The sequence below is a fragment of the Mycobacterium nebraskense genome, from assembly GCF_002102255.1.
Lineage (GTDB): Bacteria > Actinomycetota > Actinomycetes > Mycobacteriales > Mycobacteriaceae > Mycobacterium > Mycobacterium nebraskense.
The window spans coordinates 115344-170986 of the sequence record NZ_LQPH01000066.1 but is presented as its reverse complement, the minus strand read 5'-3'; the positions used below and the strand labels follow the sequence as shown (position 1 = coordinate 170986).

Below are 55643 nucleotides of genomic sequence, written 5' to 3'. Positions count from 1 at the left end.
ATCCTGGACAACATGGAGATCGGCCACAACATCATGCACGGTCAATACGACTGGATGCGTGACCCGACGATCTCCGGCCGGTCCTTCGAGTGGGACACCGCGTGCCCGGCCGATCAGTGGCGCTATTCGCACAACTACATGCACCACACCCACACCAACATCGTGGGGATGGACCGCGACATCGGTTACGGCATTCTGCGGATGAGCGAAGACCAGCGCTGGCAGCCGTACTTCCTCGGCAACCCGCTCTACGCCTTCTTGCTGATGGTGCTCTTCCAGTACGGCGTCGCGCTGCACGAACTGGAAACCGAGCGCATCCGCTCCGGCGAAATCGAGCTCGCCGACAAACGCGACGTGCTGCGCGCGATCTGGAAGAAGACGCGGCGGCAAACGCTCAAGGACTACGTGGCCTTCCCGTTGCTGGCCGGTCCCTTCGCGCCGTTCGTCTTCGCGGGCAACCTCTCGGCCAACCTGATGCGCAACGTGTGGTCGTACATGATCATCTTCTGCGGTCACTTCCCGGACGGCACGCAGGAGTTCACCGTCGAAGAGACCAAGGACGAGTCCCGTGGTATGTGGTACTTCCGCCAGGTCCTCGGTTCGGCAAATCTGACTGGCGGCAAGCTGTTTCATCTGCTGTCCGGCAACCTGTCTCATCAGATCGAGCACCACCTGTTCCCGGACATGCCGGCGCGCCGCTACGCCGAGATCGCGCCCGAGGTGCAAGCGATCTGCGAGCGTTACGGCATCCCCTACAACAGCGGGCCGCTGCTGCGCCAGTTCGGCACCGTCGTCCGCAAGATCGTTCGGCTGACCTTCCCGGACTCGGTGCTCCGGAAGCCGACGAACGACCGGTCGGCCGATCCGGTGCCCGCGGCCGCCTGACGGTCGCCCATGTCCCCCGCGCACGGGGCATTGCGCGCGGGGGACAATGGGCTGCGTGGAATGGACCGGCGCGCGCTATGCGGACAAACCGACCGTGGAGGCATCGACGTGGATCGATGCGGATCCGGCCCGGGTGTGGAGCCTGGTTTCCGACATCAAGCTGATGCCGACGCTGAGCAATGAGCTGCAAGCCGTGGAGTGGGCCGAGGGCGCCGACGCCCCGCGCGTGGGCGCCCGGTTCGTCGGACACAACGAGCACGACGCGTTCGGGCAGTGGAGCACCACCTCGCAGATCGTTGCGTGCGACGAGCCACGTGAATTCGCTTGGGCCGTAGGCGAACCCGACGACCCCGCGGCGATGTGGCGGTTCCGGCTGACGCCCCGCGATGGCGGCACGGCGCTGAGCTACTGGATGCAGATGGGACCGGGACGTTCTGGACTATCGGTGGCGATCGAATCGATGCCCGACAAAGAGCAGAAGATCGTCTTCGTGCGGATGCGCGAGTTCGAGGCCGCCATCGGCAAGACACTCGCGGCAATCAAGAGGCTGGCCGAGCACGGGGTGCGCTGATGCGCACCGCGACGACGGTAGAGTTGTCCAGCGCCGGTGGTGAAACCGCCGCCTTCGTCGTCGAGGCGGAGAAGCTGGGCCTCGATGTGTGCTGGGTGGCCGAGGCCTGGGGTTCCGACGCGCCGTCTGCGCTGGGCTATCTTGCGGCGAGGACCGAACGGATCCTGCTGGGCTCAGGCATTCTGCAGGTCGGCGTTCGCTCGCCCGTCATGGTCGCCCAGACCGCCATCACGCTGTCCAACCTATCGGGCGGGCGTTTCCTGCTCGGGCTGGGCGCGTCCGGCCCGCAGGTGATCGAGGGCTTGCACGGCGTCTCGTTCAGCAGGCCCCTGGCGCGCATCTCCGAAACCGTCGACATCGTGCGGCAGGTATTCACCGGAGGCAAAGTCTCCTACTCCGGCAAGCAGTTTCAGATCCCGCTCCCCGGCGGCGAAGGGGTGCCGATGCGGTTGTCGACGCGGCCCGAGCATCCCATCCCGATCTACCTGGCCGCGCTGTCACCCGCGATGCTCCGGTTGACGGGGCGGGTCGCCGACGGGTGGCTGGGCACCAGTTTCCTCCCGGAGGGCGCCGGCGACGCCTATTTCTCTCATCTCGACGAGGGCCTGGCCGCCGCCGGGCGCAGGCGCGCCGACGTCGACATCTGCCAGGGTGCCGAAGTCGCCTTCGCCTCGGACGAGGAGGACCTGCGCGGCATGGTCGCCGGGCGCAAGAAGGAGCTCGCCTTCAGCCTCGGCGGGATGGGGTCATCGAGCACGAACTACTACAACCAGGCTTACAGCCGGCAAGGCTGGGCCGACATCGCCGCCGAGGTGCGCGAGCGCTGGCAGCGGGGTGACCGCGAGGGCGCGGCCGCATTGGTCACCGACGACATGGTGTTGGCCACCACGCTGATCGGGACCGAGGAGATGGTGCGTGCCCGGCTTACGGTGTGGCGAGATGCGGGCGTGAACACCGTGCGGCTGTATCCGGCCGGCGACACGCTGGAGGCGAAGCTTCACACCCTCGGCCGGGCCATCGAGTTGGTTCGGGCGGTCGGCTGAGTCTCGACTGGGAGGGTATGGACGAATTCAAGGCGGTTCGCGTACGTGGGCCACACACTCGGCGGTCGGGGCGTTAGCTCACCGCGGTCGGGGCGTCGGCCGCCTTCACCAGTTCCACCTCCGGCCGCGCCGGCAACCCGTCGGCCAGGAACCACCGGAAGGCGAGGTTGCCGCGCGGATAGTCCAGCGTGGTCAGCGAATTCGGGTGGGCGGTCATTCCGCGGGACAAGACGATCGTCACGGAGCCGTCGCTGTTGAGTGCGGCGCTGTGGCCGTTGATCGAGCAGCGGGCGTCGGGGCCCTCGGAGGCGCCGAAGGTGGCCATGAATTGGTTCCACACCACCAGGTTCCAGAACCGGCATGGGGGAGGCCGGTGCGTGATGACCAGCGCTTCGTCGTCGTCGAGCACGAAGCTGCCGTAGGAGTAGCAGGCGTCGCGCGCCGACCAACCGAAGTTGGCATCGGGGACCTGATAAGGATCGGCGAATGCGTTTGCGGCGTGCGCGGTTTCGTGCCCGAGCGCATGCCCGTCGTCCACGCGCGTCCCGACGGCCAGCGGCACGATGGCGAACATGGTGCGCAGCCAGGTCGCGACCGCGCGCAGGCTCGCGGCCGTCTCGGCGTCGCCGTGCCGTATCGGGTCCGGCTCGTCGAGCGCCTCGATCCGCCAGGTGACGGGGCGGCCCGTCAGCGGGTCGGCCTGGTAGTCGCGGGTCATCAGCACGGCGGCGTCGGGCGTGGGGCCGAGTTCGAAGGCGAAGTTGCCGTCCGCGTCGACGTCGAGGTCGCTGTCGCGGACGATCGCGACGACCCGGTCGGACCACGCGCCCGGTGACGGCTCGTTGTAGGCGGTCACCGAAAAGTACACGCTGTCACCTTTATTGCCGCTGATGCGGTAGCGGCGCTTCGGATCGACCGGACACATGAAGTAATAGGCATCGGTGTTGTCGCCGCCCCAGCGACGGTCGCGGCGGAACGGCGTGTTCACCGCGACGAACTGGGGCCGGCCGGGCTCGACGAAGAGGTAGGTGTCGAAGGCCACGCCGAGCGTGCTGGCGAGCATGCGGTAGCCGTCCGCGATGTGGCGGTCGTCGGTCACCGCCCGGTCGCCCTCCAGGAAGGAGCGGTCCAGGGTGCCCAGCGTGCCGAGCAGCTCCTGCCATGCGGCCGTCGTTTCGTGCGTCATGCGCTGATTCCCTTCAGGAGCAACGTGGTTGTGCGATCGACCCAGGCTTCCCCAAGCCCCGAGTCGAGTTCGGGGGCGCGGGTGAGCAAGCCCATCAGTGTGATGCCGGCGATGGCATCCGTTAGTTCGGTGGCGGTCACGTCGGGCCGGACCTCGCCGCGTCCCGCGGCGCGCTCGAGCAACTCGGCGAGGCCGCCGCCGATGACGCCGGCGAACCGCTCCAACAGCGCCGAGTGCAGGGTCGGGTCCGCGGCCATCTCGCCAACCAGCCCGGGCAAGGCCGCCCTAGCGGCCGGTGTCGTCAGGAAAGCCATTGAGCGACGGACCATTTCGCGTAGGTCGTCGGGCAATGACCCGGTATCGGGCAGCTCGGTCGCGGCGCCGATGGGGAACACCGCCTCGTGAACGAGGTGCGCTTTGCTCGGCCAGCGCCGGTAGATCGCGGGCTTGCTGGTGCCGGCGCGTTCGGCGATCGCGGAGACCAACAGCCCGGCATAGCCGGTTTCGGCCAGCAGTTCGACGGTTGCGTTCAGCACCGCGCCGTCGATGCGTGGGTCACGAGGTCGGCCAAAATCCACTACCATTACGAAACTGAGAGTAACATAAGTCGCCGTGACCGACGCCGTTCGCCTTGACGACCTAGCCTCTCCGCGCTTCAGCCCCGAGGCCCAGCAACTCCTCGACATGATGGCCACGCTCGCGCCGGACTGTCCGTTGGACGCCGACGCGCTGCACGTGCGCGCCGCCGCGGACACCGGCCTGGACGACTTCGGCGCGAGCGACTATCGCGAGCGGCTCGAGGTCTACCTCGCGGCGTTGCGCGACATCGACGGGCTGCACGGGGCCGGAGTTGTGAACTTCTACGGACAGCTGCTGCAGTTGCTCAAGAACCGGCTGTTGCTGACCGACCTGTTGCGGCGGCATCCCGAGATCGACGACATCGAGCTGCAACCGCCGGTGGTGATCGCCGGGCTGCCCCGCACCGGCACCACCCACCTGCACAACCTGCTGGCGGCGCCGCCCACCTTTCGCACCATGCCGTACTGGGAAAGCGTCGAACCTTTCCCGCTGCCGGCCGAGGCCGGCGTCGAGCCGGATCCGCGGCGGGCGCGGATGGACGTCGCGGTCGGCTTGATCAACACCGTGATGCCCCATTTCCCGCTGATGCACGAGATGACCACCGAGCACGTCCACGAAGAGATCCAGCTGCTCGCCAACGACTTCTCGACCATGCTCTTCGAGACGCTGGCCGACGTGCCCCGCTGGCGTGCCTACTACCAGGCCCACGACCAGACGCCGCACTACGAGTACCTCGCCCGGCAACTCAAGGCCATGCAGTTCTTGCGGGGCGGGCGGCGCTGGCTGCTCAAGTCGCCGCAACACCTTGAGCAGGTTCCGGTGCTCGATCGGGTATTCCCCGGCAGCATCGTCGTTTTCACGCACCGCGACCCCGTGCCGGTCGCGTTGTCGATGATCGCGATGATCACGTACTCCGCGCGCATGCACCGGTCGCCGGTGCCGGTGCCGGAGATTGCGGCGTCGTGGATCGACCGCCTGGAAGACATGCTTTCCGCACTCGTCCGCGACCGGGAAACCATCGGTCCGGAACGCTCGATCGACATCCGTTTCGACGACTTCATGTCCAACGAAATCGGCGTCGCCGAGCGGGTGTATGCCCTGGCCGGCGAGCCGTTCACCGACGAAGCCCGAACCGCGATCGCCGACTACCTGGCGGTCCACCGTCGTGGCCGGCTGGGGAACGTTGCGACGTCGTGCGAGATGTTCGGGTTGGCAGAGGCCGATCTGCGTCGCCGCTTCGCGCCGTATGTCAAGCGCTTTCTGGCCTAACCCGCGGCAGCCCGCTACCTTCTCAAAGCATGGTCACTATGCCCGCGCTGGACGGTGTCGAACACAGGTATGTGGATTTGGGAAGCGGTGTGACGATTCATGTCGCGGAAGCGGGTCCGGCCGACGGGTCGGCGGTGATGCTGGTGCACGGTTTCCCCCAGAACTGGTGGGAATGGCGCGAGCTGATCGGCCCGTTGGCCGCCGACGGCTACCGGGTCCTGTGCCCCGACTTGCGCGGCGCCGGCTGGAGTTCGGCGCCCCGCTCGAGTTACACCAAGGCCGAGATGGCCGATGATCTGGCCGCCGTCCTGGATCACTTGAATGTGAAGACGGTCAAGCTCGTTGCCCACGACTGGGGCGGACCGGTCGCGTTCATCATGATGCTGCGCCACCCGGAGAAAGTGAACGGGTTCTTCGGGGTGAACACGGTGGCACCGTGGGTGAAGCGGGGTCTGTCGACAGTCCGCAATATCTGGCGGTTCTGGTATCAGATCCCGATTTCGTTGCCGGTCATCGGTCCGCGGGTGATCAGTGATCCCAACTCACGGTTCGTCCGCCTGTTGGGTTCGTGGGTCGGCGCCGGCTTCACGCTGCCCGACGAGGACGTTGCCATGTACCTCGAATGCATGCGCCAGCCCGGCCATGCGGAAGCCGGTTCCCGGTGGTATCGCAGCTTCCAGACCAAAGAGATGATGCGCTGGATGCGCGGCGAGTACGACGACGCCCGCGTCGAGGTACCCGTCCGCTGGCTGACCGGCACCGAAGACCCGGTGATCACGCCCGATCTGACCGACGGATATGCCGACCACATCAGCGATTTCAAGGTGGAGCTGGTCGACGGCGTCGGCCACTGGATCGTCGACCAGCGTCCGGAGCTGGTGCTGGATCGGGTCCGGGCCTTCCTGCACGGCGAAACATAAACCGTTGCACGCCATTCCGGCGTGTCATCGCAACTGGTCATGTGTCGCGGGAGTCCGGTGCCGTCAGGGCCGGACGAGGATGCGGATGGGTTCGGCGCGCATCGTCATCGCCATGAACTAGTCGACGCCGATGGTGACTTCCGTGGACTTGATGAACACGGTCGCGGGCTGCCCGACCTTGAGCCCGAGATCGGTTGCGGCGTCCTTCGTTACAGAGGACGTGACGACTTGATCGCCGCCGTCGAGCTTGACCTTCACGATCGCCATGACGCTGCCGAGGTCGACCTCGGTAATGGTCCCTTTGAGTTGGTTTCGGGTCGACAGCCGCATCGCAAGGTCCTCCGTCTGGTTGGGGGTCTGCGACCGAGCCTAGTGTCGCGGGCCGAGCAGGGCTATGGAGGCGTCGACAGCCGGCTCGACGATTCCCCGCACCGGTTTTCCGTCTTCGACGGCGAGGGCCGTGAGTTCGCGCAAACCGCCAAGCAAGATGACGGCCAGCGGGGCGGTTAGCGGAGGCAGCTCGGCCCGCCGGAATCCGGGGCTGGCGCTCAGGTCGATCAGCAGGCTGGACAGCAGCTGCAGCCCGCGGCGCTGCACCTGGCGGGCGGCGGCGCCGAGCGACGGAAGTTCCCGAATCCAGCTGAGCGTGATGGCCGGGCGGGACTCGATGTAGCTGACATACGCCTCGACGGCCTGACGAATCTGCTGATGCCAATCGGCCTCGGGATTGACCGCCGCCGTGATGCACTCGCCGAGCTGTTCGATGTCGGACCCCAGTAGCTCCAGGAAGCACTCTTCCTTGCTCGCGAACTGGTCGTAGAAGGTGCGCTTGGACGTCCGAGCGTGACGGACGACATCGGCGACGGTGCTGGCGCGGTAGCCGTGCTCGGCGATCGAGGTGGCGAGGCCGTCGAGCAGCCTGAGCCGGAACGGGTCGCCGAGAACCGCTTCGTCAGGCGTTACTGTCGCCGCTGAGGTCACGGCCGGCGCCCCCTTTCGGTAGGTACGGCACCCTTGTCAGGCCTGGTACTACAGAGTACCGTAACTCCGGAAGGTTCTGGTACACCGCGGTACCACCCCGGTATTCGGGGCCAGATATGGGGAGCAGCCCGCCATGAGTGAAGTAGTCACCGCCCCACCGGCAACCGCCGCCGTCAGGTTGCCCCCCGCGACAAGGCTTCCGAAGGTGTTGCAGGGTTTAGGTTTTGCGGTATCGCGGCGGGGGATGATTCAGCGGCTGGCCCGCCGGCACGGCGACGTCTTCACGCTGAACCTGCCCATGTACGGCCGGGTCGTGGTGGTCGGCGACCCGCAACTGGCCAAGCAGATCTTCACCACCAGCCCTGACGAGCTCGGCAACATCCAGCCCAACCTGAGCCGGCTGTTCGGCTCCGGCTCTGTGTTCGCGCTCGACGGGGAGGACCACCGCCGGCGGCGGCGGTTGTTGGCGCCGCCGTTCCACGGCAAGAGCATGAAGAAATACGAGGCGATCATCGAGGAAGAGACCCTGCGGGAGACCGCCGGCTGGCCGGAGGGCGAGGCCTTCGCGACGTTGCCGTCGATGATGCGTATCACGCTCAACGCCATCCTGCGCGCCGTCTTCGGTGCCGAAGGCGCCGAACTCGACGAGCTGCGCCGGCTCATTCCGCCGTGGGTCACGCTGGGCTCGCGAATGGCGACGATGCCCAAACCGCGACGTACTTACGGGCGCTACACCCCATGGGGGCGGCTGGACGAGTGGCGCCGCCAGTACGACACCGTCATCGACAGGCTGATCGAAATCGAGCGGGCCGATCCGAACTTCGACGAGCGCAGCGACGTGCTCGCACTGATGCTGCGCAGCACCTACGACGACGGTTCGGCCATGTCGCGCAAGGACATCGGCGACGAATTGCTCACGTTGCTGGCCGCCGGCCACGAGACAACGGCCTCCACGCTGGCCTGGGCGTTCGAGCGGCTGACGCGGCACCCGGATGTGCTGGCGGCTCTGGTCGAGGAGGCCGACAATGCCGGTCAGGATGCCGGTCAGGATGCCGGTCAGGATGCCGGTCAGGAGCTGCGTCAGGCGACCATCCTGGAAGTCCAGCGGGCCCGGACCGTCATCGATTTCGCCGCCCGGCGCGTCTATCCGGCGCGCTATCAACTCGGGGAGTGGGTCATTCCCCGCGGCGAATCAATCCTGGTGAGCATCGCGCAGATCCACGAAAACCCCGACGTCTTCCCGAATCCGGAGCGTTTCGACCCGCAACGGTATGTCGGAACCAAGCCGTCGGCCTTCGCGTGGATCCCGTTCGGCGGGGGCACCCGTCGCTGTGTGGGGGCGGCCTTCGCGAACATGGAGATGGACGTCGTGCTGCGAACCGTGTTGCGCCACTTCACCATCGAGACCACGACGGCACCGGGGGAGCGGTGGCACGGCCGGGGCGTTGCCTACACGCCGAAAGATGGCGGCCGGGTCGTGGTGCACCGGCGCTGAGCCGGGGCAGCCTACTGGTCGGCGGTGGCCCGGCGCGGCAGTTTCCAGCCCGGACGGATGTAGTGGCAGGTGTACCCGTTCGGGTAGTGCTGCAGGTAGTCCTGGTGCTCGGGCTCGGCCTCCCAGAAATCTCCGGCGGGACTGACCTCGGTCACGACCTTGCCGGGCCATAACCCGGACGCTTCGACGTCGGCGATGGTGTCCAGGGCGATTCGCTTCTGCTCCTCGTCGAGGTAGAAAATGGCCGACCGGTAACTGGGGCCGCGGTCGTTGCCCTGGCGGTCCTTCGTTGTCGGATCGTGGATCTGGAAGAAGAACTCCAGCATGGTGCGATAGTCGGTGACCGCTGGGTCGTAGACGATCTCGATGGCCTCGGCGTGCGTGCCGTGATTGCGGTAGGTCGCATTCGGCACGTCGCCGCCGGTGTAACCGACGCGAGTCGAAACCACCCCCGGCTGCTTGCGGATGAGTTCTTGCATCCCCCAGAAACAGCCGCCGGCAAGTATCGCTTTTTGGGTTGCCATCGCTCGTCCTCCTAACCGGGCACGGTGCCGCCCAGGCTACACTCCGCCGGTGAGCCGCAGTGTCGCGACGATTTCGGGAAGTGCCGCAACATGACAACGCAAGAGTTCTCCCGCAGCGAACTGTCCACCGCCTTCGAGAAGTTCGAGCAGACGGTGGCCCGGGCCGCCGAAACGCGCGACTGGGATGCCTGGGTCGAGCAGTACACGCCCGACGTCGAGTACATCGAGCATGCCGCAGGTACCATGCGGGGCCGCGACGAGGTCCGCGAGTGGATCAAGCGCACGATGACGACCTACCCCGGCAGCCACATGGTGTCTTTCCCCTCGCTGTGGTCGGTCATCGACGAGTCCACCGGGCGCATCATCTGCGAACTGGACAATCCCATGCGCGACCCGGGTGACGGGAGCGTCATCAGCGCGACCAACATCTCGATCGTCACGTATGCGGGGGATGGTCTGTGGCGCCGTCAGGAAGACATCTATAACCCGCTGCGTTTCCTGCGGGCCGGGATGAAGTGGTGCCGCAAGGCCCAGGCGCTGGGCACGCTCGACGAAGACGCCGCGCGGTGGATGCAGGAAAACGGAGGATCTCAGTGAGCACCAAACCCAAATTGGTCATCGGCGCCAACGGTTTTCTGGGTTCGCACGTCACCCGCCAACTCGTGGCCGACGGTTTCCAGGTGCGGGCAATGGTGCGCCCGAATGCCAACACCCGCTCCATCGACGACCTCGAGCTGACCCGGTTTCACGGGGACGTTTTCGACGACGCCACGTTGCGCGAGGCGATGGACGGTGTCGACGACGTCTATTACTGCGTCGTTGACACCCGCGCATGGTTGCGCGACCCGTCGCCGCTGTTTCGCACCAACGTCGAAGGGCTGCGCAACGTTCTCGATGTCGCCGTCAACCAACCCGACCTGCGCAGGTTCATCTTCACCAGCACCTACGCGACGGTGGGCCGGCGACATGGGCACGTGGCGACCGAGGAAGACGTGATCAACCCGCGGGGACTGACTCCCTACGTGCAGTCCCGGGTGCAGGCCGAAAACCTGGTGATGCGGTACGTGGCCGAGGCCGGGTTGCCCGCCATCGCGATGTGCGTGTCGACGACCTACGGCAGCGGCGACTGGGCCGGCACGCCGCACGGTGCCTTCATCGCCGGCGCGGTCTTCGGCAAGCTGCCCTTCGGAATGAACGGCATCCAGCTGGAAGTGGTCGGCGTCGACGACGCCGCCCGGGCCATGATCCTGGCGGCCGAACGCGGGCGCGTCGGCGAGCGCTACCTGGTCTCCGAGCGGATGATCGCGTTGAACGACGTCGTACGCATCGCGGCCGACGAGGCCGGAGTTCCGCCGCCGCAACGCTCGATTTCGGTGCCGATGCTCTACGCCCTTTCCGCGCTGGGCAGTCTGAAGGCCCGGCTCACCGGCAAGGACTCCGAACTCAGCCTCGCGTCGGTGCGCATGATGCGCGCCGAAGCCGACGTGGACAGCAGCAAGGCAAAGCGGGAATTGGGCTGGCAGCCGCGCCCGGTCGAGGAATCGATTCGCGAAGCGGCCCGCTTCTGGGCCGCCATGCGGACCCCGCGAAAGGCCAGTCCGGCCGCGCAATCCGAATAGGCCCGGCCCGTGGACCGGATACGCGTCGATCTCCAGGGGCCGCCGCAGACGATGCTGGCGACGCTGTACGCCAAAGCATTGGACGCAGACGCTTCCCCGTCGATCCTCGGCGACCACTACGCGAAGGCCGCCGTGGCGCGCATCGAGTACGACTGGGAGACAACGACCATCGATGCGCGGCGGGCGCCGTCGGTCGCTGTTCGCAGTAAACACTTCGACAACTGGGCTCGACAGTTCCTGGCCGTGCATCCCGAGGCGGTCGTGCTGCATGCGGGCTGTGGTCTGGATGCCCGGGTGTACCGCCTGGATCCACCGCCCGGGGTGCGGTGGTACGACGTCGACTATCCGGAAGTCATCGGCCTGCGCGAACGGCTGTACCCCGGCCGACCGGGCTATCGCATGCTGCCCGCCTCGGTGACCGATCCGTCCTGGCTGGCCGAGATACCGGCCGACCGGCCGACTCTGTTCATTGCCGAGGGCCTGACCATGTACCTGACGAAGGACGACGGGCTGGCGTTGCTTCGCCGCGTCGTCGATCGATTCCCGTCGGGCGAACTGCAGTTCGACGCCTTCAATACCTTCGGGATTCGCACGCAGGTGATCAACGCGGTGGTCCGTCGCTCGGGGTCGAAACTGCACTGGGGGATCGACGGGCCCGGCGACATCGTCGACGCCGTTCCCGGGGTGCGCCTGCTGGCGTGGGAGTCGGTCTTCGACAGCGACACCTTCGACCTGGTCTCGCCACTCGCGCGTCGGGTGGGCAAGGTGATGGCGAAGGTGCCGACGTTACGGACGATGGCGCAGTATCACCGCTACGCGTTCGGGCCACCCTGATCGGGAAGTGTCGGGCCCTCGCTCGTGTTGAACTCTCTATCGGCGTCTAGGAGGAGACCATGAGCCACCCCGAAATCAAAGAACCCAGCGCGGGCCACCCGATCACCATCGAGCCGACGAAGGGGCGGGTACAGGTCCGCGTCAACGGCGAGCTGGTCGCCGACACGACCGCCGCCCTTGAATTGCGCGAAGCCACTTTGCCTGCGGTGCAATACATTCCGATGAGCGACGTGGTGCAAGACCGGCTGACCCGCACGGACACCAGCACGTACTGCCCCTTCAAGGGGGAGGCCAGCTATTACAGCGTGACCAGCCCGGCGGGTGACACCGTCGAGGACGTGATCTGGACCTACGAGCAGCCCTATCCGGCGGTTGCGGCGATCGCCGGGCATGTCGCCTTCTACCCGAACAAGGCCGAAATCAGCGTCTCGGGTTCCTAGAAAATCCACCCCGGGAGCGCGGCCTCGTGTGCCCGGGTGTCGCTATATAGCCGCATCGAGACGATCAACCCGTCGCGGGTGTCGAAGATGCAGACGAACGGACTGTCGTATTCGACGCCGCCGACGGTGGTGCCGCTGGCCTGCGCCTCGACCACCACGGTCTCCCCCTCGTTGACACAGCGCACCAGGTCGATGGTCAGCTCGAGTTCTTGCTTGCGTCGCTCGACCGCCCGCCGAAAGGTTTCCTTGTCGCAGGAGGCGCGCGTGAAGAGCGTCCAGTAGGTGAAGTCGTCGCTGAGCAGCGCGAAGCCCTCGTCGAGGTCGCCCCCCTCGCTCGTACTCTGGAGGAACATCCAAGCCAGTTCGCCCTGCGGGTCATCGAACGGCGTCATCACATCGCAATACTGACTTGGCACATCGTTAACGGTCAATCGGAGAGTTGTTCGGTGGAGAGCGCGCGCACTGTCACGTTCCCCGGGGCGGTCAGCTTCGGGCACACGTTGGCACCGCTTCGCCGTGGTCTCGGGGATCCTTGTTTCCGGGCGGCCGGTGACGGCACGATCTGGCGGACCAGCCTGTTGCCTACTGGACCCGTCGCCGCCCGGATCAGCCGGGCGGCCGCCAACGCCGCCCATTGCGTGGCATGGGGTAGCGGGGCGCCGGAGTTCGTCGAACGGCTGCCCGCGATGCTGGGCTTCGACGACGACGCTTCGGATTTCGTGCCCCGGGACCCGACCGTTGCCGCCGCGCACCGGCGGGTGCCGCACTTGCGTCTGGGCCGTACCGGGCTTGTGCTGGAGGCTCTCATCCCGGCGATCATCGAGCAGCGGGTGCCCGGTGCCGACGCGTTTCGGTCGTGGCGGCTGCTGGTGTCCAAGTACGGCTCACCGGCGCCGGGACCGGCGCCGGTGAGGATGCGGGTGCCGCCATCGGCCGAAGTGTGGCGGCACATCCCGTCGTGGGAGTTCCATCGCGCAAATGTCGACCCGAGGCGCGCGCAGACCCTGGTGACGTGCGCCCGACGGGCCTCATCGCTGGAACGGCTGGCATCCCGTCCGGCCGCGCAGGCCCGCGAGGCGTTGATGTCGTTGCCGGGGGTGGGGGAATGGACCGCCGCCGAAACCGCGCAACGGGCGTTCGGGGACGCCGACGCCCTGTCGGTGGGCGACTACCACATCCCCAAGATGATCGGCTGGACGCTGATCGGCGCCCCGGTCGACGACGCGGGCATGCTTGAGCTGCTCGAGCCGATGCGACCACATCGCCACCGAGTGGTTCGGTTGCTCGAGGTCAGCGGGCTGGCATACGAACCCCGGCGGGGCGCCCGGCTACCGGTGCAGCACATCGGCGAGCTCTAAACGTGGTCATGGCCTCGCCGGGGCCGGGTTTTCGGCACCGGCCATCGGGTAACCCACTCCGGAGACGTGACGCGTGCGAAACGGAGGAAATCGATGACACAGTTCACCATCCCGGGGCTCACCGACAAACAGGGAGTGCGGCTGACCGAACTGCTGCAAAAACAACTGAGCACCTACAACGACCTTCACCTGACGCTCAAACACGTTCACTGGAATGTGGTGGGGCCCAACTTTATTGGCGTGCATGAGATGATTGACCCGCAGGTCGAGGCGGTGCGCGGTTTCGCCGATGACGTCGCCGAGCGCATCGCGGCCCTCGGCGGGTCGCCGCAGGGTACGCCGGGAGCGATCATCAAAGACCGTACCTGGGACGACTATTCAGTCGGCCGCGATTGCGTCCAGGCTCACCTGGCCGCGCTCGACCTCGTCTACACCGGGGTCATCGAGGACACCCGCAAGTACATCGAGGAGACCGAGGAGCTCGACCCGGTCACCCAGGACCTGTTGATCGATCAGGCTGGGAACCTGGAGAAGTTCCAGTGGTTCGTCCGCGCGCACCTGGAGAGCGCGGGCGGGAAGCTGACCCACGAGGGCTCGTCCACCGAGAAGGACGCCGCCAATAGCGCGCGCAGTTCCTAGTGGTCGTCCTTGACGCGGCGTTCGCGCTCGGCCGCGGCGGTCTCGCGGTTCAGGCGCTGTGACTCGTAGATGGTGACGTTGGTGCGTGACATCAGCAACGCCGCGATGCCGGCGGAAAGGATCGCGCCGGGCACGACCGAGAACGAACCGGTCATCTCGGCGACCATGATCATGATCGCGAGTGGCGCCCGCGCGACGCTGCCGAAGCACGTCATCATTCCGACCACGACGAAGATTCCGGGATCGTGCGGCACGCCGGGCAGACCGGACAGCTCGCCCAGCCGCCAGACCGCTGCCCCGACGAAGGCGCCGATCACGATCCCCGGCCCGAAGAGGCCGCCGGACCCGCCGGTGCCGATCGACAGCGACGTGGCGACGATCTTGGCGATCGGCAGCACGACGACGACCCACAACGGGATGCCCAGCAGCGAACCGCGGTCGGCCGCCAGCTGCGCCCAGCCGTAGCCGCTGCTGAGGATTTGGGGAATCAGCAGCCCCAGCAGTCCGACCAGGAGTCCGCCGATCGCCGGCTTGAGCACCGGGCCGCCCGGCAGCCGGCGGGTGAGCCGCACCGCGGCGTGGAAGGTGCGGGCGTACAGATAGCCGACCGCGAAAGCGGCCAGGCCGATGACCACGAACCACAGCAGCGGCCATGCCCTCTCGAAGCGGTACTCGGCGTCGATGTACCCGAACAGCGGATCGAAACCCAGGAACGCGCCGAGTACCGCGTAGGCCGTGCCAGAGGTGATGAATCCGGGCAACAGGCAGCGATAGTCGAAATCGTCGCGGTAGGTGATCGACGCGGCCAGCACCGCCCCACCGAGCGGCGCGGCGAAGATCGCCCCGATGCCGGCCCCGATGCCCAGCGCCACGGCGATCCGGCCGTCCTCATCGGACAGGTGGAGCCGCCGCGCGAGCAACGAGGAGAAGCCGGCCGAGATCTGCGCCGTCGGGCCCTCCCGCCCGGCCGAACCGCCCGACCCGATCGTCAGCGCGCTGGCCACCATCTTGACCAGCACCGCCCGGAAGCGGATGGCGCGCGGATCGCCGTGCACGGCTTCGATGGCCTGGTCGGTGCCATGGCCGGTGGCCTCCGGGGCGAGCTTGGCGACGATGAAGGCCGAGAGCAACGCTCCACCCGTCGTCACCAACGGGATCGCCCACGCGCGGCGAAAACCGGAATCTCCGCGGGCGCCGCCCTCACCCACGGGCGTCGGGATGTGGTAGCCGCCTAGATAGCCGAGCAGGAACTCGCCGGTGTACCTGAGCGCCAGATAGAAGACGACGGCTCCCAGGCCGGCGACGAGGCCGATCGTGACGCCCAGCAGCAACCACCTCTGCAGGTAGCCGGACTTCCTGATCCTCGCCCCGAATCGTCCGCCGGCGCTGGGAGCGGAGGCCGCTGGGGTCTCAGTGGGCTGGGGTTCGTCGTCCGTCTGGTCGGTCACGGCGCGGAGCCCCCGCGCGGCGGCGGCTCCGCTTCCCCAAGCACCACGTCATCTTATGCAGCGCCGCGGCGCCGCGCCGGGGAATAATCGGACTGCGGTCCGGTTATATGGGTAGTTCTGATTACGTATCGGGCCGGCCGCCGCCACCGACGCCGAGCGCCCGGTCCGGTCGATCACCACCGGGCCGCGCGGCTACGAGGGGGAGGGCTTTCCCGTCGTCCGCGCCTTCGCCGGGATCGGCGCCGCCGCCCTCGACCCGTTTGTGCACATGGACCAGATGGGCGCGGTGGAATACCAGCCGGGCGAGCCCAGGGGCACGGACTGGCACCCGCATCGCGGGTTCGAGACGGTCACCTACATGATCGACGGCAAGTTCGCCCACCAGGACTCCCACGGGGGTGGCGGCCTGATCACCGACGGCGCGACGCAGTGGATGACAGCTGGTTCGGGGATCCTGCACATCGAGACGCCGCCCGCCGAACTGGTCGACAGCGGCGGCCTCTTTCATGGCATCCAGTTGTGGGTGAATCTGCCGAAAAGGGACAAGTTCGCGCCGCCTCGGTACCAGGCCATCGAAGGTGGCGACGCGACCTTGATCGCCTCCGACGACGGCGGGGCGCTGGTCCGCATCATCGCCGGCGAGATCGACGATCACCGGGGGCCCGGCGTCACCCACACGCCGATCACGCTGGCGCACGCCACGATCGAAAACGGTGCCCGGCTCAACCTGCCGTGGCGGCGCGAATTCAATGCGTTGGCATACGTGTTGTCCGGCAGCGGATATGTCGGTCCGGTCGCTCACCCGATCCGCGAGGGCCAATTGGCGGTGCTCGGACCCGGAGATCGAATCACCTTGGGCGCCAACCGGGTACAGGAATCGTCCCGCACATCGGTTTTGGGGGCGATGGATGTGCTGCTCTTGGGCGGCCGGCCCATTCGCGAGCCGGTGTTTCACTACGGCCCTTTCGTGATGAACTCACGGGCGGAATTGGTCGAGGCGGTGCAGGACTACCAGGCCGGCAAGTTCGGCAGCATTCCGCCAAATGCGCTAATGCCGCACCATGGCGGTGGCACACTTTAACGATGTCTTCAGGGGTGAGCCGCAGGCCAGGACGCCCCCCTGCCGCAAAGGCTGATGAGACGCGACAGCGGATCATGCAGGCCGCCCGCCTGGTGTTCAGCGAACGCGGTTACGACGGCGCGACCTTTCAGGCCATCGCGGCCCGCGCCGATCTGACCCGGCCGGCGATCAACCATTACTTCTCCAGCAAGCGCGTCTTGTATCGAGAGGTATTGGAGCAAACCAATGAAGCCATCATCGGAGCCGGGATCAGAGAGGCCGATCGGGAGACCACAATGGTGGCGCAGCTGACGACATTCATCTCCGCGGCGGTGCGCGCCAATTCCGAGAATCCGTCCGGGTCGGCGCTGATAATTTCCGGGGTACTCGAGTCGCAGCGGCACCCGGAATGGAACAAGACCGAAAATGAGTCCGTGCGGGCCGCCCGGGAATTTTTGGATCGGGTCGTCAATGACGCGATCCAGCGCGGCGAGCTCGCCGCCGACATCGACGCGTCGGCGCTGGTCGAGTCCCTGGTCGTCATCATGTGCGGTGTCGGCTTGTACGCGGGCTGGGTGGAGAGCCCCCAGCAGATGCTGGCCGTGACCGGGATGCTCCGACAGCTGATGGAAGGCGCGCTCTGGCGGCCCGGGGCCTAGCGGGCTTGCGCCCTGCGCGCGCAGTGAAGTTGCGCACAAAGCGTATAGGCTAACTAACTTATCCCGGTAGCATGGTCAGGTCATGACTGATCTGGACGAGTCGTTACCGCCTTCCCTGAGATCTGCCGGCGACAGCTGGGCCATCACCGAACTTGTCGGTGCCACCGCGCTGGGCGTCGCGGCGTCACGCGCGGCGGAAACCGCCGGGAGTAACCCGCTGATCCGCGACGAGTTCGCGCGCATATTGGTGTCCTCGGCCGGTCCGGCGTGGGCCCGGCTCACCGATCCCGAGTTGACCTGGCTCGACGGCGATGAGTACGGACGCCGCGCGCATCGCATCGGCATCGACTACCAGGCCGTGCGCACGCACTTCTTCGACGAGTACTTCGAGGACGCCGTCAAGGCCGGGATTCGGCAGGTGGTCATCCTGGCCGCCGGGCTGGACTCGAGGGCCTACCGCCTGAACTGGCCGGACGGCACCGCGGTCTACGAGATCGACCAGCCCAAGGTGCTGGAGTACAAGACCGGAATTCTGCAACAGCATGGCGTCGCTCCCACCGCGAGCCGCCGCCCGGTCGCCGTTGACCTGCGCGACGACTGGCCGGCGGCATTGGCCGCGGCGGGATTCGACCGCACCCAACCGACCGCGTGGCTGGCCGAGGGCTTGCTCCCGTACCTGCCAAGCGACGCGCAAGACCGCCTCTTCGAGATGTTCACCGCCCTCAGCGCCCCGGACAGCCGGGTCGCCATCGAGGCGTTCGGCATGAACTCGCGCAGCAATTCGCAGCGCTGGCTGCGGATGCGGGAACGGCTCGGTCTGGACGTCAACGTGCAGGCGCTGACCTATCACGAGCCGGACCGTTCGGATGCGGCCCAATGGCTGAGCGACCACGGCTGGCAGGTACACACCGTGGACAACCGCGAGGAAATGGCCCGGCTGGGCCGCCCGGTACCCGACGACCTGGCCGAAGACGCGGTGCGCAGCGTGCTGCTGCGGGCGCGTCTCGGCGAGCCGACCGCCTGACCTCCGCCCCAAGACCCAAGGAGCAACTCGATGAGCTCACTGCGCACCCACGACGACACCTGGGACATCAAAACCAGTGTCGGCAGTACGGCGGTGATGGTCGCCGCCGCCCGGGCTGTCGAAACCGAACGGACCGACGCCCTCATCCGCGACCCGTACGCCAAGCTTCTGGTCACCAACGCCGGTGCCGGGGTCTTGTGGGAGCACATGCTCGACCCCGAGGTCGCGGAGAAGATCGAAGCACTCGACGCCGAATCCGCGGCGCAGCTCGAGCACATGCGCAGCTATCAGGCGGTGCGCACGCACTTCTTCGACACCTACTTCAAAGACGCCGTCGCCGCCGGAATCCGGCAGGTGGTGATCCTGGCGTCGGGCCTGGATTCGCGCGCGTACCGCCTCGACTGGCCCGCCGGCACCGTGGTGTACGAGATCGACCAGCCCCAGGTGCTGGAGTACAAGTCCGAGACGTTGGCGGACAACGGCGTGTCGCCGTCGGCCGACCGCCGCGCGGTGGCCATCGACCTGCGGCAGGACTGGCCGGCCGCGCTGCGCGACGCGGGCTTCGACCCGACGGCGCGCACCGCATGGCTGGCCGAGGGCCTGCTGATGTACCTGCCGGCCGAGGCGCAGGACCGGCTGTTCACGCAGATCGGCGAGCTGAGCCCGGCCGGGAGCCGGGTCTCGGCGGAAACCGCGCCCGCGCACGCCGAGGAGCGCAGGCAGCAGATGCGCGAGCGGTTCAGGAAGGTCGCCGACGAGCTCGGAATGGAAGAGACCGTCGACGTCGGAGAGCTGATGTACCGCGACGAGCACCGGGCGAACGTCACGGACTGGCTCAACAACCACGGCTGGCGGGCGCAAGCGCAGCGCTCCACGGACGAGATGCGCCGGCTGGGCCGCTGGATCGAGAACGTCCCGCTGGCCGATGACAAGGACGCCTTCTCCGACTTCGTCATCGCCGAGCGGCTGTAATTGTGACGGCAACCAAAGCCTGACCGCACCTCGCAGGATCTTCCTTACTGCTCTCCCAACCGGATGGTTAGGATCGCGGTTATCACCCAATGAGCGCTCATGCGACGAGCAGCGTGCGCATCCGGGATGACCGAAGCAGGGGAAGGACAACGATGACCACCGAATCGGTTACACCCAAGACATCCTCCGCCAATGGCGCGCCGACTCCGCAGGCCGCGAACGTCCCCGCGACGGTGGACCGGCTGCGCAAGACCTTCGCCACCGGCCGCACCCGCGACGTCGAGTGGCGCAGACGGCAGTTGCTGCAGTTGGCCAAGCTGATGGAAGAGAACGAGGCGGCCATCGCGGCCGCTCTCGCCGAAGATCTGGACCGCAGCCCGTTCGAGGCGTTTATCGCCGATATCGCCACCACGGCCGGCGAAGCGAAGTACGCGGCCAAGCGGGTGCGCAGGTGGACGCGCCGCAAATACCAGCTGCTCGAGATGGCGCAGCTGCCCGGCCGCGGTTGGATCGAATACGAGCCCTACGGCACCGTGCTGATCATCGGCGCCTGGAACTACCCGTTCTACCTGACGCTGGGCCCGGCCGTCGGCGCGATCGCCGCGGGAAATGCCGTCATTCTCAAGCCCTCGGAGATCGCCCCGGCGTCCGCACACTTGATGGCCGAGCTGGTGCCCAAATACCTGGACAACGACGCGATAGCCGTCGTCGAGGGCGACGGTTCGGTCAGCCAGGAGCTCATCGCCCAGGGCCTGGACCGCGTGCTGTTCACCGGCGGCACCGAGATCGGCCGCAAGGTCTACGAAGGCGCCGCACCGCACCTCACCCCGTGCACGCTGGAGCTCGGCGGCAAGAGCCCGGTGATCGTGGCGGCCGACGCCGACGTGGACGTCGCGGCCAAGCGGATCGCCTGGATGAAGCTGCTGAACGCCGGACAGACCTGTGTCGCCCCCGACTACGTGTTGGCGGACGCCAAGATTCGCGACGAGCTGGTGAGCAAGATCGGCGCTGCCGTCACGAAGTTCACGTCGGACAAGCCCAACGGAATGCGGATCGTCAACCAGCGTCAGTTCGACCGGATCAGCGGCTACCTCGCCGGTGGGGACGGCAAGGTCGTCGTCGGTGGCAAGTGTGACCCGTCGACCCTGCGCATCCAACCCGCCGTCGTGGTCGACCCCGACCCGGACGGACCGTTGATGCAGAACGAGATCTTCGGACCGGTGCTGCCGGTGATCACCGTCCAATCCCTGGACGACGCAATACGTTTCATCAACTCGCGGCCCAAGCCGCTGTCCGCCTACCTGTTCACCAAGACGCGCGAGACGCGCGAGCGGGTGATCAAGGAGGTGCCGGCCGGCGGCATGCTGGTCAACCACCTGGCCTTCCAGGTGTCGACGGCCAAGCTGCCTTTCGGCGGTGTCGGCGCATCGGGGATGGGCGCCTATCACGGCCGTTACGGCTTCGAGGAGTTCAGCCACCGCAAGTCGGTGTTGACCAAGCCGACCCGGCCCGACCTGTCGAGCTTCATTTACCCGCCGTACACCGCGCGGGCGTTCAAGATGGCCCGCAGAATGTTCTGACCTGCTCGAAATTACTTGCTAGAACGTAGTTTTCACCTTAGAGAGGAACCTGATGCCCGGAGTGCAGGATCGCGTCATCGTCGTCACCGGAGCCGGCGGGGGACTGGGCCGTGAATACGCCCTGACCCTGGCCCGGGAGGGCGCCAGCGTCATCGTGAACGACCTCGGCGGTGCGCGTGACGGTACCGGTGCCGGCCACAACATGGCCGACGAAGTGGTCAAGGAAATCAAGGACGCGGGTGGCCGTGCGGCCGCCAACTACGACAGCGTCGCGGAGCCCGAGGGCGCCGAGAACATCATCAAGACGGCGCTCGACGAGTTCGGTGCCGTGCACGGCGTGGTGAGCAACGCCGGGATCCTGCGCGACGGCACCTTCCACAAGATGACGTTCGAGAACTGGGACGCCGTGCTCAAGGTGCACCTCTACGGCGGCTACAACGTGCTGCGCGCCGCCTGGCCGCATTTCCGCGAGCAGAGCTACGGCCGGATCGTCGTCGCCACCTCCACCAGTGGGTTGTTCGGCAACTTCGGGCAGACCAACTACGGCGCGGCCAAGCTCGGCCTGGTCGGCATGATCAACACGCTGGCGCAGGAGGGGGCGAAGTACAACATCCACGCCAACGCCGTCGCGCCGATCGCGGCAACCCGGATGACCGAGGACATCCTCCCCAAGGAGGTGCTCGAGAAGCTGACGCCCGAGTATGTCGCGCCGGTGGTCGCCTACCTGTGCACCGAGGAAAACCCCAACACCGCTTCGGTTTTCGTCGTCGGCGGAGGCAAGGTGCAGCGGGTGGCACTGTTCCAGAACGAGGGTGCCAACTTCGACAAGCCGCCGTCAGTGGAGGACGTCGCCTCGCACTGGTCGGAGATCGACGACCTCTCCGCGGCCAAGCAGGCCAACTTCAAGCTATAGCGGTCAGGGCCGGGGCCGCGTGATTCGACTCAGGCGAGCAGCGCCTGGCGTAGTCGATCCACGTCGGCCTCGGTGATGCCCGCGTCGCTCAAATAGGCGTCCAGCGACCCGAATTGCTCGTCAATGGTCTGGCGCGCGGCGGCCAGGTACTCCGGCCGGACGCCGAGAACACCGTCGGACAGCCGGGCCTCGGTGAAGGTCCTCACCTCCGGCGTCAGTTCGGTTTCCGAGCGCTGCTGGATCATCTCGGAGATCCGGACCCGCAACTCCGCGACGGCGTCGTTGCTGCGCAGGTAGTCGGAGACGATGGTGTCGCGATCGATGCCGACGGTCTCCAGCACCGTCGCCACCACGAAGCCGGTGCGGTCCTTGCCCGCGAAGCAGTGCGTGAGGACCGGCCGCCCGGCGGCCAGCAGCGTGACGACGCGGTGCAGCGCACGCTGGGCACCGTTGCGGGTGGGGAACTGGCGGTACTCGTCGACCATGTAGCGGGCGGCGGTTTCGTTGATGGACTCGTCGGGATCGCCGTTGGTCATCAGTTGCCGGAACGCGTGTTCGTGGGGGGCTTCGTCGCCTTCGCCGGCGTCGTCGGCGAGGTCCGGGAACGGCAGCAGGTGAACGTCGACGCCGTCCGGCACCCGTCCAGGCCCGCGGCGGGCGACCTCACGGGCGGCGCGTAGATCGGCGACGTCGGTGATGCCCAGTTCGATCAGCGTTGTCCGGCCGCCGTCATCCAGGCGGCTCAGCTCGCTGGACCGAAACAGCCGGCCCGGTCGCAGCGCGCCCGCGCCGTCGGCGACATCGCGAAAGTTCCACGCGCCGGGCAATTCCCGGAGGACAGCCCTACCCATGTGAGGTGACCGCCGCGGCGAGCGGAGACTTCTCCCGGCCGATCTCGGAGCGCGCGATGGTCCGCATGTGCACCTCGTCGGGACCGTCGAAGAGGCGCATGGCCCGATGCCAGCCGTAGGACCGGGCCAGCACGGTGTCCTCGCTGACCCCGGCGGCGCCGTGCACCTGGATCGCGCGGTCGATCACATCGCAGGCCACTCGTGGCGCCACCGCCTTGATCTGGGACACCAGCGTGTGCGCGGCCTTGTTGCCGTGCTGGTCGATTGTCCACGCCGCCTTCTCGCACAGCAGCCGGGCCTGATCGATTTCGTTGCGCGACTTGGCAATTGCCTCGCGCACCACCCCCTGCTCGGCCAGCGGGCGGCCGAACGCCACCCGGGTGCGGGCCCGGTCGACCATCAGGGCCAGTGCACGTTCGGCGCCGCCAAGGGCGCGCATGCAGTGGTGGATGCGGCCGGGGCCCAGCCGCGCCTGGGCGATCGCGAAGCCGCCCCCCTCTTCGCCGAGCAGGTTGGTGGTCGGCACCCGGACGTTGTCGTAGATGATCTCGCAGTGCCCGGGCTGGTCCTGGTAGCCGAAGACCGTGGTGGAGCGGACCACGGTCACGCCGGGGGTGTCTATCGGCACCAGGACCATCGACTGTTGTTGATGGCTTGCCGCCTCGGGGTTGGTGCGGCCCATCACGATGAGGATCTTGCACCGCGGGTCCGACGCTCCGGAGGTCCACCATTTGCGGCCATTGATCACGTAGTCCGCTCCGTCGCGCACGATGGAGGTCTCGATGTTGCGCGCGTCGCTGCTGGCGACCGCCGGCTCGGTCATCGAGAAGGCGCTGCGGATTTCGCCGTTGAGCAACGGCTCCAGCCAGCGCTTGCGCTGCTCCTCGGTGGCGAACAGGTGCAGGGTCTCCATGTTGCCGGTGTCTGGCGCCGCGCAATTGAGCGCCTCGGGCGCGATCTCCAGGCTCCAGCCGGTCAGCTCGGCCAGGGGCGCGTATTCCAGGTTGGTCAGGCCCGACTCGGCCGGCAGGAACAGGTTCCACAGGCCCCGCTCTTTGGCCTTGGTCTTCAGCTCCTCGATGATCGGCGGGACGGTGTGATCGTTCGGGCCGGCCTCGTGCCGGTACTTGTCGTAGTCGGCCTCGGCCGGGAAGACGTACTCGGTCATGAAGTCGGACAGTCGCTTGTGGTAGTCGTTGGCTTTGGCCGACATCGCGAAGTCCATGCCGTCACGATAGGACACGTGCTAAGACGCCCGATATGGCGAGTCGCATTGGTTCACCTTCGCGACACTGAATCCACGCACACGACACGCCGCGACGCGTGTGCGTGGATTCAGTCTCGCGGTCGGGACCCCGGCCGCGCACCATGGACGGCGTGACCGAATCCCGTCCGCCGTTTCCTCCGTTCACCTCCGAGACGGCCCTGGAGAAGGTGCAGGCCGCCGAGGACGCCTGGAACACCCGCGACCCGCACCGTGTCAGCCTGGCGTACACGCCCGACTCGCAGTGGCGAAACCGAGACGAACACGTCGTGGGCCGCGACGAGATCGTGGCGTTTCTGACCCGCAAGTGGCAGCGCGAGCTCGACTACGCCCTGCGAAAAAGCTTGTGGGACTTCCACGACAACCGCATTGCCGTGAGGTTTCAATACGAGTGCCACGACGCGAGCGGCCAGTGGTACCGCAGCTACGGCAACGAGTTGTGGGAGTTCTCCCCGTCGGGGTTGATGGCGCGCCGCGAGGCCAGCATCAACGACGTGCGGATCGACGAGTCCGAGCGCCGCTACTTCGGGCCACGGCCGGCAGCGGAGCACGGCCAGGAGATCCCGCTCTGGTAGCCGGCTGGCCACAACGCCGTCTTGTGACTACACAACGCGGCGGCAGCTACTGCGTGCGCCCCGGGTAACGAACCATCGACGGGAGTCGATCGGCTGCGCCCGGGGTATCCCGCCCCGGTCGATCGCACGTCCGGGGTGAAACCCTGCAAGCGTTAAGGTAGCGAAGCGTGCGGCCAGCCAGCGGCACATCCAAACGGCAGGAAAGTGCGGGAAAGCAGATGTACGCGCCATGACAGATGCGCAGACGACGGTAGGGGTGGTCGCCGAATCCGGGGCCGACGAACGGCGGGTCGCGCTGGTACCCAAGGCGGTGGCGTCGCTGGTCAGCAGCGGTGTGGCGGTAGTGGTCGAGTCGGGTGCGGGCGAAGGCGCGTTGCTGCCCGACCTGCTCTACACCGAGGCCGGCGCCAGCATCGGGGACGCCTGGGCCGCCGACGTCGTCGTGAAGGTTGCCCCGCCGACCAAAGAAGAGGTCGGCAGGCTGCGCCGCGGGCAGACGCTGATCGGTTTCCTGGCACCGCGCAACGCCGAGAACTCGATCGGCGCGCTCACCGAGGCCGGTGTGCAGGCGTTCGCGCTCGAGGCCATTCCGCGAATCTCGCGAGCCCAGGTCATGGATGCGCTCTCGTCGCAGGCCAACGTCGCCGGCTACAAGGCCGTCCTGCTGGCCGCGTCGGAGTCGACCCGATTCTTCCCCATGCTGACGACCGCGGCCGGCACCGTGAAGCCGGCCAGCGTGCTGGTGCTCGGCGTCGGGGTCGCCGGGCTGCAAGCCCTGGCAACGGCCAAACGGCTGGGCGCGCGCACCTCCGGGTACGACGTGCGCCCGGAGGTGGCCGACCAGGTCCGTTCGGTCGGGGCTCAGTGGCTGGAGCTCGGCATTGATGCGGCCGGTGAGGGCGGGTACGCCCGCGAGCTCACCGAGGAGGAACGCGCCCAGCAGCAGCAGTCCCTGGAAAAAGCGATCGCCGGGTTCGACGTGGTGATCACCACGGCGCTGGTCCCGGGACGGCCCGCGCCGCGACTGGTCACCGCCGCGGCGGTGGAGTCGATGAAGCCCGGCAGCGTGGTGGTGGACCTGGCCGGGGAGACCGGGGGCAACTGCGAACTGACCGAGCCGGGACAGACGGTCGTCAAGCACGACGTCACCATCGCCTCGCCGCTGAACCTGCCGGCAACGATGCCCGAGCACGCCAGCGAGCTCTACAGCAAGAACATCACGGCGCTACTGGACCTGTTGATCACCGACGGCAAGCTGGCCCCCGACTTCGACGACGTGGTCGTCGCGGCGGCCTGTGTGACCCGCGCCGGCGACGATGCGGAACGAAGTGACGCTGAGGAGCGGCGCGACTAATCCGCGCCTGAGAGGACTACATGTACGACGAGCTATTGGCCAACCTGGCGATCCTGGTGCTGTCCGGGTTCGTCGGGTTCGCGGTCATTTCCAAGGTGCCCAACACGCTGCACACGCCGCTGATGTCGGGGACGAACGCCATTCACGGCATCGTGGTGCTGGGCGCGCTGGTGGTCTTCGGCGAGGTTGAGCATCCGTCGTTGGCGGTGCAGATCATCCTGTTCGTCGCGGTGGTGTTCGGCACGCTGAACGTCATTGGCGGCTTCATCGTCACCGACCGGATGCTGGGCATGTTCAAGGGCAAGAAGCGAGTGCCCGCAAAGACCGAGGACCTGGCGGCGAAATGAACTACCTGGTCACCGTCCTCTACATCATTTCGTTCGCGCTCTTCATCTATGGCTTGATGGGCCTGACCGGGCCCAAGACCGCGGTGCGGGGAAACCTGATCGCCGCGGTCGGTATGGCCCTGGCGGTGGCGGCGACGCTGATCAAGATCCGGCACACCGAGTCGTGGGTGTTGATCATCGCCGGCCTGGTCGTGGGTGTCGTGCTCGGAGTGCCGCCGGCGCGGCTGACCAAGATGACCGCCATGCCGCAGCTGGTGGCGTTCTTCAACGGTGTGGGCGGCGGCACGGTTGCGCTCATTGCGCTTTCGGAATTCATTGATACCAAAGGCTTTTCGGCGTTCCAGCACGGGGAGTCGCCGACCGTGCAGATCGTGGTGGCGTCGCTGTTCGCCGCGATCATCGGGTCGATCTCGTTCTGGGGATCGATCATCGCGTTCGGCAAGCTGCAGGAGATCATCTCCGGGGCGCCGATCGGCCTCGGCAAGGCCCAGCAACCGATCAACGCGCTGCTGCTCATCGCGGCGGTGGTGGCCGCGGTGGTCATCGGCCTGCACGCGCATCCCGCCACCGGTGGGGTGCCGCTGTGGTGGATGGTCGGCCTACTGGCCGCCGCCGGCGTGCTCGGGCTGATGGTGGTGCTGCCGATCGGCGGCGCCGACATGCCGGTGGTCATCTCGCTGCTCAACGCGATGACCGGGCTGTCGGCCGCGGCCGCCGGCCTGGCGCTCAACAACACCGCGATGATCGTGGCCGGCATGATCGTCGGCGCGTCCGGCTCGATCCTGACCAACCTCATGGCCAAGGCGATGAACCGCTCAATTCCGGCGATCGTCGCCGGCGGCTTCGGCGGTGGGGGCGTGGCTCCGGGTGCCGGCGGGGACGGCGGCGACAAACACGTCAAGGCGACCTCGGCCGCCGACGCGGCGATCCAGATGGCGTACGCCAACCAGGTGATCGTGGTTCCCGGCTACGGGCTGGCGGTCGCGCAGGCACAGCACGCCGTCAAGGACATGGCGTCGTTGCTAGAGGACAAGGGTGTGCCCGTGAAGTACGCGATCCACCCGGTGGCGGGCCGCATGCCCGGGCACATGAACGTGCTGCTGGCCGAGGCCGAGGTGGACTACGACGCCATGAAGGACATGGACGACATCAACGACGAGTTCGCCCGCACCGACGTCGCGATCGTCATCGGCGCCAACGACGTCACCAACCCGGCCGCCCGCAACGAGACGTCCAGCCCGATCTACGGCATGCCCATCCTGAACGTGGACAAGGCGAAGTCGGTGATCGTGCTCAAGCGGTCGATGAACTCGGGGTTCGCGGGCATCGACAACCCGCTGTTCTACGCCGAGGGGACGACGATGCTGTTCGGGGATGCGAAGAAATCGGTGACCGAGGTCGCCGAGGAACTGAAGGCGCTGTGAGTCTCTAGACCGGCGGGTATGCGGGCGGCGGGTAGCCGTTGCCGTCGACGACGCCGCGCAGGCCCCACGGGACATAGCGGAAGAAGAACTCGATCTCGTCGCTAGCGTCGTAGTCCGGGCTCGGATCCATGAGGCCACCCCTCCAGTCGCGACTTGAGCTTTCCGAGGCGAGTCTAGTCCCATCCTCGTCGGGGCGACACCTTGCGTTTGCCTAAACTGTCCAACCAGTTGATTGATAATTGGCCTTGCCCGGCACCCCAACGTCCCGCCCGGCAGTGACGATAGCGAGTACAGATGGCATCCGAGAACGGACTAACGCGGCGCGAGGAGTTGCTGGCCGTTGCCACCAAGCTGTTCGCCGCCCGCGGCTACCACGGCACCCGGATGGATGACGTCGCCGACGTGATCGGCCTGAACAAGGCGACGGTCTACCACTACTACGCCAGCAAGTCCCTCATCCTCTACGACATCTATCAGCAGGCCGCCGAAGGCACGTTGGCCGCAGTCCACGACGATCCGTCCTGGACGGCCCGCGAGGCGCTCTACCAGTACACGGTTCGGTTGCTCACCGGCATCGCGGCCAACCCGGAGCGGGCCGCCGTCTACTTTCAGGAGGCGCCCTACATCGCCGAGTGGTTCACCGAAGAACAGGTCGCCGCGGTCCGGGAGAAGGAAACCCAGGTCTACGAGCACGTCCACGGCCTTATCGACCGGGGGATCGCCAGCGGCGAGTTCTACCAGTGCGACTCCCACGTTCTGGCGCTCGGATACATCGGCATGACACTGGGCGCTTACCGCTGGTTGCGGCCGAGTGGACGGCGCAGCGCCAAGGAGATCGCCGCCGAATTCAGCACCGCGTTGCTGCGTGGCCTGATCCGTGACGAAGCGATCCGCACGAGTTCCCCGCTCGGCCCCTAGTCCCGATGGTGGCGACCCGCTTCGCTTGGCTACGCCGCGCCAGCGATCGCCATTAGGTGCCCTTCAGGTGCTTGTCGAGGAACGCGATCTGGTCGGCGACGACCCGGTCGAACGCCTCGTCGACGTAGATCGCGAAATGGCCCTCGGGATAAAGCTTGACCTCACCGTGCGGAGCCTTGGCCGCATAGCGCAGCGTCGGTGCCGCGGGCGCCACCGAGTCGGCTTCGCACACGCAGAACAGGATCGGGCAGGCGATCTTGGGGGTAAGGCGTCCCGGCCGATAGGCCATGATCTTCAACGCGATCCGGGCCGCCACTTCCTGCGGGATGTCCGCACCCTCGGGCACGAGTTTCAGATAGCCCGGGTAGGCGTCGGGTGCGTTCATCAGCGCGACCTCGCCCGGTCGCCCCACCGTGGGAATCATTACCGGTGGTTTCCCGAGCCGGGCGGCGATCAGGTCGCGGGCCCCCAGGATGCCGACGCGCAAAAAGATCAGCGGGGACAGCGTTCGTATCGACGCGACGGCGTCGGTGAACGGGCACTGGACCACGGCGGCGGCGATGCCCGGCAGCCGGGCCGCCGTGGCGATCACGTGTCCGCCGGCAAAAGAGGTGCCCCACAGGGCGATTCGATCGGGATCGATGCCGGGCAGGGTGCGGGCGTAGGCGACGGCCGCGGCCCAGTCGGCGAGCTGCAGACCGACGTCGAGCACCTGGCGCGGCTTGCCCTCGCTGTCGCCGAAGTTGCGGTAGTCGAACACCAGACAGGCGTAGCCCGCCGCGCTGAATCGTTCGGCGTAGGCATCCAGCCGCATGCTGCGCACCGCGCCCAGGCCGTGCGCCATCACCAATAGCGGCGCGGGTCCGCTGCCCGGCGGTCGGTAGAGCCAGGCGCTGATCAGATCGCCACCGGAGGGGAATTGGACGTCTTCGCGTTGTGCCATCAGCGAGTCATTCTGCCCGCAGGGTCGCGACCAGTCCGCCGGTATGCGCTGTCAATTTTATGGACTACTGTCTAGAAAAGTTTGGAGCGCTCAAAGGACGGAGACTCTCATGGCGATCCGCGTCGCGCACGTCGGTACCGGAAATGTCGGAGGGTTAGCCCTAGCCGAACTGATCACCAACCCGCAGTTCGAGCTGACGGGCGTGTGCGTGTCCACCCCGGAGAAGGTGGGCAAGGACGCCGGCGAACTGTGCGGCGTCGGCCTTCAGGCCGGTGTGGTCACCGGCGTCACGGCCGTCGCGGACCTCGACGCACTGCTGGCCACCAAGCCCGAGTGCGTCGTCTACTGCGCCATGGGCGACACCCGGCTGCCCGACGCGATGGCCGACGTCATGCGCATCCTGGCCGCCGGCGTCAACGTCGTCGGATCCTCGCCCGGACTACTGCAATTCCCGTGGGGCGTGATGCCCGACAAGTACATCGACCGCGTCGAAGACGCGGCCCGGCAAGGCAATTCGAGCATCCTGATCACCGGCGTCGACCCCGGATTCATCAACGACCTCATCCCGTTCGCGCTGGCGGGCACCTGTCAGAGCATCGAGCAGGTGCGCTGCATGGAGATCGCCGACTACGCCACCTACGACGGCGCGGAGGTCATGCACTACATGGGATTCGGCCGGCCCCTCGACGAGGTGCCGATGCTGCTGCAGCCGGGCATCCTCGGCATCGCCTGGGGGACGGCGATCCGTCAGCTGGCGGCCGGCCTGGGCATCGAGATCGACGAGATCACCGAGTCCTACCAGCGCGAGCCGGCGCCGGAAGACTTCGACATCGCGGTCGGGCGCGTTCCCGAGGGCACCATGGCCGCACTGCAATTCGAGATCCGCGGCATGTCCAACGGGCGGGCGGCCATCGTCATCGAGCACATCACCCGGCTGCGGCCGGACCTGCGACCCGACTGGGCGCAGCCGGCCGCCGGCGGCGGCTCCTACCGCGTCGAGATCACCGGCGAGCCCTCCTACGCCGTCGACATCGTCCCCAGCAGCCGCAAGGGCGACCACAACCACGCCGCGATCGTCGGTGCGGCCGGGCGCATCGTCAACGCCATTCCCGCGGTCATCGCCGCACCGCCCGGCATCCGGACCACGCTGGACCTGCCGTTGGTGACCGGAAAAGGCCTTTACGCACCAACCACTTTGGTGAGCACCTAAATCGAAAGGAGTCCCTGTGGGACGGGTAGAAGGCAAAGTCGCACTCATCAGTGGCGGCGCCCGCGGGATGGGCGCCGAGCATGCGCGGCTGCTGGTGGAGGAAGGCGCCAAGGTGGTGATCGGCGACATCCTCGACGACGAGGGCAAGGCGGTGGCCGACGAAATCGGTGACTCCGTGCGCTACGTGCACCTCGACGTCACCCAGCCCGACCAGTGGGACGCCGCCGTCGAGACGGCGGTGGGCGAATTCGGCAAGCTCAACGTCTTGGTCAACAACGCCGGGACCGTCGCGCTCGGTCCATTGAGGAGTTTCGATCTGGCCAAGTGGCAGAAGGTGATTGACGTCAACCTGACCGGAACGTTTCTGGGTATGCGGGTGGCCGTCGACCCGATGATCGCGGCCGGGGGTGGCTCGATCATCAACATCTCCTCCATCGAGGGCCTGCGGGGCGCGCCCATGGTGCACCCCTACGTCGCGTCCAAGTGGGGGGTGCGCGGCCTGGCGAAGTCCGCGGCTCTGGAGCTGGCGCCGCACAACATTCGGGTCAACTCCGTGCACCCCGGCTTCATCCGCACGCCGATGACCGCGCACCTGCCCGAGGACATGGTGACCATTCCGCTCGGCCGCCCGGCCGAGGCACGCGAGGTCTCGACGTTCGTCTTGTTCTTGGCCAGCGACGAGTCGTCCTACGCCACCGGCAGCGAGTTCGTCATGGACGGTGGCCTGGTGACCGACGTGCCGCATAAGCAGTTCTAGCGCGGTGCGCACTGTCGCAGCCACATCCGTCACGCCAGTACCGCCACAGCACCACCCAGTCGGTCCGCGAAAGTGATATCGCAGGTGATAGCGGATTCGGACGTCGCCTGTTGGTGCAGACCCTGGGAATCGGCTGACGCTGTGGCGGCAGCAAAACTTGAGGCGTGAGGTGCTATAACCGCGGGCATGCTGCGCAGCTTGGCCGACGTCCTGGGATCGAAGCACGTCGTCACCGATCCCGATGTACTCGCGGGCCGGAGCGTCGACCACACCGGCCGCTATCGGGGCCGGGCCAGCGCGCTGGTGCGCCCGGGCTCGGCCGAGCAGATCGCCGAGGTGCTGCGGGTGTGCCGGGACGCCGGGGCGCACGTGACGGTGCAGGGCGGCCGCACGTCGCTGGTGGCCGGCACCGTTCCTGAGCACGACGACGTGCTGCTGTCCACCGAGCGGCTGCACGCCCTCGACGACGTCGACACCGTCGAGCGCCGCGTCCGGGTCGGTGCCGGCGCCACTCTGGCGGCGGTGCAACGCGCCGCGAGCGCTGCGGGACTGCTCTTCGGGGTGGACCTGGCCGCCCGGGATACCGCGACCGTCGGGGGGATGGCATCGACGAACGCCGGCGGCCTGCGCACGGTCCGGTACGGCAACATGGGCGAACAAGTCGTCGGCTTGCAGGTGGCGCTGCCCGACGGTTCGCTGCTGCGCCGGCACAGCCGGGTGCGTCGGGACAACACCGGCTACGACCTGTCGTCGCTGTTTGTCGGTGCCGAGGGCACCCTCGGCGTCATCACCGCGCTGGACCTGCGACTGCACCCGACCCCGTCGCGGCGGGTGACGGCGATCTGCGGGTTCGCCGAACTGGGTGCCCTGGTGGATGCCGGCCGGACATTCCGGGACGTGGACGGCATCGCCGCGCTGGAATTGATCGACGGCCGGGCCGCCGCTCTGACCGGCGAGCACCTCGGGGTCGGCTCACCCGTCGAGGGCGACTGGCTGCTGCTGGTGGAGCTGGCCGCCGACCACGACCAGACCGACCGGCTCGCCGACCTGCTCGACGGTGCGCGAATGTGCTCCGAACCCGCGGTCGGCGTGGATGTTGGTGCGCAGCAACGGTTGTGGCAGGTTCGCGAGTCGCTCGCCGAGGTGCTCGGCGTGTACGGGCCGCCGCTGAAGTTCGACGTCTCCTTGCCTCTGTCGTCCATCGACGGATTCGCCAGGGAGGCAGTCGATTTGATCGGTGCTCACGCCCCGGAGGCGCTACCCGTGCTGTTCGGCCACATCGGCGAGGGCAACCTGCACCTCAACGTGTTGCGCTGCCCGGTCGACCGGGAGCGCGCCCTGTACGAGCCGATGATGGAACTCATCGCGCGATCCGGCGGCAACGTCAGCTCCGAACACGGCGTCGGCACGCGCAAGCGGCGCTACCTCGGCATGTCACGGGAGCCCGCTGACATCGCGGCGATGCGGACCATCAAAGCCGCCCTGGACCCGACCGGCTACCTCAACGCCGCGGTGTTGTTCGACTGACTAGCTGCCCTTGATTCCCACCGCGTGCCGTAGCTGCGCCAAGAACTGGTCCGCGTCGTCGCTGCGGACGATGTAGTGCGATATCGCGATCCGGATCACGGTCGCCGCCTTCACCGCGGCGTTGGGTCCAGGCAGGTGCCGCTGCAGGCCCTCCCGCATCTGTGGGATGACCCAGGAGAACTGGGAGATGGTGTGCTCGGGCTCGACGTCGACCATGCGCACACCCGAGTACGAATGCTGATACTCGACGATGAACCGCAGCACCGCGTCGAGTTTGTCGACCCCCTTCAGACCCGCGGTCGCCCGGACCAGGCCGCTCTCGAAGATCTGCCTCTCGTAACTCGAAAAGGCCGACAGCAGCTCCTCTTTGGACGCGAACCAGCGGTAGAGCGTCGGGCGCGAAACCCCGGCCTGGGCGGCGACGTCGGAAAGGCTGAGCTTGGTTTTGCCGTTGCGGCCGAGGATCTCGGCGGTCGCGTCGAGGATGCGCTGGCGCGTCGAGGTGTCGGGCTCTGCGGTCTGGGCCGGACGGCTCATATCTGCAACTCTACGAAGTGGATCAAGGTCATTTCGCTTCCCGGCCAGGCTTGCCCGGGCGCGGGCGCACCAACACCGACTGTTGGATGGCGCCGACCGCGCCCCGCTCGTCGAACAATGTGCCGACCGTGGTCCCGATGCCGTCCGGGCCGTAGCTGGTCTCGGCGCGAATGCCGATCCATTCCCCGTCGGGAACCCGGAACACGTGTACCGCCAGATCGGTGTTGAGGAACGTCCACCGGGTGATGTCCAGCTTGCTGCCGATGCCGTTGGCGCAGTCGGCCACCGCGAACAGGCGCTCCAGCGGTGTCATGCTCTCGCCGGTGACCAGGTCCACGGTCGGATGGATCCACGATTCGCCCGGGCCCTCGCTCAGCGGCTCCGTCAGCCAGAGCCAGTCCAGGCTGTGCACGTAGTTGCGGTCCCAATCCCGTGCCCTGAGGTTGCGGTTGCGCGCCTCGCTGCGCGGCCCGGGCAGTGGAGCGGCGGCGTGGGCCAGCGCCTGCGTGTCCACCGTCTGCAACCGCCATCCGCTGGCACGCGCGACCGGCCGGGGCACGCCATCGGGCCCGGGGGCCAGCATCTCGGCGCTGACCAGTTCGATCTGTTTGCCGCCGCGCTGCACCTGCGAGCTGACCCACAGGTCGCCCTCGGCGGGCACCCCGCCCAGCAGGTCGATGACGACGCGGGACAGGCGGGTGTCGTCGCGCTGTTCGCACCGCTCCAGCGCCCGCACCAGGAGCGCTGACACCGGCCCGCCGTGTTGTATCGCCGCAGACCAGGTGCCGCGCGCCAGGTCGGTCGCCCGGAACTTCTCACCCAACGGGTCGTCGCCGTCGATGAGCTCGTAGTAGGAGTCGGTCATCGTCAACCTCTCGTCAGGGCAGTCCGGCGCCGGGCGTGGTCACCGTGACGGCATCCAACCGCGACAGCCGGGTGCCGACCAGGCGCTGGGGGTACGCCTCCGTGCTGGACAACAAAAACAGCGTCCGGCGCTCGGGGCCGCCGAGCGCGCAGGCGATGGCGACGCGCTCACCCATGTCGATGCGGTCGGTCACGGCGCCGCCCTCGATGATCCGCTCGAATTGGTGGGCCAGCGTCATCGACACCCACACCGCGCCGTCGGCGTCGAGCGCGATGCCGTCGGGTGGCCCGTCCAGGCCGTCGGCGAAAACGCGGCGGTCGGTCAGCGCGCCGTCCGCACCAATGGTGAACGCGGTCAGCCGCCGGCCGACCGACTCGGCGACGATCAGGGTCGTGCGGTCCGGCGTGATCACCATTCCGTTGGGAAAGTCGAGGTCCGAGGCGACAACGGTGGCGCTGTCGTCCGGGTCGAGCCGGATGATCAGGCCGCCGCTGAATGCCTGGCATCCGATGTAGGCTCGCCCCGCGTCGTCGATGACCATGTCGCCGAGGTTGGCCGGTGCCAGTTCGGCGAGATCGGCGATGGTGTCGACGGTTTCACCGTCGTAGCGCAGCACCTTCCGGTCTTCGGCCGAGACGATCAGCAGCGATCCGTCGGGGCGAAAACCCAGGCCCGACGGGGAGTGTCCGGGCAGCGGCAACGTGGTCAGCGAGCCACCCATGGTGGAGGTGTGTACCGCTTCGCCTAGCATGTCGGAGAACCACAGCAGTCCTTCGAACCAGCGTGGTCCTTCGCCGAAGCAAAAGCTGTTGGCCAGCGGTTCGGGAATCATCCGCGCACGCCTTGGACCACAACTTCCGCTTTACAAAACACCGCCAAAGTGTCATGCACCGCGGGTATCGGTGTCAATCTCGCGACCGGGCGAGTTCCCGCGCGACGGCCTCGTGGTACGCGTCGATCTTCGCCGGATTGACCTGCTGAAAGAGCTGGTCCGGCAGCGGGGCGTCCTTGGCTGCCTCGATCGTCATGGTCCGGGAGAACAGTGTGATGTCCTGACCCGGCCTGGTGAACCGGTACGACACCGTGATGCGGCCTTCCATCCCGCCATTACCGTCGCGATCGTGGCCTAGGCGCCCGATCGAGGTGAACACGAAGAGCGTCGGCCGCGTGGCGATGGCCAGCTGCCAGCTGAAGATCCGGTTCCCCTCGGGTCCCGCCTCCTGCCAGGTGTCGCCGACTCGCAACGGAAGCTCCGGCAGGTTGCCGATGTGCGCGCTGCCGGGGTAGGTCTTCGTCCAGTTCTCGGGGTTGGTGACGAAGTCGTAGACGGTCTCTGCGGACTGGGTGAATGCGGTCTCCGAAGTGCTTGTCACGATGCCCAATTGTGTTGCCTCCCTGTGCGTTCCGTCGGGGAATCCTGCCGCTGGGCCACAGTCTTGTTAGCCAAGCTTTACAAATCCTACTCAAAGTGTCACGCTGAGCCGTGAGCTGCTAGCACGAGAGGTGGAGCGGATTTGACCACGGAATCTGAGCAGACCGAGTGGACGGTGCGGGGCTTGCTGGACCTGTTCGACGTGCAGGCCGACGGGCAGGACCGGTTCACCGGTGACACCGGCATCGCCGTCGGCGACGAACGGCAGGTGGTGGAAGGCACCCAGGTGCTCGCCCAGGCGATTGTCGCGGTGGCCAAGCGATTCCCGGACAAGTCGGTGCGCTCGGCGCACGCGGTGTTCTCCCGCGCCGTGACCGTCGGCCCGCCGATCGAGCTCGTCCTCGACGTCGTCGCCGAGGGCCGGTCCACCGCCACCGCGGTGGTCGCCGTGCATCAAAACGGTCGGCGCTGCCTGAGCATCACCGTGCTGGCCGACGTCCCGACCGGCGATGTCATCCGCCACCACCTGCCGCGTCCCGATGTGGCCGCGCCCGCCGACGCCAACCAATGCGAGATGCCGATGATCGGGCGGGAAGTGCGAATTGTCGACGTTGTCGACGTCAACAGTCCCGACGAGGTGGGCCCGCCGGAGCTGTACGTGTGGCTGTACTACGACCCGATTCCGACCCGGGACGATTTGGCCAAGGCGCTCGTCGCGTACTTCACCGGACATCTGGGGATTTCCACCACCATGCGCGCGCACGCCGGCATCGGCACCGCCCAGGCGCACTTGACGGTGTCCACCGCACCGATGAGCATTTCGGTCGCGTTCCATGAACCGGTGCGCTGGGATGGGTGGCTGCTCTACACCCACGAGAGCACTCAGGTGGGTGCGGGAATGTCGTATGTGCGCGGCACCGTGCATTCCGAGGAGGGCGAGCTGCTGTGCTCCTTCGCCCAGGAGGCGCTGATCCGGCCGTTGCGCACCACCGACGCGGCCATCGATTCCCGCGCGCGGTTCTAGCGGCTGGCCGCGTTCATGCACTTCACCATCACCCACCCGATGCACAGCCACCCGTACAACCCGGAGCTGGTGAGCGGAGACGGCATCGGGAAGGTGGCCGCGGCAACTGAAGCGGCCGGCATTCACGGGTTCGGCTTCACCGATCACCCGGCGCCGTCGCAGCGGTGGCTGGAAGCCGGCGGGCACGACGCGTTGGATCCTTTTGTCGCACTGGGTTTCGCGGCGGCCACGACGACCACGCTGCGGCTGATCCCCAATATCGTGGTGTTGCCGTATCGAAACCCGTTCGTGGTGGCCAAATCTGGGGCCACGCTGGACTTGCTCTCCGGAGGCCGGTTCACGCTCGCGGTGGGGGTGGGTTACCTCAAGCGGGAGTTCGCCGCGCTGGGGGTCAGCTACGACGAGCGGGCAGAACTGTTCGAGGAAGCTCTAGAGGTGATCCGGGCGGTCTGGACCGGCGACGACATCACCTATGAGGGAAAGCATTTCAGCGCACGGGGGATCACCGCGCACCCCCGCCCGCTGAGTGACCCGCACCCGCCGATCTGGATCGGCGGCAACACGTCGTCATCGCGCCAGCGCGTGGCGCAATACGGCGACGGGTGGTGCCCGTTCCCCGCCCCGCCGCAACTGGCCCAGACGGCGGGCACGGCGGTGATCGACTCGGTGGCGCGCCTCACCGACGGCATCGACGACCTGCGGCGCCGGTGCGATGCCGCGGGCAGGGACTGGTCGGCGATCGACATCACCTTCACCAACTTCGAGGGCGGCAGCCCCACCGACGACGAATTCAACGCCGACGCCTACCTCGACGGCTTGGAGAAGCTGGCGAAACTGGGCGTGACGTGGGTGAGCGTCCACCTTCCCGGCGACAGCATGGCGCACGCACTCGAGACCCTCGACCGTTTCCGCACCCTGGTGATCGACGCGGTCTGATGGATTTTTCCCACGTCGAACTCTCGGCCGAGGACCAGGCATTCCGCGATGACACCCGGGCGTTCATCGCGAAGCACGTCACCGACGACGTGCTCCATCGGCAGCTGGAGTTCGGCGAGAACTTCGACGAGCGCGTGCATCTGGCGCTGGGCGAAGCCGGCTACCTGGCATCGGATTGGAAGCTGGAGTCCGAGGGTGGCTTCAGCCCGGTCCGTCGCCGCATCTTCCATCTCGAGATTGCCCGGGCCCACACGCCTTGGTATCACTGGGGCACCACCTCCGTCGTCGCTCGGCTGGTGTGGCAATTCGGGGCGCCGGAACTCGCCGACAAAGTCGTGCCGGGCGTGCTGTCCGGCGAGATCCGGCTATGCCTGGGCTACACCGAGCCCGAAGGTGGCTCGGACGTCGCGACCTGCAAGACGCGCGCGGTGCGCGACGGAGATGCGTGGGTGATCAACGGCTCCAAGATGTTCACCTCCAACGCGCAGAACGCCAGGTACGTCTTTCTGCTCACCAACACCGACCCCCAAGGCCCGAAACACAGGAACCTGACCATGTTTCTGGTGCCACTCGACTCACCGGGTGTCGAGATCCAGGGCATCCGCACCCTGGACGGCGACCGCACCAACATCGTCTACTACAGCGACGTCCGCGTCGACGACCTCTACCGCATCGGCGAAGTGAACGGTGGCTGGACGGTCATGCGTGCGGCGCTGGACTCCGAGCACGGCATCGTGAATCCGGAAGACCATGGCCTGCAATACATTGCCGCGATGGCAGCGCACGGCGACCTGATGGCCGAAGTGGTCGACGCCGTCGCGGCCGCCGTCGCTCAACCGGGTGCGGATGGGCGGCGGCCGTTGGACGACGATTCGGTGAAATACCGGCTAGGGCGCGACGTCGCCCGGATGGAGGCGGCGCTGTCCACGCCCGGGATGTTCGGGCGGGTCGCGGTCGCGCAGACGATGCGCGACGTCACCCCGGATCTGATGGACATCCTGGGGACCGCGTCGGCGTTGCCCACCGAAACTCCGGGCTCCGCCACCGACGGTGCGGCAGAACACCTTTACCGGCTGGCGCTGCCGCTGGGGATCTACGGCGGCACCCTAGAAGTGTTCCGCAACATGATCGCCCAGCATCAGCTCAAGCTGGGACGCCCCAGCTACGGCGGGTGACGTCAGCCGCGGTCGCCAGTCGCCGGCCCTCGCGCTACCTTTTCACCGAGTATCGGTCGCAGAGAGGTAGGCCCGCAGTGGTTGTCCTCGTCGCCCTCGGTTCGTTCATCACCACATTGCTGGGCGGTTATGCGGCGCTGCGCATCGGTTCCTACCGCTATCTGGTTCTCGGCCTGGCCGCCGGATTGATGCTCGGCGCGGTGGCTTTCGACCTGCTGCCGGAAGCGCTGAGCCAGAGGCCTTGGAGCCTGTTCGGCATACCTGCCCCACTGGTGGCCTTCGTTCTCGGCTTTCTGGTACTGCATTTCATCGAACACACGGTCGGCATCCATCGCGGCCACGGATCCGACGATGCCGGCAATTCGGATGCGCCCGGCGTCGGGATCCTTGCCGCGTCGGGGCTGATCGGCCATAGCGTCATGGACGGATTCGCCATCGGGGCCGCCTTTCAGGCCGGAGCCGGGGCGGGCGCAGTGGTGGCGGTGGCGGTGATCGGCCACGATTTCGCGGACGGCTTCAACACCTACACCGTCACATCGCTCTATGGAAATGACCGTCGAAGGGCGCTGGCACTGCTGGCCGCTGATGCTGTCGCGCCGCTGGCCGGTGCGGCTCTCACGTTGGCCGTGACGATTCCCCATCGCCTACTCGAGTTATATCTCGGATTTTTCGCCGGTTTCCTGATGTATCTGGCCAGCGCCGACATCCTGCCGAGGGCGCACGCCGGACATCGCATCCCTGCGACCTTGGCGTGCACACTCGGCGGGGTGCTGTTCATGCTGATGATCGTCGGGCTGGCTAGCTAGCCGAGGTCGTCGTCGGCAGGTCGGCGACGACATCGACCCGGGCGAGGTCGAAGCTCAAAAACCCTTTGATGGGAAGGCTTTCCGGTGGCGGATCCGCATAGCTCCAGGCGATGTCGTCGACCACCTGGCCGTCCACGGCGGCGGACCAGTAGGTGGCGAAGCCCTTGTAGTTGCAGTAGCTCAACGTGTCCGAGCGGCGCAGCAGGTCGGTGCGCACGTGCAGCGGATCGACGTAGAGCCGGGGCTCCAGCGAGGTCTCGAACACGATCACGGTGTCCTCGGTGTCCACCAGCACCGTGCCGGCGACCGAGACTCGCAGGCGGCGCTTGGTGGGGCGGCAGTCGACGCGGTGGTAGGGGTTGGGTGGGTAGTGGACGAGTTCGCGGCCCTCTTCCAGCCAACTGTCGACGGCGTCCCATGGCACGTGCACGAAGCCCGGCGCCTCCGGCTCAGGTTCGGTGGGTAGGTCGCCGACCTCGTCGGCCCGGAAGACATAGCTGAGCGGTTGGCCCCGCCGGTGCACCAGGAGCGCCCCTTCGGTGTCGATCACCAACCGCCCGTCCTGGACGGCTTGCACGCGCCGCGGATGAGGCTCGATGAAGACGACATCGGCGGGTATCGCAGGCGAGAACCGCCCGGCCGGATTACTGCTGAACGGACCACGTCCGGCTACCAGGCTCATGGCGCCCCTTCCATCGCAAACTGCGTCGAACGTCACGCTAGCGTGGCACTCGCAATGCAGCGTCACGCTGGCGTGACGTTCGAACGGCAGAGAGTGGGAACACGCCCATGGCGGGACCAATGGAGGGCGTCAAGGTCGTCGAGCTCGGGGTGTGGGTGGCCGGACCGGCCACCGGCGGCATCCTGGCCGACTGGGGCGCCGACGTCGTCAAGATCGAACCGCCGAGCGGTGACCCGGGGCGCTTGTTCGGCAGGATGCTGGGCTGCGACCTCGGGGTCAACCCGCCGTTCGAAATGGACAACCGTTCCAAGCGCAGCGTCGTGTTGGATCTCGCGGAGGAGGCGGGCCGCGACACCGCGTTCGAATTGCTCGCCGAGGCGGACGTTTTCGTGACCAATGTGCGACCCGGCGCGTTACAGCGCCTGGGGCTCGACTTCGAATCGGTGGCCGTCCGCAACCCCCGGCTGGTCTACGGGCTGATCACCGGATACGGGGAAACCGGACCCGACGCCGACCGGGCCGCCTACGACGTCGCCGCGTTCTGGTCGCGCGCTGGGGTGGCGCATCTGCTCACCCGCCCCGGCGACACCCCGCCGTTCCAGCGCGGCGGCATGGGCGATCATTCGGCCGGCATGACGCTGGCGGCCGCCATCTGCGCGGCGCTGGTCGCCCGCGCACGCACCGGGACCGGCCAGCTGGTGACCACCTCGCTGTACCGCCAGGGCGCCTACACCGTGAGCTTCGACCTCAACACCTACCTGCTCACCGGCCAGCCGATCGCGATCGGGCAACGCGAATCGATGGGTAATCCCTGTATGAACAACTACGCCACCGCCGATGGGCGGCGATTCTGGATCGTCGGGCTGGAAGGCGATCGGCACTGGCCCCCGCTGTGTCGCGCCGTCGGCCATCCGGAGTGGCTGGACGACCCCCGGTTCGGCGACGCTTACGCCCGCTTCGTCAACGCGCCGACGCTGATCGCCGAGCTGGATGCGATCTTTGCCACCCGCACCCTCGACGAATGGGCGCAGGCCTTCGCGGCCGAGCCCGATTTCTTCTGGTCGCCGGTCAACAGCCTCGAAGACGTTGTCGCCGACGAGCAGTTCCACGCCGCGGGCGGCATCGTCGACGTGCCGGACGGGGAATCCAGCGTTCCGATGGTGGCCACACCGGCCGATTTCCACGGCACGCCATGGGCACCGCGTTCTGCGGCACCGGAACTCGGTCAGCACACCGACGAAGTGCTCGCCGAACTGAAGGCGCGCCGCGGCTCGTGACCACCGGTCGCACCTTTACAAATTTGTTCCCAAGTGTCACGCTGTCCGGTGAGTCGCGTGAGGCGGCCCCCAGCCCAGGACAAGCGTTGCGGTAAACGCCCATGCACGGTTTCGGTGCGGCGGTGAGGAACGGATTGAATGGTCACGTCAACGTTCGACATCAGGGAAGGCAACCGGGTCAAAGCCGCCCGGGCGAGCCGTGCAGACCGGGAATGTCTGCGATATCGACTCGACGTCATCGCGGTGAGCGCCCTGGACGTCGTCCAGTCTGCCGGAGGTTGGCTCTACGACCGGGCGATGGCCGGCTGGCAGGTGACGGTGCTGCTGCCCAATGGCAGCGACGCCCGCTCCCTGCGGATCCTCGGCGTGCAGACGCTGGACCTCGACGAGCAGTTCGCCGCGATCGGCCACGGCTCGACGAGCCAGAGCCTGGCGGTGAGCGCCGAAGCGTTCACCGCGGATGCGCGCGTGCGCGACAAGGTGCTCGCTTCGCTGGACGACCGGTTGACCGAAGTCGCGTTGTGGGGTCAAGCGCCTTCCGGATGGCCCTTACGGGTGGATCGCAGGATGGCCAGGGCGCAGTACGCGCTCAGCGCGGCCGCGCGAAGGTTCAAGGGCCACGCGTTGGCGGCGGCCGGGATTGATTGCCCCGCGGTCTATTCCACCGAGACATTGCTCTGCGATTTAGCGACCTGTGGACGCGGCGACTCGGGGCTGGTCCGGCTCGACTGATGAAGAAGTACTACCGCCACACGCTGCTCTACCTCCACGAGACCATCTCGCTCGGCTCCGGAAGGAGCGACCACTTCACCGAGGTGTTCTCCGACACCTACCACCCGATGATGGACGAGCTGGGGGCCCGGCTTTTCGCGATCTGGGAATCCACCCCGTACAACGGTCACTGGCCGCAGGTGACGATCATCTGGGAGATCGACGGGTTCGCCGACTACGCGCGGATCGGGGCCGCCCAGACCCGCGGCGGCAGTCACGAGGCCGCGGCCGGCAAATGGTCGGCCTTCCTGGCCGACATCGGCGCCGCGGGGGAGGGCCGAATCATGTATCCCGGTCCGAGCAACAAGACTCTCGCCCAGCTGCGCGAGGCCAACATCACTGCGCCGCTGGTGATTCAGGAAATCATGCAGACCAAGCCGGGGCGCCAAGACGACTACATCCGCGAACTGGAGCGCCTCTACGTCCCCTGGTCGGAACGTACCGGCAAACGCTGGTTGGGTTCGTTCACCACGACCTTCCGCTACAACGAGGTCATTCACTACTGGGCGCTGGACGGCGGCTGGGAATGCTTCGCCAACCACTACCCCTCGTGGAAAGAAAGCCCACCCGCCGAGATCGTCACCTGGATGAGTGTGGCTCCCGCCCTGCGCGACGGCTGGGAAGACTCGATCCTGCAGGCCCTACCGCCGTCGCCGCTGCAGTGATGGGGCGGCGAGAACCTGTGAAGTTCGCCTACGATCCCTTCGATGCGGAGGTGATGGCGAATCCGCTTCCGTACTACCGAGTCCTGCGGGACCACCATCCCGTGTACTACATGCCGCAATGGGACACCTTCGCCCTGTCCCGCTTCGAGGACATCTGGCAGGTGCTGGAAGTCAACGATGGGACGTTCGTCGCGTCGGAGGGGACCCTGCCCCCGGCGTCGGTCCTGGCCAAACACAACACCGGTCCGGTCGACGACCCCCCGCTGCATCCGCTGCCATTCCACGCGGTGTTCGACACGGATCTGTACGCGGAGATCCGGCGCGCGCACTCCCAGCCGCTGCGCCCCAGGGCGGTCACCGGGTGGGAGGCCAGAATCCGCGAGCTGGCCAACGAGCGTCTCGATGAGCTGCTGCCCCGGGGCTCGTTCGACCTCACCCAGGACTACGGCGGCATCGTCGTGGCGTCCGTCGTATGCGAGTTGCTGGGCATTTCAACCGATCTCGCACCCCAGGTGCTGGCCGCGGTCAACGCCGGCAGCCTCGCCGAGCCCGGTGTCGGGGTGGACACCGCCGAAGCGCGGCCCAACTATTTCGAATACCTGCTGCCATCGGTTCGGCGCCGCCGCGCCGATCAGTCCGGCGGACCCCTCGCCGTCGTGGACGGTCTACTCGGTTACCGCCTGCCCGACGGCAGCCCGCTCGACGACGTCGAAGTCGCGACCCAGATGCTCTGCATCTTCATCGGGGGCACCGAGACGGTGCCCAAGATCGTCGCCCACGGGCTCTGGGAGCTCGGCCAGCGGCCCGACCAGATGGCCGCGGTGCGTGCCGACCCCGAGAACAACGTCCCCATCGCACGCGAGGAGATGATCCGGTTCTGCGCGCCGGCGCAGTGGTTCGCCCGAACGGCGCGCAAGCCCTTCACCATTCACGGCGAGACCATCCGGCCCGGCCAGCGCGTCATCACCCTGCTCGCCTCGGCCAACCGCGACGAGCGGGAATACCCCGAACCCGACGAATTCATCTGGGACAGGCCCATCCGCCGCTCGCTGGCCTTCGGCCGCGGGCAACACTTTTGCATCGGCTACCACCTGGCCAGGCTGGAAGTCGCTGTGCTGCTGCAAGAGTGGCTGCGCAGGGTGCCCGAGTATGCGATCCAGGCCGAGGCCGCCAGGCGCCTGCCCTCCAGCTTCCAATGGGGATGGAACAACATCCCGGTGGAGGTCTGACGTGTGGTCCTATCGGATCGTCGCCCCCTACCTGTTCGAGCGGACAACGATCGCAGACAAGACACCCGAGTTCCTCGCCGACGGCCAGGTGCTGTTGCGGTTCACGGCAGCCGGTGTCTGCGGCAGTGATCTGCCGGCCTTTCGTGGTGCCCGCGGCCGCCTTCCGGGCGACGACGGAACCAGCGCGGCCGAAAAGGACGGCTTTCCCATCCATGAAGTCGCCGGCGAGGTGATCGCCAGCCGGCATCCCGATCACCGTCCCGGCGACCGCGTGGTCGGCTGGGCCTCCGGGTTCGACGGCATGATGGAACGCGTGGTCAGCAATGGCGACGGCCTCGCGCCGTACGACCCGGCGCTGACCCCGGCCCAGGCGGTCGGCCTGCAACCACTGGCGTGTGTCCTCTACGCCTGCGAGCAACTGCCGGATCTGGTCGGCAGGCACGTGGCAATCATCGGCCAGGGCTCCATCGGCCTGCTGTTCTCCTACGTCGCGAGGGCGTCCGGTGCCCGGCGCGTCACCGGAGTCGACCCCGTCGACCGGTCAAGTCTCGCAACCGCATTCGGTGTCGACGACCCAGTACGCGCCACCAGCGACCGTTGGGTGAGCCACCTTGCGGCCGACGACCGCGCCGACGTCGTCATCGAGGCCGTCGGTCACCAGGTGGCCACGTTGGGCCACGCCATCGACGCCACCGCGCCCGGGGGCACCGTGTTTTATTTCGGCGTCGCCGACGACGAGGCCTATCCGATCAGCATGCGCAGCATGCTGCGCAACAACCTGACGCTGAAATCCGGTGTGACGCTGGACCGGCGGCGGATGCTGGAGCTCGCGGGCAAGTTCGCCGCCGAACATCCCGAGCTGCTCGCCGCCTACCTGACGCACACGTTCGGCATCGACGACGTGCAGGGGGCGTTCGAGTTGGCGAGCCTCCCGGTCCCCGAGCGCGTCAAGATTGCGATCGCGGAGTGAGCGTGGCCGACCATCCCCAGAGCGCTTTGCAGCGGGCGCTGAGCCGGGCCACCCCGATTTGGGGTGGCTGGGTCACCGGGCCGACACTGCTGGGGCCGGAGGAATTCGCCGGGGCCGGTTACGACTACGTGGGTTTCGACGCCCAGCACGGCTACCTCGACGACGCCGACATCGCCAGCATGCTGCGCCGGATCGAGCACCTGCCCATCGGCACCGTCGTGCGGCTGCCCAACGCCGACGCGGCACCGATCGGCCGCGTGCTGGACGCCGGCGCCGACGCCGTCGTCATCGCCATGATCGAGTCGGCGGACCAGGCCGCCGCGGCGGTGGCCGCCACCCGCTACCAGCCCGCGGGCATCCGCAGCTTCGGCCCGTTGCGCGCCAGCCTGGGCCGTGACACCGCCGCGCTGGAATCTCGGGTCAGCGTGTTCGCGATGATCGAGACGGCGGCGGCGCTGTCCGGCCTCGACGAGATATGCGCTGTCGACGGGCTCGCCGGGCTCTACGTCGGGCCCGCGGATCTGGCCCTGTCGCTGGGCGTGGACGCGGTTGGCGCGACCAAGGATCCGGCCGTCCTGGATGCCATCGTGCGAATTCACCGAGCGGCCACCGGGGCCGGGCTGTTGACCGGCATCCACGCCGGGGACGGCAAGACGGGTCGCGCCATGGCCAAGCTGGGGTTTTCGATGATCACCCTGACGGCCGAATCGCATGCGCTGCGTCGGGGAGCCGCGGAGCACCTGCGCGAGGCGACCGAACCATGACGGATGACCGGGCCGCGATCCGCGAGTTGCTCGTCGGTTACGCCCTCGCGCTCGACGCGGGTGACGTCGACGAGTGTTTGGGTTTGTTCGCGCGGGACGCCGAATTCGTAGTCTACGGGCGGTCATTCGCCGGACACGACGCCATCGGAAAGATGTTCCGGGATGCCCCGCGCGGGCTGCACTTGACCGGTGTCTCGCGCATCGACGTCCGCGACGACACCGCAACGGCGCGGTCGCAGGTGCTGTTCGTCCGGGCGGGTGACCTGCACCTACGCCCCGCCCTATACGACGACGAACTGGTCCGCACCGAAGGGCAGTGGCGTTTACGACGGCGGCGGTGCCAGTTCGTGACCAGCCGCGGCTTGTCCGACACCCCCGAGGTCACGTCATCATGAATCAACGCGTCGCACTGGTGACCGGCGCAGCCGGCGGCCAGGGTTGGGCCATCGCCAAAAGGCTACGCACAAAAGGCTATTCGGTGGCAGCATGTGATCGGCGCGTCCACGAACTGACCGCCGCGGTTGATGAATTGGGCGACGACGAGGTGATCGCGATCGAACTCGACGTCACCTCGGAATCACTGTGGGAGTCGGCCGTGCACGCCGCGGTCCATCGCTTCGGGGCGCTGACCACGCTGGTCAACAATGCCGGCGTGCTGCACCGGGCCTCGTTGGCCGACGAAACCGCCGACGGTTTTGAAAACTCCTGGCGGGTCAATTGCCTCGGCGCGTTTCTGGGCATTCGGACAACGCTGGAACACCTGCGTGCGGCGAACCAGGCCGCCATCGTCAACATCTGCAGCACCGGGGCCATCCGCCCCTTCCCGCACCACGCCGCATACGGTTCGGCGAAATGGGCGCTTCGCGGCCTGACCCAGAACGCCGCCGCCGAACTGGCCCCCTTCGGCATCCGGGTCAACGCGGTGTTCCCCGGGCCGATCGCGACCCCGATGCTCGATGACGCCACCCAACTGCGGCTCGCCGCGTCGTCGGCCTTCGGGCGGATCGGCCAACCGCGCGAGGTCGCCGACGCCGTCGCGTTCCTGGTCTCCGAGGAGGCATCGTTCATCACCGGTTCGGAACTGGTCGTCGACGGTGGCCAATGCGTGCAGATCCGATGAGCGGACCCGCGATCGGCATCATCGGCGCCGGGCCCGGCGGCCTGGCCCTGGGGATCCTGCTCGCGCGGGCCGGTTTTCGGGACTTCACCATCTTCGACCGGGAAGACGACGTCGGCGGCACCTGGCGGATCAACACCTATCCTGGGCTGGCCTGTGACGTCAAATCGCACCTTTACTCGTACTCGTTCGACCTGAACCCGGACTGGTCGCGGCTGTGGTCGGCGCAGCCCGAGATTCTGGCGTACTTCCAGCGGTGCGCCGACAAGTACGGCCTGCGCCCACACCTGCGGCTGCGCACCGAAATTCGTGCCGCACGGTGGGAGGAAGACGCACAGCGGTGGTGCCTGACCACGGCGGAGGGTGAACGGCATCACTTCGACGTGGTGGTCTCCGCCGTGGGCCTGTTCACCCGCCCGCTCCTGCCGGACCTCGTGCAAGAGGAACCCTTCACCGGGACGGTGATGCACTCCGCGCGGTGGGACCACTCGATCCCGCTCGCCGGCAAGCGGATTGCGGTGCTCGGCACGGGATCCACCGCGTCGCAGCTGTTGCCCGAATTGGCCAAGGTGGCCGGCAAGGTCTACTCGGTGCAACGATCGCCGACCTGGATTCTGCCCAAGCCGGACCGGCATTACACGCGACGCGAGCGCTGGGCTTTCGCTCACGTGCCGTGGGCCAAGAAGCTGTACCGAACGCGGCTCTGGTTGCGCAGCGAATCCAACATCTCGGTGATCGAACACGGCAGCGAAAAGACCCACGACTTCACGGCGGTCGCTCTCGGCCTGCTCGAAAAGACCGTCGCCGACGAGGATTTGCGCCGCAAACTCACCCCGACCCATCCGATGGGCTGCAAGCGGCTGGTGTTCTCCTCGGACTACCTGCCCGCGCTGACCCAGCCCAATGTGGAGGTATTGACCAGCCCGGCGCGATGCCTGCGCGCCCGATCCCTGGTCACCGAGGACGGCACCGAGCGTGAGGTCGACCTGGTGGTGTGCGCGACCGGCTACGCCGCGGCCGACTACCTGGGCGAGCTGGACGTTTCCGGGGAGCGCGGAACCACCCTGCGGGAGGCCTGGCGGGACGGGGCGCACGCCTATCTCGGCATGGCCGTGCCGGGCTTTCCGAACTTCTTCATGCTGTACGGCCCGAACACCAATGTCGGCTCCAACAGCGTCATCTTCATGCTCGAGGCCCAAGCGCGCTACATCGTGCGGGCGCTCAAGCACATGCGGCGCAAGGGCAAGACCTACATCGCGGTGCGGCCCGGCGCGCTGGCCGACTTCGTCGCCAAGATCGACCGCTGGATGATCGGTACCGTCTGGACCACGCAGTGCAGCAATTACTTCCGCGCCGCCAACGGTCGTGTGGTGACGCAGTGGCCGCGCAGCGCGCGTAGCTTCTGGGGAATGACGCGTCGGTTCAAACCGGGCGACTTCCGCTTCGAGCCCACTGCCGACTCCGTGCCCGGCGCATTGACAACGTCGGACAGGGGAGTTCGATGACGCAACTGGACGGCGCCGAACGGCTCGCCCCCGAACTGCGGGCTATCGCGACCACCCGGACCGACTTTTCCTTCGGCTCAATCCAACTCACCCGCGATCCGTTCAACGAGCGCCGCCGCGCCGCGGCCGAACAAACCGACGCGCGGAGTGTCCAGATCGCCGAAGGCAGCGCGCCAGCGGAATCGCCAGTGCCGGTGCGGATTTATCGTGGCGGGCCCACACCGGCGCCCGTGGTCCTCTACTGCCATGCCGGCGGGTTCGCGCTGGGAAATCTCGACACCGACCACCGCCAGTGCGTGGAGCTCGCGCGCCGCGGCCACTGCACGGTGGTGTCGGTCGACTACCGGCTGGCGCCGGAGCACCCCTACCCGGCCGCGCTCGACGACGCGAGCACCGTGCTGCGGTGGGTGGTGGACAATGCCCGCGAACTCGGCGTCGACCCGGCCAGGCTCGCCGTCGCCGGCAGCAGCGCCGGCGCCACCCTGGCCGCGTGCCTGGCGCACGGCGCGGCCGACGGGTCACTGCCGCCGGTCGCCTTCCAGCTGCTGCACCAGCCCGTGTTGGACGATCGAGCCACCCACTCCAAGAAGGAGTTTCGCACCAGCCCGGCATTCGACAGCGAGGCAGCCGACCTGATGTGGGGGCACTACCTGGGCGAGAGGACCGGATCGGAATCAGCGGTGCCCGCGCGGCGAACCCGGCTCGGTGGTCTGCCCCCCGCTTTGATCACGTGCGCGGAGATCGATCCCTTCCGCGACGAAGCGGTGGACTATGCGCTGCGCCTGCTCCACGCCGGGGTGTCGGCCGAGCTGCACGTGTTCACCCGCACCTGCCACGGATTCGATTCGCTGCTGCCCGATTGGTCCACGTCCGAGCGCCTGTTCGCGCTGCAGGCGCACGCCCTGCGGAGCGCCTTGCGCGGGAGGGGCGCGGGACCTTCGCCTCTACTCTGAGCGCCCGGGCCCTCGGCAGAATGTGCTGCCATGAAGATCACCGGACTCGAGGTGGTGCCGTTCGAGTCGTTCGTCGATCGAATCTCGTTCGGCCAGCTGATGACCGACTACCGCGTGGTGCAGACCGTGACCAAGGTGCTCACCGACGAGGGCGTCGAGGGCTACTACTTCGGCGGTCACTTCCACGGCGATCAGGACGGATTGCTCCCTGGGGACCGGGCGATCATCACCCAATTCTTGGGCCCGCTGCTCGTCGGCCAGGACCCGTTCGACAGGGCGGAGATCTGGCGGCAACTGTGGGCGGCGAAGCTTCCCGAAAACGTCTGCAGCGTAATCGATCTGGCGCTATGGGATTTGGCCGGCCGCGTCACCGGGCTGCCGGTACACAAATTGCTGGGCGGCGCTCGGGACCGGGTGAAGGCGTATGCCAGCAGTTTCAACAATCTCGGATCGCCCGAGGACTACGTGGCCCACGCCGTCGAGTGCAAACGTCAGGGCCACGGCGCCTACAAGATTCACCCCTACCACTACTGGAATCCCGCGACAGGTCAGTTCGCCCTCCCGCGGCCGTCCTACGTGGACTGGGATATCCGGGTATGTCGCGAGGTTCGAGCGGCGGTGGGCGACGAGATGGTGCTGATGTTCGACCCGTGGGGTACCTACCACAGCTACGAGGACGCGCTGCGGGTCGGCCGCGAGTTGGAGCGGCTGGGTTTCTACTGGTACGAGCACCCGATGCCGGAGTACCGGGTCGAGGCCTACCGGCGACTCGGCGACGAACTCGACATCCCGATCTGCTCTCCCGAGATCGCCGAGGGCGGCATCTATACCCGGGCGGATTGGATCCTGCGCCATGCCTCCGACATCAGCCGCATCGACGTCCTGCGCGGCGGCATCACCGGCGTGATGAAGCTGACCGGGATGTGCGAGGCGGTCGGCATGCGGTGCGAGCTACACATGAGCGGCTTCGGCAACCTGCAGGTTCTCGGCGCCACCAGCGAAGACGTCTGCGAATACTACGAGCGCGGCCTGCTCGGGCCGGGGGCTCGCTACGACACCGCGCCGCCGTATCTGACGGCGCCGTGCGACCCGCTCACCCCGGACGGATTCGTCGAGATACCGTCGGCACCCGGACTGGGCTACGAAATCCGTTGGGATTACATCGAAAGTCACCGCGTGCCGGACGCGGGGGTGGACCCCGTCGCACCCCTGCACCCGAGATAGCGGCTAGTCGAACCTGATGAGCTGTCGCACGGCGGTGCCGTCGGCCAGATTGTCCATCGCCTCGTTGATGTCATCCAACCGGATCGACGACGACACCAGCGATTCCACCGGCAGCCGCCCCGCCTGCCACAATGCGACGAACCGGGGGATGTCGCGGCTGGGCACCGCCGAGCCCAGGTAACTGCCGATCAGCGACCGCCCTTCGGCCACGAAACCCAACGGCGACACGGTGATTCGCGCGTCCGGCGGTGGAAGGCCGACGGTGATGGTGCGGCCGCCCGGCGCGGTCAGGGCGATGGCCGTCTCGAGTGCGGCGGGATGACCGACGGCCTCGATGACCACGGCGGCCTTCACCCGGGCGTCGACGGCCTGCTGCGGTGTGTACGCCTCGTGCGCGCCCCGGGCCCGGGCGGCGGCCAGCTTGTCGGGCAGTTGGTCGACGGCGACGACGCGCACGTCGTCATAGGTGAGCGCCGTGAGCACCGCCGCCATGCCGACACCGCCCAGGCCGACAACGGCGACCGTCTGGCCCGGTTGCGGATGGCCGACGTTGAGCACGGCGCCCCCACCGGTCAGTACCGCGCAACCCAGTAGCGCGGCGACTTCGGGCGGCACGTCGGCTGGCACCGGAACCACGCTGGCGCGGTTGACCACCGCGTGCGTCGCGAAGCCCGAAACCCCGAGGTGGTGAAACACTGGGTGGCCGGCGTGGTTGAGCCGGATGTCGCCGCCCAACAACGTTCCGGCGGCGTTGGCTGCGCTGCCCGGTTCGCACGGCGTCAGGCCCTCGGTCGCGCAGGCCGCGCAATGACCGCACCGCGGCAAGAACACCAGCACCACGCGCTGACCGATGGCAAGGTCTGACACACGGTCGCCCACTTGCTCGACGATTCCGGCCGCCTCATGACCGAGCAGCATCGGCACCGGCCGCACCCGGTTGCCGTCGACCACCGACAGGTCGGAGTGGCACACGCCGGCGGCCTCGATGCGGATCATCACCTCTCCGCTGCCCGGCGGATCCAGGTCGAGATCGACGACGCTGATCGGCCGGGACTCGGCGTAAGGGCGGGCCAGACCGATCCGGTCCAGCACGGCGCCCCGAATCTGAACCATGCTGGAATACAACCATGGCTTCGGAACCCCAGGTCTCGCCGGCTCCGGCGGTACCGCCGGCACCCGACGGGCTCACCAGCGACGACTTCCCGGTGCTGTGGCCGGTGGGAACCCGGTGGGCCGACAACGACATGTTCGGCCACCTGAACAACGCGGTGTACTACCAGTTGTTCGACACCGCCATCAACGCCTGGATCAACACCAGCACCGGGCTGGATCCGCTCACCACGCCCGCGCTCGGCATCGTCGCCGAGTCGGGCTGCCGGTACTTCTCGGAACTGCAATTCCCCGAGGGCCTCGTGGTGGGCGTAGCGGTGACCCGGCTCGGCCGCAGCAGCGTCACGTACCGGCTCGGCGTGTTCCGGGCGCGGGGAGAGCAGGCGCAGCCCATCACGGCGCTGGGCCATTGGGTGCACGTCTACGTCGACCGCGCCAGCCGCAAGCCGGTCGGCATTCCCGACGCCATCCGCTCGTTGCTGTCGACAGCCCACGTGGACCGATAAGCCCGAGATTGCCCGCAGCACCGGGGCTTTCGCACGAAACAGCGGCCCGGGCCGCACTGGCTGGAGCGCCTCGCCAACCCCGCTATGCTTCGCCAATGCCAGTTATGAGCAAGACCGTCGAGGTCAGCGCCGACGCCGCCTTGATCATGGCCATCGTCGCCGACTTCGAGGCCTACCCGCAGTGGAACGAGGAGATCAAGGGTCTCTGGGTGCTCGCCCGCTACGACGACGGGCGCCCCAGCCAGCTGCGGCTCGACACCGACTACCAAGGCATGCAGAGCATGTTCATCCAGGCCGTGTACTACCCCGGGGAAAACCAGATCCAGACCGTCCTGCAGCAGGGCGACCTGTTCACCAAGCAGGAGCAGCTGTTCAGCGTGGTGGAGATGGGTGCGTCGAGCTTGCTGACCGTGGACCTCGACGTCGAGACCTCGATGCCGGTTCCCGCGCCGATGGTCAAGCAGCTGCTCAACAACGTCCTGGACCACCTTGCCGAAAGTCTCAAGCGGCGCGCCGAACAGCTGGCCGGCGACTAGCGACCGCTAGTCGAAGATCCCTGTGCGGTCCCGCATCTCGGTCAGCCGGGCCGCCGCGTCGGTGAATTGCCACACGGTGTGCTCGATCACGGCGGCGGCGTCGCGCCGGCGCAGCGCCGCGATCAGCTGCCGATGATTCTCGACGGCGGCCGCGCCCCACTGCGGGTCCGCGGCGTACACCAGTACCGGCATGTAGCGCGCGGCGTTGAGCAGGAACCAGGCCAATTTGATCCGCCCGCTCGCCTGATTGAAGACCCGATGGAACGCGAACTCGATGCCCGCGATGGTTTCGGCGTCGCTTGATCCGATGGCTGCGGCGAGCGCCTCGTTGATGCGCTCCAGCTCGTTGATCTCGGCGTCGGTGATGTGGTCGGTGGCCGCGGCCGCCAGCTCTCTGGCGATGGTGGCCTGCAGCCAGAAGATGTCCTCGATGTCTTGGCGCGTCAGCGGCAGCACGACGTGACCGCGGTGCGGTTCGAGCTGCACCATGCCCTCGCCGCGCAGCTTGAGCAGGGCTTCGCGCACCGGCGTGACGCTCACGCCGAGCTCGGCCGCGGTCTCATCGAGGCGGATGAACGTTCCCGGCCGCAAGGCCCCGGACATGATCGCCCCCCGCAGGTGACCCGCGACCTCGTCCGACAACTGCGCCCGGCGCAGTGGCCGTCGGCGCCTCAGTCGCGTAGATATCGGTGCGTTCACGGGGGCTGCCAGGACTTTCGGGGCTTCGCGGGGTTGATCTGAAACTTTTGTCGGGGGTTGTCATCAGGGCTTTAAGGCCATAATGTGACCCAGACAACACCATGTTTTATCAAATATCAACGTGGCGCAAGCGGTGCGCGAGTGAAGGGGAAGGGTTGGGTTGACCGCGCAATTGGCGAGCCATCTGACACAGGGCACCGAGCAGCCGTATCTGGCCCGGCGGCAGAACTGGGTGAACCAGCTCGAGCGGCATGCCCTGATGCAGCCGGGCGCGACGGCGCTACGGTTCCTTGGGAAGACCGTGACGTGGGGGGAACTGCGGCACCGGGTGGCGGCGCTGGCCGATGCGTTGAGCCGTCGGGGAGTCGGCTTCAGCGACCGGGTCATGGTCCTGATGCTCAACCGCACCGAATTCGTCGAATCGGTGCTGGCGGTCAACATGCTCGGCGGCATCGCCGTTCCGCTGAACTTCCGGCTCACCGCCTCCGAAATCGCGTTCCTGGTCCAGGATTGCGAAGCCCGCGTGATGATCACCGAATCGGTGCTCGCCCCGGTGGCCACCGGGGTCCGCGATGCCGAGGCCCTGCTGGGCACGATCATCGTGGCCGGCGGCGCAGGCGACGACAGCGTGCTCGGCTACGAGGACCTGATCAACGAGTCCGGCGCTGCGCATGAGCCCGTCGACATCCCGAACGATTCCCCGGCGTTGATCATGTACACCTCGGGCACCACCGGCCGCCAGAAAGGCGCCGTGCTGACCCATACCAACCTGACCGGCCAAACCATGACTGGGCTGTACACGAACGGCGCCGACATCAACAGCGACGTCGGCTTCATCGGCGTCCCGTTCTTTCACATCGCCGGCATCGGCAACATGCTGACCGGGATGCTGCTCGGCACCCCCACCGTGATCTACCCGCTCGGCGCGTTCGAGCCGGGACAACTGCTCGACGTGCTGGCCGAAGAGAAGGTCACCGGCATCTTCTTGGTGCCCGCGCAGTGGCAGGCGGTCTGCGCCGAACAGCAGGCACGGCCCCGCAACCTGAGGTTGCGGGTGATTTCGTGGGGGGCCGCGCCGGCACCGGACGCGCTGCTGCGCGAGATGTCGGCGACGTTTCCCGGAGCGCAGATCCTCGCCGCGTTCGGCCAGACCGAGATGTCGCCGGTCACCTGCATGCTGCTGGGCGAAGACGCGATCCGCAAACGTGGATCGGTCGGCAAGGTGATCCCGACCGTGGCCGCCCGCGTGGTCGACGAGAACATGAACGACGTACCCGTCGGCGAGGTTGGCGAAATCGTTTATCGCGCACCAACTTTGATGAGCGGCTACTGGAACAACCCGGAGGCGACCGCGGAGGCGTTCGCGGGCGGTTGGTTCCATTCCGGAGACCTCGTCCGCATGGACGCCGACGGCTACGTCTGGGTGGTGGATCGCAAGAAAGACATGATCATCTCCGGCGGGGAGAACATCTACTGCGCCGAGGTGGAAAACGTGCTGGCCAGCCATCCCAGCATTGTCGAAGTCGCGGTCATCGGGCGTTCCCACGACAAGTGGGGCGAGGTGCCGATAGCGGTGGCGGCCGTCGCCGGCGACCAGCTGCTGCTCGACGAGTTGGAGGAATTTCTGACCGAGCGGCTCGCGCGGTACAAGCATCCGAAGGCGCTCGAGATCGTGGACGCGTTGCCTCGCAATCCCGCGGGCAAGGTGCTCAAGACTGAACTGCGGATCCGTTACGGAGTCGCAAATATCG

62 protein-coding genes (2 of these 62 cut by a window edge) are annotated in these 55643 nt (G+C 67.3%); 44 read left to right on the top strand and 18 right to left on the bottom strand.

The annotated features are described in order from the left end of the window. The 3 genes in view from AWC17_RS07190 to AWC17_RS07180 are tightly spaced (at most 46 nt apart) and all read left to right on the top strand, a layout consistent with a single transcriptional unit that may run on beyond the window. Positions 1-885, top strand: partial view of a fatty acid desaturase family protein gene (locus tag AWC17_RS07190; protein WP_046185855.1) — the 3' portion only. Its footprint begins 222 nt before the window's first position; the window shows 885 of its 1107 coding nt (coding positions 223-1107); its start codon lies beyond the left edge, outside the window; the stop codon is at positions 883-885. A 46-nt stretch (positions 886-931) separates the two neighbouring features. Further along, positions 932-1456: an SRPBCC family protein gene (locus AWC17_RS07185; RefSeq protein ID WP_197083480.1), complete on the top strand. Its 525-nt coding sequence runs from the start codon at positions 932-934 to the stop codon at positions 1454-1456. Continuing rightward, on the top strand, positions 1456-2499 hold the full coding sequence (locus AWC17_RS07180) for an LLM class flavin-dependent oxidoreductase (RefSeq protein WP_046185854.1): 1044 nt from the start codon (positions 1456-1458) through the stop codon (positions 2497-2499). Before AWC17_RS07185 ends, AWC17_RS07180 begins: the two co-directional genes overlap by 1 nt. Before the next feature lie 73 nt (positions 2500-2572). Here the strand turns inward: AWC17_RS07180 and AWC17_RS07175 are convergent, their stop codons facing one another. Together AWC17_RS07175 and AWC17_RS07170 are read right to left on the bottom strand one after the other, a co-directional pair. After that, positions 2573-3685 (bottom strand): DUF1214 domain-containing protein, encoded by a 1113-nt coding sequence (locus AWC17_RS07175; RefSeq protein ID WP_046185853.1) that lies wholly within the window; start codon positions 3683-3685, stop codon positions 2573-2575. Then, on the bottom strand, positions 3682-4269 hold the full coding sequence (locus tag AWC17_RS07170) for a TetR/AcrR family transcriptional regulator (protein ID WP_047322395.1): 588 nt from the start codon (positions 4267-4269) through the stop codon (positions 3682-3684). Before AWC17_RS07170 ends, AWC17_RS07175 begins: the two co-directional genes overlap by 4 nt. Before the next feature lie 28 nt (positions 4270-4297). Between AWC17_RS07170 and AWC17_RS07165 the strand changes: the two genes are divergently transcribed. Further along, a complete protein-coding gene (locus AWC17_RS07165; protein ID WP_046185499.1) occupies positions 4298-5533 on the top strand; it encodes a sulfotransferase family protein in 1236 nt (411 codons plus the stop codon). 29 nt (positions 5534-5562) lie between these two features. After that, complete coding sequence (locus AWC17_RS07160) at positions 5563-6453, top strand: alpha/beta fold hydrolase (protein WP_046185498.1); 891 nt, start codon at positions 5563-5565, stop codon at positions 6451-6453. A gap of 117 nt (positions 6454-6570) precedes the next feature. Here AWC17_RS07160 and AWC17_RS07155 read toward each other — a convergent pair whose 3' ends face one another. Further along, positions 6571-6783 carry a TOBE domain-containing protein gene (locus AWC17_RS07155; RefSeq protein WP_007167199.1) on the bottom strand — a complete coding sequence of 71 codons (213 nt, stop codon included), beginning with the start codon at positions 6781-6783 and terminating at the stop codon, positions 6571-6573. Positions 6784-6822: 39 nt separating this feature from the next. Next, positions 6823-7434 (bottom strand): TetR/AcrR family transcriptional regulator, encoded by a 612-nt coding sequence (locus tag AWC17_RS07150; protein ID WP_046185497.1) that lies wholly within the window; start codon positions 7432-7434, stop codon positions 6823-6825. Positions 7435-7567: 133 nt separating this feature from the next. On the opposite strand from AWC17_RS07150, the gene AWC17_RS07145 reads away from it, so the two are divergent. After that, entirely contained in the window at positions 7568-8929 is a 1362-nt protein-coding gene (locus tag AWC17_RS07145) for a cytochrome P450 (RefSeq protein ID WP_046185496.1), read from the top strand. A gap of 11 nt (positions 8930-8940) precedes the next feature. Here AWC17_RS07145 and msrA read toward each other — a convergent pair whose 3' ends face one another. Then, on the bottom strand, positions 8941-9453 hold the full coding sequence (msrA, locus tag AWC17_RS07140) for a peptide-methionine (S)-S-oxide reductase MsrA (protein WP_046185495.1): 513 nt from the start codon (positions 9451-9453) through the stop codon (positions 8941-8943). Positions 9454-9543: 90 nt separating this feature from the next. Between msrA and AWC17_RS07135 the strand changes: the two genes are divergently transcribed. From AWC17_RS07135 to AWC17_RS07120, 4 genes are read left to right on the top strand one after another with little or no spacing between them, the layout of a single operon-like run. Next, positions 9544-10050, top strand: a complete 507-nt coding sequence (locus AWC17_RS07135) for a nuclear transport factor 2 family protein (protein WP_046185494.1) — start codon at positions 9544-9546, stop codon at positions 10048-10050. Continuing rightward, the gene (locus AWC17_RS07130) at positions 10047-11072 is read left to right on the top strand and encodes an NAD-dependent epimerase/dehydratase family protein (protein ID WP_046185493.1); all 1026 of its coding nucleotides are present in this window, start codon (positions 10047-10049) and stop codon (positions 11070-11072) included. Before AWC17_RS07135 ends, AWC17_RS07130 begins: the two co-directional genes overlap by 4 nt. 18 nt (positions 11073-11090) lie before the next feature. Further along, a complete protein-coding gene (locus AWC17_RS07125; RefSeq protein ID WP_046185501.1) occupies positions 11091-11906 on the top strand; it encodes a class I SAM-dependent methyltransferase in 816 nt (271 codons plus the stop codon). Positions 11907-11965: 59 nt separating this feature from the next. Further along, complete coding sequence (locus tag AWC17_RS07120) at positions 11966-12346, top strand: DUF427 domain-containing protein (protein WP_046185492.1); 381 nt, start codon at positions 11966-11968, stop codon at positions 12344-12346. On the opposite strand, the gene AWC17_RS07115 is transcribed toward AWC17_RS07120, so the two are convergent. Then, positions 12343-12741, bottom strand: a complete 399-nt coding sequence (locus AWC17_RS07115; protein WP_046185491.1) for a nuclear transport factor 2 family protein — start codon at positions 12739-12741, stop codon at positions 12343-12345. The two genes, AWC17_RS07120 and AWC17_RS07115, sit on opposite strands and share 4 nt — an antisense overlap. A gap of 51 nt (positions 12742-12792) precedes the next feature. On the opposite strand from AWC17_RS07115, the gene AWC17_RS07110 reads away from it, so the two are divergent. Both AWC17_RS07110 and AWC17_RS07105 read left to right on the top strand, forming a co-directional pair. Beyond that, complete coding sequence (locus tag AWC17_RS07110; protein WP_047322389.1) at positions 12793-13704, top strand: DNA-3-methyladenine glycosylase family protein; 912 nt, start codon at positions 12793-12795, stop codon at positions 13702-13704. Positions 13705-13797: 93 nt separating this feature from the next. Next, positions 13798-14343: a Dps family protein gene (locus tag AWC17_RS07105; protein ID WP_046184559.1), complete on the top strand. Its 546-nt coding sequence runs from the start codon at positions 13798-13800 to the stop codon at positions 14341-14343. Here the strand turns inward: AWC17_RS07105 and AWC17_RS07100 are convergent. Continuing rightward, positions 14340-15791 (bottom strand): chloride channel protein, encoded by a 1452-nt coding sequence (locus tag AWC17_RS07100; RefSeq protein ID WP_046184547.1) that lies wholly within the window; start codon positions 15789-15791, stop codon positions 14340-14342. The genes AWC17_RS07105 and AWC17_RS07100 overlap by 4 nt on opposite strands. Positions 15792-15918: 127 nt before the next feature. On the opposite strand from AWC17_RS07100, the gene AWC17_RS07095 reads away from it, so the two are divergent. The 6 genes from AWC17_RS07095 (at position 15919) to AWC17_RS07070 (ending at position 21999) form a co-directional block, all read left to right on the top strand. After that, on the top strand, positions 15919-16872 hold the full coding sequence (locus tag AWC17_RS07095) for a pirin family protein (RefSeq protein WP_046184548.1): 954 nt from the start codon (positions 15919-15921) through the stop codon (positions 16870-16872). Between the two features lie 2 nt (positions 16873-16874). After that, complete coding sequence (locus tag AWC17_RS07090; RefSeq protein ID WP_046184549.1) at positions 16875-17510, top strand: TetR/AcrR family transcriptional regulator; 636 nt, start codon at positions 16875-16877, stop codon at positions 17508-17510. Positions 17511-17592: 82 nt separating this feature from the next. After that, complete coding sequence (locus tag AWC17_RS07085) at positions 17593-18534, top strand: class I SAM-dependent methyltransferase (protein ID WP_046184550.1); 942 nt, start codon at positions 17593-17595, stop codon at positions 18532-18534. 39 nt (positions 18535-18573) lie between these two features. Beyond that, positions 18574-19506, top strand: coding sequence for a class I SAM-dependent methyltransferase (locus tag AWC17_RS07080; RefSeq protein WP_141224543.1), 933 nt, complete (start codon positions 18574-18576; stop codon positions 19504-19506). A gap of 152 nt (positions 19507-19658) precedes the next feature. Then, the gene (locus AWC17_RS07075) at positions 19659-21086 is read left to right on the top strand and encodes an aldehyde dehydrogenase family protein (protein WP_046184552.1); all 1428 of its coding nucleotides are present in this window, start codon (positions 19659-19661) and stop codon (positions 21084-21086) included. 52 nt (positions 21087-21138) lie between these two features. Continuing rightward, on the top strand, positions 21139-21999 hold the full coding sequence (locus AWC17_RS07070) for an SDR family oxidoreductase (RefSeq protein ID WP_046184553.1): 861 nt from the start codon (positions 21139-21141) through the stop codon (positions 21997-21999). A gap of 29 nt (positions 22000-22028) precedes the next feature. Here the strand turns inward: AWC17_RS07070 and AWC17_RS07065 are convergent, their stop codons facing one another. Beyond that, a complete protein-coding gene (locus AWC17_RS07065) occupies positions 22029-22850 on the bottom strand; it encodes a tyrosine-protein phosphatase (protein WP_046184554.1) in 822 nt (273 codons plus the stop codon). After that, on the bottom strand, positions 22843-24063 hold the full coding sequence (locus AWC17_RS07060) for an acyl-CoA dehydrogenase family protein (protein WP_046184560.1): 1221 nt from the start codon (positions 24061-24063) through the stop codon (positions 22843-22845). The genes AWC17_RS07065 and AWC17_RS07060 overlap by 8 nt, the downstream gene beginning before the upstream one ends. A 164-nt stretch (positions 24064-24227) precedes the next feature. On the opposite strand from AWC17_RS07060, the gene AWC17_RS07055 reads away from it, so the two are divergent. The 4 genes from AWC17_RS07055 to AWC17_RS07040 all read left to right on the top strand — a co-directional run bounded on the left by AWC17_RS07055 (position 24228) and on the right by AWC17_RS07040 (position 27814). Beyond that, positions 24228-24689 carry a nuclear transport factor 2 family protein gene (locus AWC17_RS07055; RefSeq protein ID WP_047322425.1) on the top strand — a complete coding sequence of 154 codons (462 nt, stop codon included), beginning with the start codon at positions 24228-24230 and terminating at the stop codon, positions 24687-24689. Between the two features lie 229 nt (positions 24690-24918). Then, on the top strand, positions 24919-26043 hold the full coding sequence (locus tag AWC17_RS07050; RefSeq protein ID WP_046184556.1) for a Re/Si-specific NAD(P)(+) transhydrogenase subunit alpha: 1125 nt from the start codon (positions 24919-24921) through the stop codon (positions 26041-26043). A gap of 20 nt (positions 26044-26063) precedes the next feature. Beyond that, positions 26064-26390 carry an NAD(P) transhydrogenase subunit alpha part 2 gene (locus AWC17_RS07045; protein ID WP_046184557.1) on the top strand — a complete coding sequence of 109 codons (327 nt, stop codon included), beginning with the start codon at positions 26064-26066 and terminating at the stop codon, positions 26388-26390. Further along, a complete protein-coding gene (locus AWC17_RS07040; RefSeq protein ID WP_085164458.1) occupies positions 26387-27814 on the top strand; it encodes an NAD(P)(+) transhydrogenase (Re/Si-specific) subunit beta in 1428 nt (475 codons plus the stop codon). The genes AWC17_RS07045 and AWC17_RS07040 overlap by 4 nt, the downstream gene beginning before the upstream one ends. A gap of 4 nt (positions 27815-27818) precedes the next feature. On the opposite strand, the gene AWC17_RS31955 is transcribed toward AWC17_RS07040, so the two are convergent. Next, positions 27819-27944 carry a hypothetical protein gene (locus tag AWC17_RS31955; RefSeq protein WP_007167223.1) on the bottom strand — a complete coding sequence of 42 codons (126 nt, stop codon included), beginning with the start codon at positions 27942-27944 and terminating at the stop codon, positions 27819-27821. A 164-nt stretch (positions 27945-28108) separates the two neighbouring features. Here AWC17_RS31955 and AWC17_RS07035 point away from each other — a divergent pair, with 164 nt between their 5' ends. Further along, a complete protein-coding gene (locus AWC17_RS07035) occupies positions 28109-28732 on the top strand; it encodes a TetR/AcrR family transcriptional regulator (RefSeq protein ID WP_046183931.1) in 624 nt (207 codons plus the stop codon). A gap of 52 nt (positions 28733-28784) precedes the next feature. Here AWC17_RS07035 and AWC17_RS07030 read toward each other — a convergent pair whose 3' ends face one another. Further along, positions 28785-29675 carry an alpha/beta hydrolase gene (locus AWC17_RS07030; protein ID WP_046183932.1) on the bottom strand — a complete coding sequence of 297 codons (891 nt, stop codon included), beginning with the start codon at positions 29673-29675 and terminating at the stop codon, positions 28785-28787. A gap of 109 nt (positions 29676-29784) precedes the next feature. On the opposite strand from AWC17_RS07030, the gene AWC17_RS07025 reads away from it, so the two are divergent. From AWC17_RS07025 to AWC17_RS07015, 3 genes are all read left to right on the top strand, one after another. Further along, positions 29785-30885, top strand: coding sequence for an NAD(P)H-dependent amine dehydrogenase family protein (locus AWC17_RS07025; RefSeq protein WP_046183933.1), 1101 nt, complete (start codon positions 29785-29787; stop codon positions 30883-30885). Between the two features lie 16 nt (positions 30886-30901). Next, positions 30902-31642: a glucose 1-dehydrogenase gene (locus AWC17_RS07020; protein ID WP_046183934.1), complete on the top strand. Its 741-nt coding sequence runs from the start codon at positions 30902-30904 to the stop codon at positions 31640-31642. A gap of 186 nt (positions 31643-31828) precedes the next feature. Next, positions 31829-33169, top strand: coding sequence for an FAD-binding oxidoreductase (locus AWC17_RS07015; RefSeq protein ID WP_046183935.1), 1341 nt, complete (start codon positions 31829-31831; stop codon positions 33167-33169). On the opposite strand, the gene AWC17_RS07010 is transcribed toward AWC17_RS07015, so the two are convergent. The 4 genes from AWC17_RS07010 to AWC17_RS06995 all read right to left on the bottom strand — a co-directional run bounded on the left by AWC17_RS07010 (position 33170) and on the right by AWC17_RS06995 (position 35953). After that, positions 33170-33706, bottom strand: a complete 537-nt coding sequence (locus AWC17_RS07010; RefSeq protein ID WP_046183936.1) for a TetR/AcrR family transcriptional regulator — start codon at positions 33704-33706, stop codon at positions 33170-33172. 28 nt (positions 33707-33734) lie between these two features. Then, positions 33735-34571: a thioesterase family protein gene (locus tag AWC17_RS07005; RefSeq protein WP_046183937.1), complete on the bottom strand. Its 837-nt coding sequence runs from the start codon at positions 34569-34571 to the stop codon at positions 33735-33737. Between the two features lie 13 nt (positions 34572-34584). After that, positions 34585-35403, bottom strand: a complete 819-nt coding sequence (locus AWC17_RS07000; protein WP_046183938.1) for an SMP-30/gluconolactonase/LRE family protein — start codon at positions 35401-35403, stop codon at positions 34585-34587. Positions 35404-35476: 73 nt separating this feature from the next. Next, on the bottom strand, positions 35477-35953 hold the full coding sequence (locus AWC17_RS06995; RefSeq protein WP_046183939.1) for an SRPBCC family protein: 477 nt from the start codon (positions 35951-35953) through the stop codon (positions 35477-35479). Positions 35954-36085: 132 nt separating this feature from the next. Here AWC17_RS06995 and AWC17_RS06990 point away from each other — a divergent pair, with 132 nt between their 5' ends. The 4 genes from AWC17_RS06990 (at position 36086) to AWC17_RS06975 (ending at position 39884) form a co-directional block, all read left to right on the top strand. Beyond that, positions 36086-36967, top strand: a complete 882-nt coding sequence (locus tag AWC17_RS06990) for an acyl-CoA thioesterase (RefSeq protein ID WP_082123014.1) — start codon at positions 36086-36088, stop codon at positions 36965-36967. 15 nt (positions 36968-36982) lie between these two features. Further along, positions 36983-37903 (top strand): LLM class F420-dependent oxidoreductase, encoded by a 921-nt coding sequence (locus AWC17_RS06985; protein WP_046183941.1) that lies wholly within the window; start codon positions 36983-36985, stop codon positions 37901-37903. After that, on the top strand, positions 37903-39078 hold the full coding sequence (locus tag AWC17_RS06980) for an acyl-CoA dehydrogenase family protein (RefSeq protein ID WP_046183942.1): 1176 nt from the start codon (positions 37903-37905) through the stop codon (positions 39076-39078). Before AWC17_RS06985 ends, AWC17_RS06980 begins: the two co-directional genes overlap by 1 nt. A 77-nt stretch (positions 39079-39155) precedes the next feature. Then, positions 39156-39884 (top strand): ZIP family metal transporter, encoded by a 729-nt coding sequence (locus AWC17_RS06975; RefSeq protein ID WP_046183943.1) that lies wholly within the window; start codon positions 39156-39158, stop codon positions 39882-39884. Here AWC17_RS06975 and AWC17_RS06970 read toward each other — a convergent pair. After that, on the bottom strand, positions 39877-40566 hold the full coding sequence (locus tag AWC17_RS06970; protein WP_046183944.1) for a DUF427 domain-containing protein: 690 nt from the start codon (positions 40564-40566) through the stop codon (positions 39877-39879). The genes AWC17_RS06975 and AWC17_RS06970 overlap by 8 nt on opposite strands. Positions 40567-40673: 107 nt before the next feature. Here AWC17_RS06970 and AWC17_RS06965 point away from each other — a divergent pair, with 107 nt between their 5' ends. The 11 genes from AWC17_RS06965 (at position 40674) to AWC17_RS06915 (ending at position 51041) form a co-directional block, all read left to right on the top strand. Beyond that, positions 40674-41843, top strand: a complete 1170-nt coding sequence (locus AWC17_RS06965) for a CaiB/BaiF CoA transferase family protein (protein WP_046183945.1) — start codon at positions 40674-40676, stop codon at positions 41841-41843. A 138-nt stretch (positions 41844-41981) separates the two neighbouring features. Continuing rightward, the gene (locus AWC17_RS06960) at positions 41982-42575 is read left to right on the top strand and encodes a hypothetical protein (protein ID WP_046183946.1); all 594 of its coding nucleotides are present in this window, start codon (positions 41982-41984) and stop codon (positions 42573-42575) included. Next, positions 42575-43279, top strand: a complete 705-nt coding sequence (locus AWC17_RS06955; protein ID WP_046183947.1) for a hypothetical protein — start codon at positions 42575-42577, stop codon at positions 43277-43279. Before AWC17_RS06960 ends, AWC17_RS06955 begins: the two co-directional genes overlap by 1 nt. A gap of 17 nt (positions 43280-43296) precedes the next feature. Next, complete coding sequence (locus tag AWC17_RS06950; RefSeq protein ID WP_046183948.1) at positions 43297-44508, top strand: cytochrome P450; 1212 nt, start codon at positions 43297-43299, stop codon at positions 44506-44508. Position 44509: 1 nt separating this feature from the next. After that, the gene (locus tag AWC17_RS06945) at positions 44510-45478 is read left to right on the top strand and encodes a zinc-binding dehydrogenase (protein WP_046183949.1); all 969 of its coding nucleotides are present in this window, start codon (positions 44510-44512) and stop codon (positions 45476-45478) included. Between the two features lie 2 nt (positions 45479-45480). After that, positions 45481-46242, top strand: coding sequence for an HpcH/HpaI aldolase family protein (locus AWC17_RS06940; RefSeq protein ID WP_047322424.1), 762 nt, complete (start codon positions 45481-45483; stop codon positions 46240-46242). After that, positions 46239-46637, top strand: a complete 399-nt coding sequence (locus tag AWC17_RS06935; RefSeq protein WP_046186870.1) for a nuclear transport factor 2 family protein — start codon at positions 46239-46241, stop codon at positions 46635-46637. Before AWC17_RS06940 ends, AWC17_RS06935 begins: the two co-directional genes overlap by 4 nt. Further along, positions 46634-47362, top strand: a complete 729-nt coding sequence (locus tag AWC17_RS06930; RefSeq protein ID WP_046186869.1) for an SDR family NAD(P)-dependent oxidoreductase — start codon at positions 46634-46636, stop codon at positions 47360-47362. Before AWC17_RS06935 ends, AWC17_RS06930 begins: the two co-directional genes overlap by 4 nt. Continuing rightward, the gene (locus AWC17_RS06925) at positions 47344-48864 is read left to right on the top strand and encodes a flavin-containing monooxygenase (RefSeq protein ID WP_372517409.1); all 1521 of its coding nucleotides are present in this window, start codon (positions 47344-47346) and stop codon (positions 48862-48864) included. The genes AWC17_RS06930 and AWC17_RS06925 overlap by 19 nt, the downstream gene beginning before the upstream one ends. After that, positions 48861-49817, top strand: coding sequence for an alpha/beta hydrolase (locus AWC17_RS06920; protein WP_047322381.1), 957 nt, complete (start codon positions 48861-48863; stop codon positions 49815-49817). Before AWC17_RS06925 ends, AWC17_RS06920 begins: the two co-directional genes overlap by 4 nt. 30 nt (positions 49818-49847) lie before the next feature. Further along, positions 49848-51041: an enolase C-terminal domain-like protein gene (locus AWC17_RS06915; RefSeq protein WP_046187222.1), complete on the top strand. Its 1194-nt coding sequence runs from the start codon at positions 49848-49850 to the stop codon at positions 51039-51041. Positions 51042-51044: 3 nt separating this feature from the next. Here the strand turns inward: AWC17_RS06915 and AWC17_RS06910 are convergent, their stop codons facing one another. Further along, the gene (locus tag AWC17_RS06910; RefSeq protein ID WP_085164477.1) at positions 51045-52154 is read right to left on the bottom strand and encodes an alcohol dehydrogenase catalytic domain-containing protein; all 1110 of its coding nucleotides are present in this window, start codon (positions 52152-52154) and stop codon (positions 51045-51047) included. Between the two features lie 14 nt (positions 52155-52168). On the opposite strand from AWC17_RS06910, the gene AWC17_RS06905 reads away from it, so the two are divergent. Next, positions 52169-52657, top strand: coding sequence for an acyl-CoA thioesterase (locus AWC17_RS06905; RefSeq protein WP_046185404.1), 489 nt, complete (start codon positions 52169-52171; stop codon positions 52655-52657). Between the two features lie 95 nt (positions 52658-52752). Next, positions 52753-53193: an SRPBCC family protein gene (locus tag AWC17_RS06900; RefSeq protein ID WP_046185405.1), complete on the top strand. Its 441-nt coding sequence runs from the start codon at positions 52753-52755 to the stop codon at positions 53191-53193. Between the two features lie 6 nt (positions 53194-53199). Here the strand turns inward: AWC17_RS06900 and AWC17_RS06895 are convergent, their stop codons facing one another. Continuing rightward, entirely contained in the window at positions 53200-53892 is a 693-nt protein-coding gene (locus AWC17_RS06895) for a GntR family transcriptional regulator (protein WP_082123109.1), read from the bottom strand. A gap of 160 nt (positions 53893-54052) precedes the next feature. Here AWC17_RS06895 and fadD5 point away from each other — a divergent pair, with 160 nt between their 5' ends. Continuing rightward, positions 54053-55643: the 5' portion of a fatty-acid--CoA ligase FadD5 gene (gene fadD5 / locus AWC17_RS06890; protein WP_046185406.1), read on the top strand. The gene runs 50 nt beyond the window's last position; the window shows 1591 of its 1641 coding nt (coding positions 1-1591); the start codon lies at positions 54053-54055; the stop codon falls past the right edge of the window.

Bases quoted from the DNA above. Each gene is read 5' to 3' on its own strand.
- AWC17_RS07105 (WP_046184559.1), top strand. From the start codon at position 13,798: ATGACACAGTTCACCATCCCGGGGCTCACCGACAAACAGGGAGTGCGG.
- AWC17_RS06965 (WP_046183945.1), top strand. From the start codon at position 40,674: ATGGCGGGACCAATGGAGGGCGTCAAGGTCGTCGAGCTCGGGGTGTGG.
- AWC17_RS07120 (WP_046185492.1), top strand. From the start codon at position 11,966: ATGAGCCACCCCGAAATCAAAGAACCCAGCGCGGGCCACCCGATCACC.
- AWC17_RS07085 (WP_046184550.1), top strand. From the start codon at position 17,593: ATGACTGATCTGGACGAGTCGTTACCGCCTTCCCTGAGATCTGCCGGC.
- AWC17_RS07175 (WP_046185853.1), bottom strand. From the start codon at position 3,685: ATGACGCACGAAACGACGGCCGCATGGCAGGAGCTGCTCGGCACGCTG.
- AWC17_RS07075 (WP_046184552.1), top strand. From the start codon at position 19,659: ATGACCACCGAATCGGTTACACCCAAGACATCCTCCGCCAATGGCGCG.
- AWC17_RS06915 (WP_046187222.1), top strand. From the start codon at position 49,848: ATGAAGATCACCGGACTCGAGGTGGTGCCGTTCGAGTCGTTCGTCGAT.
- AWC17_RS07045 (WP_046184557.1), top strand. From the start codon at position 26,064: ATGTACGACGAGCTATTGGCCAACCTGGCGATCCTGGTGCTGTCCGGG.
- AWC17_RS06920 (WP_047322381.1), top strand. From the start codon at position 48,861: ATGACGCAACTGGACGGCGCCGAACGGCTCGCCCCCGAACTGCGGGCT.
- AWC17_RS06925 (WP_372517409.1), top strand. From the start codon at position 47,344: ATGCGTGCAGATCCGATGAGCGGACCCGCGATCGGCATCATCGGCGCC.
- AWC17_RS07090 (WP_046184549.1), top strand. From the start codon at position 16,875: ATGTCTTCAGGGGTGAGCCGCAGGCCAGGACGCCCCCCTGCCGCAAAG.
- AWC17_RS31955 (WP_007167223.1), bottom strand. From the start codon at position 27,944: ATGGATCCGAGCCCGGACTACGACGCTAGCGACGAGATCGAGTTCTTC.
- AWC17_RS06910 (WP_085164477.1), bottom strand. From the start codon at position 52,154: ATGGTTCAGATTCGGGGCGCCGTGCTGGACCGGATCGGTCTGGCCCGC.
- AWC17_RS07005 (WP_046183937.1), bottom strand. From the start codon at position 34,571: ATGACCGACTCCTACTACGAGCTCATCGACGGCGACGACCCGTTGGGT.
- AWC17_RS07070 (WP_046184553.1), top strand. From the start codon at position 21,139: ATGCCCGGAGTGCAGGATCGCGTCATCGTCGTCACCGGAGCCGGCGGG.
- AWC17_RS07015 (WP_046183935.1), top strand. From the start codon at position 31,829: ATGCTGCGCAGCTTGGCCGACGTCCTGGGATCGAAGCACGTCGTCACC.
- AWC17_RS06935 (WP_046186870.1), top strand. From the start codon at position 46,239: ATGACGGATGACCGGGCCGCGATCCGCGAGTTGCTCGTCGGTTACGCC.
- AWC17_RS07050 (WP_046184556.1), top strand. From the start codon at position 24,919: ATGACAGATGCGCAGACGACGGTAGGGGTGGTCGCCGAATCCGGGGCC.
- AWC17_RS07060 (WP_046184560.1), bottom strand. From the start codon at position 24,063: ATGTCGGCCAAAGCCAACGACTACCACAAGCGACTGTCCGACTTCATG.
- AWC17_RS06980 (WP_046183942.1), top strand. From the start codon at position 37,903: ATGGATTTTTCCCACGTCGAACTCTCGGCCGAGGACCAGGCATTCCGC.
- AWC17_RS07170 (WP_047322395.1), bottom strand. From the start codon at position 4,269: ATGGTAGTGGATTTTGGCCGACCTCGTGACCCACGCATCGACGGCGCG.
- AWC17_RS06955 (WP_046183947.1), top strand. From the start codon at position 42,575: ATGAAGAAGTACTACCGCCACACGCTGCTCTACCTCCACGAGACCATC.
- AWC17_RS06960 (WP_046183946.1), top strand. From the start codon at position 41,982: ATGGTCACGTCAACGTTCGACATCAGGGAAGGCAACCGGGTCAAAGCC.
- AWC17_RS07040 (WP_085164458.1), top strand. From the start codon at position 26,387: ATGAACTACCTGGTCACCGTCCTCTACATCATTTCGTTCGCGCTCTTC.
- AWC17_RS06930 (WP_046186869.1), top strand. From the start codon at position 46,634: ATGAATCAACGCGTCGCACTGGTGACCGGCGCAGCCGGCGGCCAGGGT.
- AWC17_RS06970 (WP_046183944.1), bottom strand. From the start codon at position 40,566: ATGAGCCTGGTAGCCGGACGTGGTCCGTTCAGCAGTAATCCGGCCGGG.
- AWC17_RS07030 (WP_046183932.1), bottom strand. From the start codon at position 29,675: ATGGCACAACGCGAAGACGTCCAATTCCCCTCCGGTGGCGATCTGATC.
- AWC17_RS07035 (WP_046183931.1), top strand. From the start codon at position 28,109: ATGGCATCCGAGAACGGACTAACGCGGCGCGAGGAGTTGCTGGCCGTT.
- AWC17_RS07010 (WP_046183936.1), bottom strand. From the start codon at position 33,706: ATGAGCCGTCCGGCCCAGACCGCAGAGCCCGACACCTCGACGCGCCAG.
- AWC17_RS07145 (WP_046185496.1), top strand. From the start codon at position 7,568: ATGAGTGAAGTAGTCACCGCCCCACCGGCAACCGCCGCCGTCAGGTTG.
- AWC17_RS06905 (WP_046185404.1), top strand. From the start codon at position 52,169: ATGGCTTCGGAACCCCAGGTCTCGCCGGCTCCGGCGGTACCGCCGGCA.
- AWC17_RS07025 (WP_046183933.1), top strand. From the start codon at position 29,785: ATGGCGATCCGCGTCGCGCACGTCGGTACCGGAAATGTCGGAGGGTTA.
- AWC17_RS07160 (WP_046185498.1), top strand. From the start codon at position 5,563: ATGGTCACTATGCCCGCGCTGGACGGTGTCGAACACAGGTATGTGGAT.
- AWC17_RS07155 (WP_007167199.1), bottom strand. From the start codon at position 6,783: ATGCGGCTGTCGACCCGAAACCAACTCAAAGGGACCATTACCGAGGTC.
- AWC17_RS07185 (WP_197083480.1), top strand. From the start codon at position 932: ATGGGCTGCGTGGAATGGACCGGCGCGCGCTATGCGGACAAACCGACC.
- AWC17_RS06985 (WP_046183941.1), top strand. From the start codon at position 36,983: ATGCACTTCACCATCACCCACCCGATGCACAGCCACCCGTACAACCCG.
- AWC17_RS07000 (WP_046183938.1), bottom strand. From the start codon at position 35,403: ATGATTCCCGAACCGCTGGCCAACAGCTTTTGCTTCGGCGAAGGACCA.
- AWC17_RS07065 (WP_046184554.1), bottom strand. From the start codon at position 22,850: ATGGGTAGGGCTGTCCTCCGGGAATTGCCCGGCGCGTGGAACTTTCGC.
- AWC17_RS06900 (WP_046185405.1), top strand. From the start codon at position 52,753: ATGCCAGTTATGAGCAAGACCGTCGAGGTCAGCGCCGACGCCGCCTTG.
- msrA (WP_046185495.1), bottom strand. From the start codon at position 9,453: ATGGCAACCCAAAAAGCGATACTTGCCGGCGGCTGTTTCTGGGGGATG.
- AWC17_RS07180 (WP_046185854.1), top strand. From the start codon at position 1,456: ATGCGCACCGCGACGACGGTAGAGTTGTCCAGCGCCGGTGGTGAAACC.
- AWC17_RS07135 (WP_046185494.1), top strand. From the start codon at position 9,544: ATGACAACGCAAGAGTTCTCCCGCAGCGAACTGTCCACCGCCTTCGAG.